This is a genomic window from Agromyces ramosus, assembly GCF_030817175.1.
In the GTDB taxonomy this organism is placed as follows: domain Bacteria; phylum Actinomycetota; class Actinomycetes; order Actinomycetales; family Microbacteriaceae; genus Agromyces; species Agromyces ramosus_A.
The window spans coordinates 2,485,649-2,542,092 of sequence record NZ_JAUSYY010000001.1; the positions used below are offsets into that span (position 1 = coordinate 2,485,649).

50 protein-coding genes (2 of these 50 running past the window's edge) are annotated in these 56,444 nt (G+C 70.2%); 30 read left to right on the forward strand and 20 right to left on the reverse strand.

What is annotated here, in order from left to right; translation table 11 throughout:
- From QFZ26_RS11665 to QFZ26_RS11685, 5 genes are all read right to left on the reverse strand, one after another.
- Positions 1 to 451 carry the start of an amidohydrolase gene (locus QFZ26_RS11665; RefSeq protein ID WP_307042258.1) on the reverse strand. The gene continues 1,205 nt to the left of window position 1, outside the view, so the window shows 451 of its 1,656 coding nt (coding positions 1-451); its start codon is at positions 449 to 451; the stop codon falls past the left edge of the window.
- 10 nt (positions 452 to 461) lie between these two features.
- Positions 462 to 1,301, reverse strand: coding sequence for an ABC transporter permease (locus QFZ26_RS11670; protein WP_307042260.1), 840 nt, complete (start codon positions 1,299 to 1,301; stop codon positions 462 to 464).
- Positions 1,298 to 2,251 carry an ABC transporter permease gene (locus QFZ26_RS11675; protein WP_373460760.1) on the reverse strand — a complete coding sequence of 318 codons (954 nt, stop codon included), beginning with the start codon at positions 2,249 to 2,251 and terminating at the stop codon, positions 1,298 to 1,300. The genes QFZ26_RS11670 and QFZ26_RS11675 overlap by 4 nt, the downstream gene beginning before the upstream one ends.
- 7 nt (positions 2,252 to 2,258) lie before the next feature.
- Complete coding sequence (locus tag QFZ26_RS11680; RefSeq protein WP_307042264.1) at positions 2,259 to 3,209, reverse strand: polyamine ABC transporter substrate-binding protein; 951 nt, start codon at positions 3,207 to 3,209, stop codon at positions 2,259 to 2,261.
- A 283-nt stretch (positions 3,210 to 3,492) separates the two neighbouring features.
- The gene (locus tag QFZ26_RS11685; RefSeq protein ID WP_373460761.1) at positions 3,493 to 4,677 is read right to left on the reverse strand and encodes an ABC transporter ATP-binding protein; all 1,185 of its coding nucleotides are present in this window, start codon (positions 4,675 to 4,677) and stop codon (positions 3,493 to 3,495) included.
- A gap of 335 nt (positions 4,678 to 5,012) precedes the next feature.
- On the opposite strand from QFZ26_RS11685, the gene aceA reads away from it, so the two are divergent.
- Entirely contained in the window at positions 5,013 to 6,344 is a 1,332-nt protein-coding gene (aceA, locus tag QFZ26_RS11690; protein WP_307042268.1) for an isocitrate lyase, read from the forward strand.
- A gap of 29 nt (positions 6,345 to 6,373) precedes the next feature.
- On the forward strand, positions 6,374 to 8,065 hold the full coding sequence (gene aceB, locus QFZ26_RS11695) for a malate synthase A (RefSeq protein ID WP_307042269.1): 1,692 nt from the start codon (positions 6,374 to 6,376) through the stop codon (positions 8,063 to 8,065).
- Between the two features lie 127 nt (positions 8,066 to 8,192).
- Here aceB and QFZ26_RS11700 read toward each other — a convergent pair whose 3' ends face one another.
- On the reverse strand, positions 8,193 to 9,599 hold the full coding sequence (locus tag QFZ26_RS11700) for an ATP-binding protein (protein ID WP_307042271.1): 1,407 nt from the start codon (positions 9,597 to 9,599) through the stop codon (positions 8,193 to 8,195).
- A gap of 47 nt (positions 9,600 to 9,646) precedes the next feature.
- On the opposite strand from QFZ26_RS11700, the gene QFZ26_RS11705 reads away from it, so the two are divergent.
- Positions 9,647 to 10,183, forward strand: a complete 537-nt coding sequence (locus QFZ26_RS11705; RefSeq protein WP_307042272.1) for a GNAT family N-acetyltransferase — start codon at positions 9,647 to 9,649, stop codon at positions 10,181 to 10,183.
- 50 nt (positions 10,184 to 10,233) lie between these two features.
- Here QFZ26_RS11705 and QFZ26_RS11710 read toward each other — a convergent pair whose 3' ends face one another.
- The gene (locus QFZ26_RS11710; protein WP_307042274.1) at positions 10,234 to 11,613 is read right to left on the reverse strand and encodes an MFS transporter; all 1,380 of its coding nucleotides are present in this window, start codon (positions 11,611 to 11,613) and stop codon (positions 10,234 to 10,236) included.
- 55 nt (positions 11,614 to 11,668) lie between these two features.
- Here QFZ26_RS11710 and QFZ26_RS11715 point away from each other — a divergent pair, with 55 nt between their 5' ends.
- Positions 11,669 to 12,628, forward strand: a complete 960-nt coding sequence (locus tag QFZ26_RS11715) for an ArsR/SmtB family transcription factor (protein ID WP_307042276.1) — start codon at positions 11,669 to 11,671, stop codon at positions 12,626 to 12,628.
- A 32-nt stretch (positions 12,629 to 12,660) separates the two neighbouring features.
- Here the strand turns inward: QFZ26_RS11715 and QFZ26_RS11720 are convergent, their stop codons facing one another.
- The 4 genes from QFZ26_RS11720 to QFZ26_RS11735 form a co-directional block, all read right to left on the reverse strand.
- Positions 12,661 to 13,638: an NADP-dependent oxidoreductase gene (locus QFZ26_RS11720; protein WP_307042278.1), complete on the reverse strand. Its 978-nt coding sequence runs from the start codon at positions 13,636 to 13,638 to the stop codon at positions 12,661 to 12,663.
- A 104-nt stretch (positions 13,639 to 13,742) separates the two neighbouring features.
- Positions 13,743 to 14,534, reverse strand: a complete 792-nt coding sequence (locus QFZ26_RS11725) for an alpha/beta fold hydrolase (RefSeq protein WP_307042279.1) — start codon at positions 14,532 to 14,534, stop codon at positions 13,743 to 13,745.
- A gap of 10 nt (positions 14,535 to 14,544) precedes the next feature.
- Entirely contained in the window at positions 14,545 to 15,153 is a 609-nt protein-coding gene (locus QFZ26_RS11730; RefSeq protein ID WP_307045059.1) for a YqaJ viral recombinase family protein, read from the reverse strand.
- 108 nt (positions 15,154 to 15,261) lie between these two features.
- Positions 15,262 to 15,981 carry an amidase domain-containing protein gene (locus QFZ26_RS11735; RefSeq protein ID WP_307042281.1) on the reverse strand — a complete coding sequence of 240 codons (720 nt, stop codon included), beginning with the start codon at positions 15,979 to 15,981 and terminating at the stop codon, positions 15,262 to 15,264.
- A gap of 248 nt (positions 15,982 to 16,229) precedes the next feature.
- Between QFZ26_RS11735 and QFZ26_RS11740 the strand changes: the two genes are divergently transcribed.
- The 4 genes from QFZ26_RS11740 (at position 16,230) to QFZ26_RS11755 (ending at position 20,779) form a co-directional block, all read left to right on the forward strand.
- Positions 16,230 to 16,448, forward strand: a complete 219-nt coding sequence (locus QFZ26_RS11740; RefSeq protein ID WP_307042283.1) for a hypothetical protein — start codon at positions 16,230 to 16,232, stop codon at positions 16,446 to 16,448.
- A gap of 73 nt (positions 16,449 to 16,521) precedes the next feature.
- Entirely contained in the window at positions 16,522 to 17,265 is a 744-nt protein-coding gene (locus QFZ26_RS11745; protein WP_307042284.1) for a response regulator transcription factor, read from the forward strand.
- A complete protein-coding gene (locus QFZ26_RS11750; protein WP_307042286.1) occupies positions 17,262 to 18,803 on the forward strand; it encodes a sensor histidine kinase in 1,542 nt (513 codons plus the stop codon). Before QFZ26_RS11745 ends, QFZ26_RS11750 begins: the two co-directional genes overlap by 4 nt.
- 125 nt (positions 18,804 to 18,928) lie before the next feature.
- A complete protein-coding gene (locus tag QFZ26_RS11755) occupies positions 18,929 to 20,779 on the forward strand; it encodes a Xaa-Pro dipeptidyl-peptidase (protein ID WP_307042288.1) in 1,851 nt (616 codons plus the stop codon).
- Positions 20,780 to 20,866: 87 nt separating this feature from the next.
- On the opposite strand, the gene QFZ26_RS11760 is transcribed toward QFZ26_RS11755, so the two are convergent.
- The 3 genes from QFZ26_RS11760 to QFZ26_RS11770 all read right to left on the reverse strand — a co-directional run bounded on the left by QFZ26_RS11760 (position 20,867) and on the right by QFZ26_RS11770 (position 23,657).
- Entirely contained in the window at positions 20,867 to 21,361 is a 495-nt protein-coding gene (locus tag QFZ26_RS11760; protein ID WP_307042290.1) for a MarR family winged helix-turn-helix transcriptional regulator, read from the reverse strand.
- Positions 21,362 to 21,370: 9 nt separating this feature from the next.
- A complete protein-coding gene (locus QFZ26_RS11765; RefSeq protein WP_307042292.1) occupies positions 21,371 to 23,194 on the reverse strand; it encodes an MDR family MFS transporter in 1,824 nt (607 codons plus the stop codon).
- A gap of 73 nt (positions 23,195 to 23,267) precedes the next feature.
- Positions 23,268 to 23,657, reverse strand: coding sequence for a RidA family protein (locus QFZ26_RS11770; protein WP_307042294.1), 390 nt, complete (start codon positions 23,655 to 23,657; stop codon positions 23,268 to 23,270).
- 352 nt (positions 23,658 to 24,009) lie between these two features.
- Here QFZ26_RS11770 and rplJ point away from each other — a divergent pair, with 352 nt between their 5' ends.
- Entirely contained in the window at positions 24,010 to 24,525 is a 516-nt protein-coding gene (rplJ, locus tag QFZ26_RS11775) for a 50S ribosomal protein L10 (protein WP_108594454.1), read from the forward strand.
- A 50-nt stretch (positions 24,526 to 24,575) separates the two neighbouring features.
- Positions 24,576 to 24,962, forward strand: a complete 387-nt coding sequence (gene rplL, locus QFZ26_RS11780) for a 50S ribosomal protein L7/L12 (RefSeq protein WP_307042297.1) — start codon at positions 24,576 to 24,578, stop codon at positions 24,960 to 24,962.
- A 108-nt stretch (positions 24,963 to 25,070) separates the two neighbouring features.
- Here rplL and QFZ26_RS11785 read toward each other — a convergent pair whose 3' ends face one another.
- Positions 25,071 to 26,204: a DUF4185 domain-containing protein gene (locus tag QFZ26_RS11785; protein ID WP_307042299.1), complete on the reverse strand. Its 1,134-nt coding sequence runs from the start codon at positions 26,202 to 26,204 to the stop codon at positions 25,071 to 25,073.
- Positions 26,205 to 26,411: 207 nt separating this feature from the next.
- Here QFZ26_RS11785 and QFZ26_RS11790 point away from each other — a divergent pair, with 207 nt between their 5' ends.
- The 8 genes from QFZ26_RS11790 to QFZ26_RS11825 all read left to right on the forward strand — a co-directional run bounded on the left by QFZ26_RS11790 (position 26,412) and on the right by QFZ26_RS11825 (position 36,756).
- Positions 26,412 to 27,446, forward strand: coding sequence for a LacI family DNA-binding transcriptional regulator (locus QFZ26_RS11790; RefSeq protein WP_307042302.1), 1,035 nt, complete (start codon positions 26,412 to 26,414; stop codon positions 27,444 to 27,446).
- 110 nt (positions 27,447 to 27,556) lie between these two features.
- Positions 27,557 to 28,513, forward strand: coding sequence for an ROK family protein (locus QFZ26_RS11795; RefSeq protein WP_307042304.1), 957 nt, complete (start codon positions 27,557 to 27,559; stop codon positions 28,511 to 28,513).
- Positions 28,503 to 30,329, forward strand: a complete 1,827-nt coding sequence (locus QFZ26_RS11800) for a class I mannose-6-phosphate isomerase (protein ID WP_307042306.1) — start codon at positions 28,503 to 28,505, stop codon at positions 30,327 to 30,329. The genes QFZ26_RS11795 and QFZ26_RS11800 overlap by 11 nt, the downstream gene beginning before the upstream one ends.
- 147 nt (positions 30,330 to 30,476) lie before the next feature.
- On the forward strand, positions 30,477 to 31,751 hold the full coding sequence (locus QFZ26_RS11805) for an ABC transporter substrate-binding protein (RefSeq protein WP_307042308.1): 1,275 nt from the start codon (positions 30,477 to 30,479) through the stop codon (positions 31,749 to 31,751).
- 7 nt (positions 31,752 to 31,758) lie between these two features.
- Positions 31,759 to 32,634, forward strand: coding sequence for a carbohydrate ABC transporter permease (locus QFZ26_RS11810; RefSeq protein ID WP_307042310.1), 876 nt, complete (start codon positions 31,759 to 31,761; stop codon positions 32,632 to 32,634).
- Between the two features lie 2 nt (positions 32,635 to 32,636).
- A complete protein-coding gene (locus tag QFZ26_RS11815) occupies positions 32,637 to 33,449 on the forward strand; it encodes a carbohydrate ABC transporter permease (RefSeq protein ID WP_307042312.1) in 813 nt (270 codons plus the stop codon).
- An 8-nt stretch (positions 33,450 to 33,457) separates the two neighbouring features.
- The gene (locus QFZ26_RS11820; protein ID WP_307042313.1) at positions 33,458 to 35,584 is read left to right on the forward strand and encodes a hypothetical protein; all 2,127 of its coding nucleotides are present in this window, start codon (positions 33,458 to 33,460) and stop codon (positions 35,582 to 35,584) included.
- Positions 35,581 to 36,756, forward strand: coding sequence for an SGNH/GDSL hydrolase family protein (locus tag QFZ26_RS11825; RefSeq protein ID WP_307042315.1), 1,176 nt, complete (start codon positions 35,581 to 35,583; stop codon positions 36,754 to 36,756). Before QFZ26_RS11820 ends, QFZ26_RS11825 begins: the two co-directional genes overlap by 4 nt.
- Positions 36,757 to 36,765: 9 nt before the next feature.
- On the opposite strand, the gene QFZ26_RS11830 is transcribed toward QFZ26_RS11825, so the two are convergent.
- Both QFZ26_RS11830 and QFZ26_RS11835 read right to left on the reverse strand, forming a co-directional pair.
- On the reverse strand, positions 36,766 to 37,902 hold the full coding sequence (locus QFZ26_RS11830; RefSeq protein WP_307042317.1) for a Gfo/Idh/MocA family protein: 1,137 nt from the start codon (positions 37,900 to 37,902) through the stop codon (positions 36,766 to 36,768).
- A 6-nt stretch (positions 37,903 to 37,908) separates the two neighbouring features.
- A complete protein-coding gene (locus QFZ26_RS11835; RefSeq protein WP_307042319.1) occupies positions 37,909 to 38,934 on the reverse strand; it encodes a LacI family DNA-binding transcriptional regulator in 1,026 nt (341 codons plus the stop codon).
- 265 nt (positions 38,935 to 39,199) lie between these two features.
- Here QFZ26_RS11835 and QFZ26_RS11840 point away from each other — a divergent pair, with 265 nt between their 5' ends.
- The 4 genes from QFZ26_RS11840 to QFZ26_RS11855 all read left to right on the forward strand — a co-directional run bounded on the left by QFZ26_RS11840 (position 39,200) and on the right by QFZ26_RS11855 (position 44,773).
- Complete coding sequence (locus QFZ26_RS11840; protein ID WP_307042321.1) at positions 39,200 to 40,552, forward strand: ABC transporter substrate-binding protein; 1,353 nt, start codon at positions 39,200 to 39,202, stop codon at positions 40,550 to 40,552.
- A 116-nt stretch (positions 40,553 to 40,668) separates the two neighbouring features.
- The gene (locus QFZ26_RS11845; protein ID WP_307042323.1) at positions 40,669 to 41,634 is read left to right on the forward strand and encodes a carbohydrate ABC transporter permease; all 966 of its coding nucleotides are present in this window, start codon (positions 40,669 to 40,671) and stop codon (positions 41,632 to 41,634) included.
- Entirely contained in the window at positions 41,631 to 42,620 is a 990-nt protein-coding gene (locus tag QFZ26_RS11850; protein WP_307042325.1) for a carbohydrate ABC transporter permease, read from the forward strand. Before QFZ26_RS11845 ends, QFZ26_RS11850 begins: the two co-directional genes overlap by 4 nt.
- Before the next feature lie 212 nt (positions 42,621 to 42,832).
- Positions 42,833 to 44,773: an ABC transporter ATP-binding protein gene (locus tag QFZ26_RS11855; protein WP_307045062.1), complete on the forward strand. Its 1,941-nt coding sequence runs from the start codon at positions 42,833 to 42,835 to the stop codon at positions 44,771 to 44,773.
- An 18-nt stretch (positions 44,774 to 44,791) separates the two neighbouring features.
- On the opposite strand, the gene QFZ26_RS11860 is transcribed toward QFZ26_RS11855, so the two are convergent.
- Positions 44,792 to 45,556, reverse strand: a complete 765-nt coding sequence (locus QFZ26_RS11860) for a DUF305 domain-containing protein (protein ID WP_307042327.1) — start codon at positions 45,554 to 45,556, stop codon at positions 44,792 to 44,794.
- Entirely contained in the window at positions 45,553 to 46,236 is a 684-nt protein-coding gene (locus QFZ26_RS11865; RefSeq protein ID WP_307042329.1) for a DUF3105 domain-containing protein, read from the reverse strand. The genes QFZ26_RS11860 and QFZ26_RS11865 overlap by 4 nt, the downstream gene beginning before the upstream one ends.
- A 253-nt stretch (positions 46,237 to 46,489) precedes the next feature.
- Between QFZ26_RS11865 and QFZ26_RS11870 the strand changes: the two genes are divergently transcribed.
- The 7 genes from QFZ26_RS11870 to QFZ26_RS11900 all read left to right on the forward strand — a co-directional run bounded on the left by QFZ26_RS11870 (position 46,490) and on the right by QFZ26_RS11900 (position 54,881).
- A complete protein-coding gene (locus QFZ26_RS11870; RefSeq protein WP_307042331.1) occupies positions 46,490 to 47,857 on the forward strand; it encodes a cystathionine beta-synthase in 1,368 nt (455 codons plus the stop codon).
- 34 nt (positions 47,858 to 47,891) lie between these two features.
- Complete coding sequence (locus QFZ26_RS11875; protein WP_307042333.1) at positions 47,892 to 49,058, forward strand: cystathionine gamma-synthase; 1,167 nt, start codon at positions 47,892 to 47,894, stop codon at positions 49,056 to 49,058.
- A gap of 60 nt (positions 49,059 to 49,118) precedes the next feature.
- On the forward strand, positions 49,119 to 49,946 hold the full coding sequence (locus QFZ26_RS11880; protein WP_307042335.1) for a slipin family protein: 828 nt from the start codon (positions 49,119 to 49,121) through the stop codon (positions 49,944 to 49,946).
- A gap of 131 nt (positions 49,947 to 50,077) precedes the next feature.
- A complete protein-coding gene (locus QFZ26_RS11885) occupies positions 50,078 to 51,562 on the forward strand; it encodes an APC family permease (RefSeq protein WP_307042337.1) in 1,485 nt (494 codons plus the stop codon).
- Entirely contained in the window at positions 51,559 to 52,497 is a 939-nt protein-coding gene (locus QFZ26_RS11890) for a cyclase family protein (protein WP_307042339.1), read from the forward strand. The genes QFZ26_RS11885 and QFZ26_RS11890 overlap by 4 nt, the downstream gene beginning before the upstream one ends.
- Before the next feature lie 87 nt (positions 52,498 to 52,584).
- A complete protein-coding gene (locus QFZ26_RS11895; RefSeq protein WP_307042341.1) occupies positions 52,585 to 53,412 on the forward strand; it encodes an aldo/keto reductase in 828 nt (275 codons plus the stop codon).
- A gap of 56 nt (positions 53,413 to 53,468) precedes the next feature.
- Positions 53,469 to 54,881, forward strand: a complete 1,413-nt coding sequence (locus QFZ26_RS11900; protein ID WP_307042344.1) for an MFS transporter — start codon at positions 53,469 to 53,471, stop codon at positions 54,879 to 54,881.
- A 1-nt stretch (position 54,882) separates the two neighbouring features.
- Here the strand turns inward: QFZ26_RS11900 and QFZ26_RS11905 are convergent, their stop codons facing one another.
- Complete coding sequence (locus QFZ26_RS11905) at positions 54,883 to 55,485, reverse strand: hypothetical protein (protein ID WP_307042346.1); 603 nt, start codon at positions 55,483 to 55,485, stop codon at positions 54,883 to 54,885.
- Positions 55,486 to 55,710: 225 nt separating this feature from the next.
- On the opposite strand from QFZ26_RS11905, the gene QFZ26_RS11910 reads away from it, so the two are divergent.
- Positions 55,711 to 56,444, forward strand: the 5' portion of a protein-coding gene (locus QFZ26_RS11910; protein WP_307042348.1) for a LacI family DNA-binding transcriptional regulator. 286 nt of this gene lie beyond the right edge of the window; 734 of the gene's 1,020 nt are visible here — the first part of the coding sequence; the start codon lies at positions 55,711 to 55,713; its stop codon lies off the right edge, out of view.

The following is a 56,444-nucleotide window of genomic DNA, read 5'->3' on the forward strand; positions in this document are numbered from 1 at the left end:
TCACCCACGCCCCGTGCCCGTCGCGGTTCGGCAGGAAGGCCGGCCGGTCGGGCACGACGGTGTCGAGTGCCGCCGCCGTCGGCGTGCCGCCCGGGAACGCCGACATCGACCAGCCGCCGCCGAGCAGCCACTCCTCATCGGGGTGCGCGGCGGCGTACGCGGCGATGCGGTCGAGGTACTCGTGCTCGGTGGCGAACTCCGACAGGTCGCAGCGCATAAGGTCGAGGCCGCCCCACACCGGATGCACGTGCGCGTCCTGGAAGCCCGGCAGGAGCAGGCGACCGGCCAGGTCGACGACCTCGGTGGCGGGGCCGATGAGATTGCGCACGTCGTCGGCGGCACCGACCGCGACGATGCGTCCGCCACGGACCGCGACGGCGCTGGCCCGGGAACGCACGGTGTTCGCGGTGAAGACGGGTCCGCCCGTGAAGACGAGGTCGGCGTCGGTCATCTGGGTCCTCTCAATTGCCGGTCATCGTGCGGGCGATCTGCGTCGCCGAGTCGCCGGCGCGCCGCAGCACCAACGCGACGAGCCCGAGTGAGAGCAGCGTGAGCACGAGCATGATCGTCGACACCGACGCGATCTCGGGACGCAGTCCGCTGCGCAGCGCACTCAGCACGTAGACAGGCCACGGTGTCGTGCCCGAGACCTGCACGAAGGCGGCGATGACGGTGTTGTCGAGGCTCAGCGTGAAGGACAGCAGGAAGCCGGCGAGCACCGCCGGCATCGCCAGGGGCAGGGTCACGCGGCGGAACGTGGTGAGCGGCTTCGCGTAGAGGTCGGCCGACGCTTCCTCGAGCTGTGCGTCGAGCCCGACGAGCCGTGCGCGCACGATGTAGGACACGACGGCGATGGCGAACAGCGAGTGCCCGACGACGAGGCGCACGACTCCGTCGTTGAAGAGGCCGAGGCCCAGGTCCTGACCGAGGAACACGAGCCACGGCAGTAGCGCGACCGCGTCGACGATCTCGGGCGTGACCGAGACCAGGAGCAGCAGCCCGATGAACCAGAACACCCACTTGCCGGGATGCCTCGCCATCGCGATGCCCGCGAGCGTGCCGAGCAGCGTGGCGACCACTGCGGCGATCGCGCCCGTCTGGACGGACACCCAGACGGCATCGCGGATCGCGGGCTTCTCGAGCAGCGTGAGGAATCCGTCGAATCCGAACCCGTCCCACGCGACGAGGAGGCGCCCCGTGTTGAACGACGAGACGATGATGACGATGATCGGGGCGAACAGGAAGATGAAGACGAGCACGCCCCAGACGCCGAGTGCGACATCCGACCACGAACGCTTCATGAGGCGACCTCCTCTGGCACGCGATCGGCGGCGGGCGGCGGCGCGGGCGCGGCATCCGTGCGGGCGGTCGTCATCGCACCATCGCCGATCACGAGGCGGTTGCGAGTACGGAACGGCAGCGTCACGAGCCAGACGAGGAGCGCACCCAGCGCGACCGTGACCATGATCACGAGGATGAGCATCACCGCCATCGCCGAACCGAGCGCCCAGTTCTGCGCCGTCTGGAACTGGCTCGCGACGAGCTGGCCGACCATGTTGCCCTTCGCGCCACCGAGCACCGTCGCCGTGATGTAGTCGCCCATGAGGGGGATGAAGACGAGGAGGAGGCCGGCGATGAGGCCGGGCCGGGCGAGTGGCAGGGTGATCCTCGTGAACGTACGCCACTTGTCTGCCCCGAGGTCTTTCGACGCTTCGCGGAGCGGCATGCCGACCCGGTCGAACGCGACGTAGAGCGGCAGGATCATGAGTGGCAGGTAGTTGTACACCACACCGATGAGCACGGCCGTGCGCGTGTAGAGGATGTCGATCGGGCTCGCGATGAGTCCGGCGTCCTGCAAGAGCGTGGAGAGCCAGCCCTCGGGAGCGAGGATGACCTGCCAGCCGATCGTGCGGACGAGGAAGTTCGTCCAGAACGGCACCATGACGAGCGCGATGAGCAGGCCGCGGCGCGACGGCGGCGCCTTCACCGCCATCCAATACGCGACCGGGAGCCCGATCACGAGGCAGAGTGCGGTGCCCGCGAGGCCGATCCACAGCGTATTCAGGAACGTCGTGAAGAACGTCGGCGACAGGGCCTCGACGTATCGGTCGAACGAGAGGATGTCGTTCGCATGCGTACCGAAGATTCCGGGCTTGTAGCCGAAGCTGAACCACACGACCATCGCGACCGGCGCGACGAAGAACACGAGGAGCCACGCCCACGCGGGCAGCGCGAGCGCGAAGCGCGGCATCCGGAAGTTACGCACCAGCGGCCGCCTTCGTCTTGTTCCAGATGTCGACGCGACGCTGCTGTGCATCATTCACCTCGCCCTCGCGCATGGTGTCGATCTGCTCGGGCGTGAAGAACACCAGGTCGAGCATGGGCAGCCCGGCGTCGGCCGCGGCCTGCTCGATGCCCGTCGCGCCCGTGTGGTAGCCGATGTAGTCGAGCTCGGCGAGCGAGTTCTCGGGCTCGAGCACGTAGTTGATGAACGCGTGCGCGGCCTCGGGATTCGGTGCGCCGGCCGCGATCGCCCAGTTGTCCATCCAGATCTCGCTCTCGGGGCCGGGGAACACCCACTGCCAGCGGTCGGGGTCGGGGCTCTCGAGGATGCCGAGGCGTGCGTCGCCGTTCCACGACTGCATGAGCACGTGCGTGCCCTGCGGGATGGCCGAGCCGCCCGGATAGGAGTCGAACGCCGCGATGTTCGGGGCCAGCGTGTTCACGAGGAAGTCCTCGGCCGCGGCCAACTCGGCCTCGTCGGTGGTGTTCCAGTCGATGCCGTTGGCCCAGAAGTACGCACCCGTGAGGTCGCCCGGATCGTCGAGCACCGACGTCCGGCTGCTCGCCTCGTTCTGCGCCGCATCGAGGAAGTCGGCCCAGGTCGTGAGGTCGCGGGTGATGACGGTCTTGTCGTAGACGTAGCCCGTCGTGCCCCACGCCTTGCAGATCGAGTACGCGTTCTCGGGATCCCAGGCGCGGGCGAGGAAGGCGGGGTCCATGTACTCGAGGTTCGGGATGAGATCGAGGTTGAGCTCGCTCAGCAGGCCGTTCTCGATCATCTGGGGGATGAAGACGCCGGTCGGCACCACGATGTCGTAGCCCGACGTGCCCTTCGCGGCGACGAGCTTCGAGATGAGCTCCTCATTGGAGCCGAACGAGTCGAGCGTGATCGTCGGGCCGAGCTGATCGGTGAACGCGGCGAGCACGTCGGGGGCGTCGTAGTCGCCCCAGGTGTAGATCGACAGCTCGTTCTCGAGCTCGCCACCCGTGGCTCGGGGCGCGTTCGCGGTGCCGCCACCGGGGGTGCACGCGGCGAGCAGCCCGGTGGCGCCGGCTGCGGCGGCGAAGGACAGGAAACCGGCGTCGGTTCAGCTCGGCGCTGATCGCCTTCGCCGCGCTCGAGTGCGCCAGGATACGGACGGGGGTGCGGTGCTCGCTCATCTCGATCTCCATCGGGTTCGGTGCTGCAGGGTGCCGGATGCTTCGTGGTCAGTCGGTCGGCGGGGCGACGTAGCCGCCCGCGCTCGCCGCGTCGTCGGCCGGGAACAGCAGCACGCGCTCGGCGCTCCAGCTCGCGACCACCGGGTCGCCGACCGCGAGCTGCGGAGCGTCGGGCGTGGGTCTGCGGACGATGAGGCTCTGCTCCTCGCCGAGCCGCACGAGGTATTGCATGGTCTCGCCGAGATGGGCGACGCCGATGAGCGTGCCCCGAGCCGTGTTCACCGGGCCGGCGGCGTCGGCGCGGGCCTCCGAGGCGTCGGGCGCGATGCTCACGAACTCGGGACGCACCGCTGCCTGGCCCTGGAGTCCGTCAGCGAGCTCGGCACGGATGCCGCGCACGAGCGCGTGCGGCGAATCGACCGCTGTGCCGCCTTCGACCACGGGGCCGCGGAAGAAGTTCTGCTGCCCCACGAACGCCGCGACGTACGCGGAGACGGGGCGCGCGTAGATCGTGTCGGCGTCGGCGAGCTGCTCGATGCGGCCGTCGCGCATGATCGCGACGCGGTCGCTCATCGACAGCGCCTCGCCCTGGTCGTGGGTGACGAACACGAACGTGATGCCGAGCCGCGACTGGAGCAGCTTCAGCTCGAGCTGCATCTCTTCACGCAGCTGCCGGTCGAGGGCGCCGAGCGGCTCATCGAGCAGGAGCACCGCGGGCCGGTTTACGAGTGCACGCGCGAGGGCGACGCGCTGCTGCTGCCCGCCCGACAGCTGCGTCGGCTTGCGGTCGGCGAAGCGGCGCATCTGCACGAGATCGAGCGCCTCGACGACCTGTTCGCGGATCGCGGCCTTGGATGCCCGATGCTGCTGCAGTCCGTACGCGACGTTCTCGGCGACCGACATGTGCGGGAAGAGCGCATACGCCTGAAACACGGTGTTGACGTCGCGCCGATACGGCGGCACGCCGAGGACGGATCGTCCGGACACCCGGATGTCACCGGCATCGGGGTGCTCGAAGCCGGCGATCATGCGCAGCGTCGTGGTCTTGCCGCAGCCCGACGGGCCGAGCAGCGAGATGAACTCGCCGGGTTGGACGGTCAGCGACATCCGGTCGACCGCAGTCGCCTGGCCGTAGCGCTTCGTCACGCCGTCGAGCAGCACCGTACCCGCCGCCTCGGGGATCGCGGCCCGGGCGCCCGCCGTGGCCTCGGTCGTCGCTGCCGATGTCACCAGTGGCACCTCCAGTTCGCGTCGGCGCGGCATTGCGCTTCACGTCATTCAATCCAGCCCCGCTCATCTGCGCAATGAAGCAGGCGACCTTGCGACAAACCATCGCACGATCGCGTGCTGTCCGACAGATCGTCCGGCGCGGTGTCACCGAGACGAAACATGCGCCGTCGTCCCAGTTGTTCTGCAGCGCGGAAGATCCGCGAAAGTTCACCCCCCGATCCGCGGGGGTGCCCGGCGCGGGCGGGCTCAGGGTGGAAGCACAGCCCCGCGACGGCGTCGAAGCCGACGCCGGACGGCCGCACCGAAGCATCCGCACCGCACACCGAAGGAGCACCACGATGAGCACGAACCGACCCGGCGACCAGACCCAGACCGCTGCCGAGCTGCAGCTCGAGTGGGACGCGAACCCCCGCTGGGACGGTGTCGGCCGCGACTACACCGCCGAGGATGTCATCGCCCTTCGCGGCCCGGTGCGCGAGGAGCGCACGCTCGCCCGGCGCGGCGCCGAGAAGCTCTGGCAGGAGCTCCGGCAGAACACCGGCACGGCGTTCGCGCCGCAGGAGGACCCGCAGTGGGCCGCCGCCCTCGGCGCCCTCACCGGCAACCAGGCCGTGCAGCAGGTGCGCGCCGGACTGAAGGCGATCTACCTGAGCGGCTGGCAGGTCGCAGCCGACGCGAACCTCTCGGGCCAGACCTACCCCGACCAGTCGCTCTACCCGGCCAACTCGGTGCCCGCGGTCGTGCGCCGCATCAACAACGCGCTGCTGCGCGCCGGCCAGATCGAGGCATCCGACGGCAACGACGACCGAGACTGGATGGCCCCCATCGTCGCCGACGCCGAGGCGGGCTTCGGCGGTCCGCTCAACGCCTACGAGCTCATGCACCAGATGATCGAGGCCGGCGCGGCCGGCGTGCACTGGGAGGACCAGCTCGCGAGCGAGAAGAAGTGCGGCCACATGGGCGGGAAGGTGCTGATTCCCACGTCGCAGCACATCCGCACGATCAACGCGGCGCGGCTGGCGGCGGATGTCGCCGGCGTGCCGTCGATCATCATCGCGCGCACCGACGCGCTCGCCGCGACCCTGCTCACGAGTGACCACGACGAGCGCGACCGCCCCTTCGTGACCGGGGAGCGCACCGCCGAGGGCTTCTACGAGGTGCGGAACGGCATCGAGCCGGTGATCGCCCGCGGCCTCGCCTACGCCGAGTACGCCGACCTGCTCTGGGTCGAGTCCGCCGAGCCCGATCTCGACCTCGCACGGCGTTTCGCCGAGGCGGTGCACGCGAAGTTCCCCGGCAAGCGACTCAGCTACAACTGCTCGCCGTCGTTCAACTGGAAGCGCCACCTCGACGACGCCCAGATCGCCACCTTCCAGCGCGAGCTCGCGGCGATGGGCTACGCGTTCCAGTTCATCACCCTCGCGGGCTTCCACGCCCTCAACCACTCCATGTACACGCTCGCGAAGGACTACCACGAGCGGCACATGAGCGCCTACGTCGAGCTCCAGGAGGCGGAATTCGCCTCGGAGGCTTCGGGATACACGGCCACGCGCCACCAGCGCGAGGTCGGCACCGGCTACTTCGACCGCATCGCCACGGCGCTGAACCCCACCAGCGCAACGCTCGCCCTCGTCGGATCGACCGAGGAAGAACAGTTCACGTCGCACTGAGACGCACGCCTCACGAAGGAGACACGACCATGAACACGACGCCCAACATGACCATCGAGCGCACGGATGCCGCGGCATCCGCCACCCGCTTCGAATCCCGCCCCGCCACCGGCAGCTTCCAGACCGTGGAACCTCGCATCGAGGTGACCGCACCGCTCGGAGAGCGGTACGACGAGTTCCTCACGCCCGAGGCGCTCGCCTTCCTCGCGCAGCTGCACGATCGCTTCGCCGGCACCCGGCACGAGCTGCTCGCGGCACGGCTGCAGACCCGCGTCGACGCGGCGAACGGGCGCGACCCGCGGTTCCTGCCCGAGACCGAGTCGGTCCGCCGCGACCCGTCATGGCGGGTCGCGGGCGCCGGCCCCGGCCTCGAGGACCGCCGAGTCGAGATCACCGGGCCGACCGACCGCAAGATGGCGATCAACGCGCTGAACTCGGGCGCGAAGGTGTGGCTCGCCGACCAGGAGGACGCGACGAGCCCCACGTGGCGCAACGTCGTCGAAGGGCAGCTGTCGCTGCTCGACGCGCTGCGCGGGCGGCTCGAGTACACGACCCCCGAGGGCAAGCAGTACCGCGTCACGGCGGAGGAGACGCCGACGATCGTGATGCGGCCGCGCGGCTGGCACCTCACCGAGAAGCACCTGCGCTTCCACGACCGGGCGGGGCGCGCCATGCACGCCTCGGGCTCGCTCGTCGACTTCGGGCTGTACTTCTTCCACAACGCGCACGCGCTCATCGCCGCCGGACGCGGGCCGTACTTCTACCTGCCGAAGCTCGAGTCGCACCGCGAGGCGAAGCTCTGGAACGACATCTTCGTCTTCGGGCAGGACGCGCTCGGCATCCCGCAGGGCACCGTGCGCGCAACCGTGCTCATCGAGACCATCCAGGCCGCGTTCGAGATGGAGGAGATCCTCTTCGAGCTGCGCGAGCACTGCGCCGGGCTCAACGCGGGCCGCTGGGATTACATCTTCTCGATCGTGAAGACGTTCCGTTCGCGCGGCCGCCGCTGGGTCACGCCCGACCGCAAGTCGATCACGATGACCGTGCCGTTCATGCGGGCATACACCGAGCTGCTCGTCGCGACCTGCCACAAGCGGGGCGCGCACGCCATCGGCGGCATGAGCGCGTTCATCCCGAACCGCCGCGACCCCGAGGTCACCGAGCGCGCGCTCGCCGCCGTGACGGCCGACAAGCGCCGCGAGGCATCCGACGGCTTCGACGGCACCTGGGTCGCGCACCCCGATCTCATCCCGACGGCGCGTGCGGAGTTCGACGCGGTGCTCGGCGACCGGCCGAACCAGGTCGACCGCCTGCGCGACGACGTCGAGGTGACGGCGGCGCAACTGCTCGACATCCCCTCCATCGGCGGGCAGGTCACCGAGGCGGGGGTGCGCGACAACGTGTCGATCGGCATCCGCTACATCGAGTCGTGGCTCCGGGGGACCGGTGCCGCGGCGATCGACAACCTCATGGAGGATGCCGCGACCGCCGAGATCTCGCGCTCGCAGCTCTGGCAGTGGCTGCACGACAACACCGTCACGGCCGAGGGCACCCGCATCGACCACCCGTGGATCGAGGGCGTCGTGACCTCCGTCATCGCCGGCCTGCCGCGCTTCGACGGCGACCGCTTCGACGACGCGATCGAGGTGTTCCGGCACGTCGCGCTCGAGCCCGAGTTCCCGACGTTCCTCACGGTGGGGGCGTACGCGCGCTTCCTCTGACGGATGCCACGTCGACGCCGCCGCCCGGACGTCACCGGGCGGCGGCGCCTTCCGCCCAGAGACTCCGCCACTGATGCGATTTCAGCATCAGTGGCGGAGTCGTGAGAGGAGAACGTACCAGTGGGGCTCAGCGCAGGGGCACGACCACGTCGCTGCCGCCCTCGGGCGTGAGGCGCGCGTTCACCTTCACGAGCGACGGAGTCGGCACGAAGCCGCCTGCGAACAGTGCCTCGCCCTGGCGGAACCACGGCGATCGGGCGATGAGCTCGTGGGGCGCGTAGCCGAAGTACGTCGCGAGGCCATCGAGATCGACGGGTGAGCTCATCTTCATGAGCGCAAGGTTGTCGCACTGGGAGATGATGCCCGGATGCACCTTCGAGGGCCGCTGCGTCGAGAGCAGCAGCCACAGCCCGAACTTGCGACCCTCGGCGGCGATCTGGATGAGGCGCTCGCGCACTGCGACGGCGACCGCCGATTCGAGGTTCGGCGAGGCCAGGTTGTGCGCCTCGTCGATGACGAGGAGCACCGGCCGCCGCTCCTCGCGACGCGCCCAGAGGTCGTCGAGCACCGAGAGGGCGACGACGAGGTGCTGCTCGGGCGTCGAGAAGCCCCCGAGGTCGAGCACCGTGACATCCGGTCGCTCGGCGATGACCTCGGTCGCGGCGGTCAGGTCGCCCGCCCACACCTCCCAGTCGAGCACGCCGAGGTTCTCGAGCCGGAGCAGGAGTCGCGCGTGCGCGGGATCATCCGACGCGTGCAGGGTCGGGAGGACCTTGTCGAGCTCGTGCACCTCGAGGACCTCGCGCAGGTGCAGGAGCGTGTTGAACTCCTCGCGATCGGCCATGGGGTCGAGCCGCAGCACCGCGGCCTTCGAGGCGAGTGGCATGTTCAGGAAGCGGGCGCGCAGTGGTTCGGCCCCCTCGACGTTCGGTCGCAGCACCCGGATGTCGCGCTGCGCGAGCGCCTCGGCCGTGGGGCCGCTCGCATCGGGGTTCCGTTCGCCGAGGCGCACGAAGTCGGAGTTCGGGTCGAAGATCACGACCGGCAGCGCGGTGTGGGCGATGAGCTGCTCGAGCACGACGCCGAGCGCGTAGGTCTTGCCCGATCCGCTCTGGCCGCACCAGAACGTGTGCCGGTTGAACCGGTGGGGCAGCAGGCGCGCCGGGACGCCGGGTGACGTGAGGTTGACGCCGACCTCGAGGCGCGCACCGGTGGTGCGATGCAGCGCCTCGATGGTTGCGGCGTCAGCCGGGTCGACCTGGCCGTGCTCGAAGGCGTGGCTCGTGCGCGCGTCGACGGCGTCACCGTCGAGCTCGCCGATGAGGCGCCCGCGCAGCACGGTCGGCGTGGTCTCCGAACGCTCCTCGACGAGGGCGAGCTGGCGGCCGAGAACCGTCTTCACGATGACGAGTGAGCCCGCCACGAAGGTCGAACCCGCGGCATCTGCGACCACGAACGCCCGGCCATCGTCTGAGCGCGCCGAGATCGGCCGGGTCGGCGGCGTGGCCGACGTGGGGTCCGCGGTGGAGTGCATGCGTCATCATCCCATTCGGCGTGCCCGGTCTGGAAGAATCGGTGATCGTGTCTGAGATCACCATCCGGTCCGCCGGCGCAGCGGATGCCGCGGCGCTCGCCGAGCTGGCCGCCGAGACCTTCCCGCTCGCGTGCCCGCCGCATACGACGGCCGCGTCGATCGCCGCGTTCATCGCCGAGCACTTCACCGTCGCCCGCTTCGACGGGTATCTCACCGACCCGGGCCGCACGATCCACGTCGCCCTCGACGGCGACCGGCTCGTCGGCTACACGATGCTCATCGCGGGGGAGCCGGGCGATGCGGATGCCGCGGCCGCCGTCACGCGTCGGCCGACGGTCGAGCTGAGCAAGTTCTACACCCGAGCGGTCGCGCACGGCACCGGCGTGGCCGCGCCGTTGATGTCGGCGACGCTCGACGCCGCCGCGACGACGGGCGCGGCATCCATGTGGCTCGGGGTCAACGAGGAGAACGCGCGGGCCATCCGCTTCTACGAGAAGCACGGCTTCGCGAAGGTGGGGCGCAAGCACTTCACCGTCGGCGGACGCGTCGAAGACGACTGGGTGCTCGAACGTCCGTTCGGCTGACGGCACTCGCGGCAGTCATTCCTGCCGTCGCCCTCGAGCCCGGCCGGCCGCTAGCCGTGAGCGCCCGCAGTCTGCTCGCTCGCGGCCCGCCGCGCGATCAGCCACGTGCCGAGGCCGGAGAGCAGGAACACGCCGGCGAGGATCGCCCACCCGCCGAACCCGAGCGTGAGCGCGGTCGACGTGACGAAGAGCGGCGCGACCATCGCTCCGAGCGAGTAGCCCATCGAGAACACGCCCTGGTAGGTTCCGGCGCGCACCGGGTCGGCGAGCTCGAAGCTGAGCCCCCAGCCGCCGGCCTGCGAGAGCACCTCGGCGAAGGCGTGCGCGAGGGCGGCCAGCACGATCACCGCGATCGCGAAGCCGGCCGGCAGCCCCGCGGCTGCGGCGTAGACGAGGCACGCGGCGGCCATCAGCCACGCCGCGATCGCCGAGACCCGGCCGGCCCTGCGCAGGTCGTGGGTGCCGCGCGAGAGCGGCACCTGGAAGAGCACCACGATGACCGTGTTGAGGACGAGCACGGCGGCCACGAGCACCTCGGGCGCCTCGGTGTGGTTCGCGATCCACAGCGGAACGCCGATCTCACCGACCCCGAACTGCATGCCGAACACGGCACTCAGGGCGGTGAGTGCGAGGTAGCGGGGGTTCCGCCATGGCGAGTGGCGTCGCAGCGCACGGCGCTCGGCGGCAGCGGATGCCGCGACATCCGTCGATCCCGTCTCGGTCATGACCGGCAGGGCGGCGCGTGGCGCCGGCGCGTCGACCGAGGCGGGCAGGCGCACGAGCTGGGTCACGCCGAGGAGGTACATCACGCCCGCACCCACGATGATCCAGCGATAGGCGTCGCCGGTGCCGGCGAGCAGGGCGAGCGCGCCGATGCCCGACCCGGCGGCGATCGCGAGGTTGGTGACGGTGCGGAGCACCGCGCGGGCGTGCACCCGCCCCTCGCCGTCGAACGCGCGGGCGATGATCGCCATGCGCGTGGCGTTGGCGGCCTGCTCGATCGCCCCGACGAGCACCGCGACGACGAGCGCCGTCACGAAGTCCTGCGCGAAGACGTAGCAGATGAGCCCGATGCCGTCGAGTGCCGAGAGCACCACGAGCAGGCGCCTGGCGCTGACCCGGTCGGCGAGCCAGCCGCCGGCCAGTGACGAGAGCACGCCGGCGGCGCTCGCCGCGGCGAGCACGATCGCGACCTCGTGCGGGGCGAGTCCCACGATGAGCGTGAAGTAGAGCACCGTGACGGTGAGGAACACGCCGCGGCCGACGCGGCTGATGAGGGTGGCGATGACGAGGATGCGGAGCACCGGGTCGGCGACGGATGCCGCGAGCCGACGCGCGAGGCCCGGCCGGGTCGTGGATGCCGCGGCGGCCTGGAGTTCGGGTTCGATGACGGGGAGGGTGTCGGTGTCGGGGGAGGGGGCGGTGCTCACATCACAGTTCTTCCAGAGCCGTGGCCGGGACGAAACCGATGTAGCGTAGTGCTACATGTTGCGCTACCTGCTCACCGAGGACGACGTCGGCAGCGTGCGCTTCGGCATCTCCCCGCTCTGCGAGCTCGGGCTCTCACTCAGGGCCATCCGCGAGCCGGCTCGGTTCCCGCTGCAGCTCGGCTGGCTGCGGCGCACCGAGGAGGCCCGTGCCCGCCTCGACATGACGACGCTCGACGGCCTCATCGACGAGCGCATGTGGACGCCCGACTTCCTGAACCCTCGCCCCAGCTCGCCGCTGACCCGGCTCGACGACGAGTTCGCCGCGCTGCTCGCGACGCCGCCCGAGGTGTTCCGAGCCGACCTCATCGCCGTGCACGGACACGTGCCCGAGATCTTCGCCGGGTCGACGAGCGCCGCGCTTCGGCGCATCGTGCGGGCGCTCCGCCAGCTGGCGGAAACGTGCTTCGAGCCGTACTGGCCGCGCATGCGCGCAGTGCTCGAGGCCGACGTCGTCCACCGCGGACGCCAGATCGCACAGGCCGGCGTCGCGGCGATGCTGAACGGGCTCTCGTCCCGCATCGACTACGACCACGGCGTCGTCTCGGTGCGACTCGCGACCGCCGGCGACCGCGAGCAGGCGATCGACGGCAACGGGCTCACGCTCGTGCCCACGATGTTCACGCGCCGTGCGTCCGCCCCGATCGGCGACGGCCCGCCGATGATCCTCTACTCGGCACGCGGACAGGGCGCGCTCTGGGAGAACGAGCCGGTCGCGAACCCCGCCGCCCTCGCCGCCGTGCTCGGCGACACCCGCGCGGGCCTGTTGTCGGCCCTCGGCGCGCCCGCGTCGTCGACCGAGCTCGGCGTGCGGTTCGGGGTCACCGCGTCAGCGGTCAACCAGCACCTGCGAGCGCTCCGCGACGCCGGCCTGCTCGTCTCGACACGGTACGGCCACAGCGTGCTCTACCTCCGCAGCGAGCTCGGCACCGCCCTGCTCGAGGCGCGTACCGGGTGACGGATGCCGCGGCATCCGCTCCCCGCAGGCGGTCACGCCGGATCGGGCCCGACGCGCAGCACCACCTTGCCGCGGATGTGGCCGTCTTCGAGCAGCCGGTGCGCCTCGGCGCCCTCGGCGAGCGGCAGTTCGCGGTCGACGTGCACGCGCACCGCACCGTCGTCGATGAGCCGGGTGATCACCGAGAGCGTGCGTGCGTCGGGCGCGACGGAATAGCCGGTGGCGCGCATGCCCCGAGCCGCCGCCTCCTCGGCCATGGTCGGCCACGATCCCGTGGGCACGGTCACGATGAGCCCGCCGGGGCGGAGTGCCTCGAGGCTGCGCGTGCCGGTCTGGTCGTGCACGTTGCCGATGAGGTCGATGACGACGTCTTGACCGGTCGCGACCTCCTCGAACCGCTCAGCCGTGTAGTCGATGACGCGGTTCGCCCCGAGTCCGCGTACGAACTCGACGTTGCGCGCCGAGCAGGTCGCGGTGACGACGGCACCGAAGTAGCTCGCGAACTGCACGGCGAAGTGGCCGACCCCGCCGGCGCCGGCGTGGATGAGCACCCGCTGACCGTCGTGCACGCGTGCGGTGTCGACGATGGCGCCCCACGCCGTGAGCGCCGCGATCGGCACGCCGGCTGCGTGCGCGAAGTCGAGCGAGGCCGGCATGCGCGTGACGCTCAGTGATGAGACCGCGATGACCTCGGCGTAGCTGCCGGCGACGCGCGGGACCCGGCCCATGCCGTAGACGCGGTCGCCGGGCTGCAACGGATGCGCCGAGTAGGGCACCGTCTCGACGACACCGGCGAAGTCGCCGCCGAGCACGGCGGGGTACCGTTCGATCGCCCGCGAGACGCCGCGCCCGGCGCGGGTCTTCGCGTCGATCGGGTTCACGCCGGCGGCGACGACGCGCACGAGCAGCTCGTCACTGACCCTGGTGGGCACCGGTACCTCGGCGAGGTGCAGCTCGTCGGGACCGCCCGTGCGATCGATCACCAGTGCCCGCATCATCGTCTCGGCCATCTGCTCCCCGTCTCCCCTCGCTCCACGAGACCCGTCTCGCTCCCGCGTTCCATTCTTCCCCACCGTGGTACGGCCTCGGAATCGGCGCGGGATCGGTCGACCGGTCAGCTCTGCAGCCAGCGGGCCAGACATTCGCGCAGCCTCGCCGTCTGCACGGCCTGCCCGTCGTCGCGAGCGGGCAGCACCTCGAGGGGCGCGGCGAGCGCGCCGGCCCAGCGTTCGGCGAGGGCGAGGGGATGCACCGGGTCGCGCGGCGCTCCGATGACGAGTGAGCGGATGCCTCGGCTCGCGAGCCCGGCGAGCTCGGCCTCGGACGCGAACGCGCGGTTGCGCGGGATCTCGACGAGCCGCATCGCGCGCCGCGCGGCATCCGGAGCCGTGAACTGGGCGAGCAGGCCGCGTGCCCCCGCCGGCGAGACCGCGGCGACCTGCTTGAAGATGGCGCGCTCGCGGAACTCGCCGACGCCGCTCGCACCCGCGTCGGCCAGGATCTGCCCGATGACCGGGAACGCACGCAGGTGCGCCGGCAGCGGCTCGTCGGAGAACGAGGGACGCACGAACACCGCCCGGGCGATCGGCAGTTGCTCGTCGAGCGCGAGCCGCAGCGCGAGCGCCGCGCCCATCGAGATTCCGATCACGGTGAGCGGTGCGGCAGCGTCGGCGCGCTCGTCGCCCGCTTCGGCCTGCGCCAGCCGCACCGCATCGGCGACCTCTGCGGTGAGCCGGTCGATCTCGAAGTCGGTCGGTTCGCCGACCGTGAGGTACCCGCCGTGGGCTCGCACGTCGGGTGCGACGACGAGTTCGCCCGGCCCGCCGACGGCGTTCACGACCGGGGTGAAGAGCTCGAGCGGTTGCCGCCGGTCGGCGCCGAGCCCGTGCAGGAGGACGGTCGTCATCGTCCGCCCGTCACACCCGTGACCCGCTGAGCTCGGCGATGAGCTCGTCGGCGAGCCTGACGAGGATCGCGATCTGGTCGTCGTCGCGGTCGACCCACCGGCAGCGCGGCTCGGCGGCCACGGGCACGAAGTCGTCGTGCTGCTCCCAGACCACGAGCGTGCGCTCGGCGCCCAGCACGTACTGCTGCCACCAGACCTGCCGGAGATAGCCGCGGGGGATGCCACGCCACGATCGTGACGTGGTCTTGATCTCGCACAGTTCGAGCGCGCCGGTGTGGGTGACGACCAGGCCGTCGGGGGTCGCGAGGTGCCGGCGATCGCCCTCGGCATGGAAGAGCAGGCTCGACGGCTCGATGCCGTGGGTGCGGCGCACCCAGTCGGCGATGACGGGTTCGCGGGCCTTGCCGTGATCGGTGTACCGGCTGCCGCCGAAGGAGGTTCCGTGACGCTTCTCCCATGCCGCGGATCGCACCGACGCGCGTGAGGCGAGCTTCGCCGCATCGGTCGCGGTGATGCCGCGTGAGCGGGCCCTGAGCCATGCCACCCGGTCGCTCGCGTCGGCGACGATGCGCGACTCGTAGGGGTGCTTCGGGCGGGGCGGCGGCGCCGGGGCGGTCATCGTCGCACCCTCGAGGTCGAAGAGGGCGAACGGGGTATCCAGCACGAGTCGAGCGTACCCGCACGCACCGGCACCGAACCGGCGCACACGCGGTGCGAACGCCTGGGCTCAGTCGGTGATGCTCCAGTAGTACGCGATGCCGCCGGGGTGCAGCTCGGTGATGGCATAGTCGACCGAGCGGTCCCACGTGGGATCGGTGTGGCCGGCGTAGAGGATGCGGGTCGTGCCGTCGTCGTCCGTCTCGATCGAGGTGACGACGCCGGTGTGGTCGCGGTCGCCCGAGTCGTCCCAGTCGAACTGCACGACGTCGCCGACCTTCACCTGGTCGCGCTGGTCGTCGGTGAGCGCAGTCGCCCGCTCGGGGTGCTGCTCGAGGTACTCCATGAACGCGGTGGAGCTGATCCAGGCGGTCGCGTGCGACCACGGGTCGCCTGACTCGTCGAACCACCACTCGTCGTCTTCGACCCAGCCCCGCGCGAGCAGCGTCTGGCTCGCGAAGTTCACGCAGTCGTTCTCCGGGAGGTAGCCGTACTGCTCGCTCTCGGTGGCCTGCCAGTGCTCGCGGGCGTACGTGAGCTGGGCGGCGACGGTGGCGGGAAGGCTCGAGAAGTCGGCGACTGCCGCCGGGGCCGGAGTGGTCGTCGGCTCGGGGCGATCGGGGCCGGTCGTGGTGTCGGCGTTCGCGATGTCTGTGGCGGAGGTCTCGTCGCCGGCGGCTCGCGTGACCGCCCAGACGCCGACGCCCCCGGCGGCCAGAACGGCGACGAGCCCGAGTGCGACCAAGCGCCGCCGACGGAAGATGGACTGCTGACGGAGGGGGGAAGGCATCGCAACCACCGTAGGAAGCGAAGCTGGGCGAAGCCTCCGTGCGACCGGTCAGTTGGCGTTGCACTGCGAACCGCGTGGCCGACTGGTCGCCCGTGCCGGGCCTCCGTTCGACCAGTGTCGACATGCCGCCGGTCGGTCCGTGAATCGCGACGAGCTGGCCCGCGCCGATCGTGAGGCTCACGTCGCGCACTGCGGTGACGGCACGCTTCGAACCGGTATAGCCCTTCGACACGTTCTCGAGGGTGTTGATGACGGATGCCTCGGCGTCGGGCGACGGAACCGAGGCATCCGTCGTCCGGGGCGACTCCGCCACTGATGCTGAAATGGCATCAGTGGCGGAGTCGGGGGCGGGTGCGGTCGACTGGGCGACCGACCCAGGGCGAGGTGCTCGCTCGCCGAGCACCGCGAGCCAGATCGCGATGGCGGACACGCCCATCGTCACGGGGCGTTCAGCAGCACCTCGGTGACCCCGCCTGCAGCACGCGGCATCCGCTCATCGAAGCCATAGGAAACGCATAGGCCGACGCGGATACTGGAGGAATGAGCAATGCCCCCAGCCCGCATCGTGCCCCCGCCATCGCGAAGGGCGACGGATCGATGGTGCGCGTGCTCGTGGTCGATGACGAGCACTCGCTGACCGAGCTGCTGAAGATGGCACTGCGCTACGAGGGCTGGGATGTGCGCACCGCCGGCGACGGGCACACCGCGGTGAAGGTCGCCCGCGAGTTCCGTCCCGACGCGATCGTGCTCGACATCATGCTGCCCGACATCGACGGGCTGGAGGTGCTGCAGCGCGTGCGTGCCGAAGGTACCGAGACGCCCGTGCTGTTCCTCACCGCGAAGGACTCCCTCGACGACCGCATCAACGGGCTCACCGCCGGCGGCGACGACTACGTGACGAAGCCGTTCAGCCTCGAGGAGGTCGTGGCGCGCCTGCGCGGACTCATCCGCCGCTCGACGCTGACCCTCGCCCAGGCGAAGGACCCGGTGCTCACCGTCGGCGACCTCACCCTCGACGAGGACTCGTACGAGGTGGCACGGGCCGGAACGCCCATCGAGCTCACGGCGACCGAGTTCGAGCTGCTGCGCTTCCTGATGCGCAACCCGCGGCGGGTGCTCTCGAAGGCGCAGATCCTCGACCGTGTCTGGTCGTACGACTTCGGCGGCAAGGAGTCGGTCGTCGAGCTCTACATCTCCTACCTGCGCAAGAAAGTCGACGCGGGCCGCGAGCCGATGATCCACACGGTGCGGGGCGCCGGGTACATGCTCAAGGCCGTCGGATGACCCATCCCGGCGATCCCGGCTACGCCGCCGCAGCCCGGGCGAGCGTCACCACCTCGCGTCCTGCGATCGACCCGGTCGACCGGAGCGCGTCGACGGATGCCCCGTCGCGGCGTCATCCGTGGACCCTGCATCGGCGCCTCCTCGTCATCGTCGCCGCGCTTCTCGTCGCCGTGAGCGCCGCGATCGGCGTCGTGACCGTGCTCGTGTTCCACTCCTCCTCGGTCGAGCGACTCGACGCGAGCCTCCGCGCGACCGCGTCGCGGGCGACCGAGGTCGCGCCCCCGGGCTTCCCGACCGACCCGCGCGAGACCGTGCTCGAGTTCCTTCGCGTGCCGGGCCAGCCGGTGGGAACGCTCGGCGGGCTCGTCGCCGGGGACTCCGCGTTCGGCGCGTACATCTCGGAAACGGGCGAGCTGGTGGAGTCGAGCGCCGCAACGACCGAGGCACTCGCCTCGGTGTCACCCGACGGTGAGCCGCACACCATTGCCGCCGGCTCGCTCGGCGACTACCGAGCGCTCGCCGTCGAGACCCAGCCACAGGTGCGCACCGTGCTCGCGCTGCCGCTCGGCGACGTCAACGCGCAGACCGCGCAGCTCGCGCTCACCGCCGCGATCGTCGCCGCTGCAGGGCTCGTGCTCGCGCTCGCGATCGGCTCGGTCGTCGTGCGACGCGCGCTGAGTCCGCTCGCGGAGGTCACGGCAACGGCCCAGCGCGTCTCCGAGCTGCCGCTCGAACGTGGCGACGTGGCGCTCGCCGAGCGGGTCCCGGTCGACGACGAGCGCACCGAAGTGGGCCGCCTCGGCACGGCCTTCAACCGCATGCTCGGTCACGTGGCATCCGCGCTCTCGGCTCGTGAGCAGAGCGAGCAGAAGGTGCGCCGCTTCGTCGCCGACGCGAGCCACGAGCTGCGCACCCCGCTGGCGTCCATCCGCGGCTATGCCGAGCTCACGCGACTGCACGGCGGGGAGCTGCCGCCCGACGTGGTGCACGCGATCGGCCGCATCGAGTCGGAGTCCGTGCGCATGACCGAGCTCGTCGAAGACTTGCTGCTGCTCGCGCGGCTCGACGAGGGACGCGAGCTTGCGACCCTCCCCGTCGACCTCGGGCGCATCGTCGTCGAGGCCGTCGGCGACGCGCAGGCCGCCGGGCCCGGGCACGAGTGGGAGGTGCGGTTGCCGGATGCCCCGGTCACGGTCACGGGTGACGAGCCGCGCCTGCGCCAGGTCGTGACGAACCTCCTCGCGAACGCGCGGATCCACACGCCCGAGGGCACGTCGGTCGTGGCGTCGCTCGAGCACGACGGCGACGAGGTCGTGTTGGCGGTCGAGGACGACGGTCCCGGCATCTCGCCCGACCTCGTGGGCTCGCTCTTCGAGCGATTCGCTCGCGGTGACTCGTCGCGGTCGCGGCGGGCCGGCAGCACGGGACTCGGGCTCGCGATCGTGCGCGCCGTCGTCGAGGCGCACTCCGGATCGGTCGACGTGATGAGCCGGCCGGGCGCGACGCGGTTCAGCGTGCGACTGCCGGCAGCGGACTGACCCCGTCTGCGCGCGGCCCGAACGCCCGCGCCGACCCTGTGCATAGACTGGCGCCCACCGGGCGGTCGCCCTCGCCGGCGACCCCGGCGGGCGAGTGCCCTCGACGAGTACGAAGGAGCACTCAGATGAGATCAGCGATCCCAGATGCCCGAGGCCGACGCTGGAGTCGTGCCACGGCCATCGCACTGGCCACCATGCTCGCGGGAGGCGTCGTCGCGACGGCGAGCCCGGCGCACGCTGCGCCGGAGCCCGCAGAACCGACCTTCGTCGACGGCCTGTCGCAGGCCGTCTTCACGCGGGTGGCGACCGAGTGGATCAACGAGGAGGCATGGGTCGAGAGCGAGGTGGACTCCGACCGCGACGGTCGGCCCGACCTCGTGCACATCGATGTGACCCGGGTCCCCGAGACCGCCGGCGGCCTGAAGGTGCCGGTGCTCATGGAGATGAGCCCCTACTACGCGGGCGGCACACAGGTCACCAACTGGCCGGTCGACCACGAGATCGGCGACCCGCCCACCGAGAAGCCGGGGTGGCCGGCGTACACCCCGACGAACCGCACCAGCCCGCGCATCTCGGGCTCGCTCGAGAACACCTGGGTTCCCCGCGGCTTCGCCGTCGTGCACGCGGAGGGCCTCGGCAGCGGATGGTCGGAAGGCTGCCCCACCTCCGGTGGTGAGAACGAGTCGCTCGCCGGCAAGGCCGTCGTCGACTGGCTGAACGGCCGCGCGACGGCGTACACCGCCCCAGATCGCGCCACCACGGTGTCCGCGGACTGGACGACGGGCAACGTCGGCATGATCGGCACGTCGTACAACGGCACGCTGCCCATCGGCGTGGCCAGCACCGGCGTCGAGGGCCTCGAGGCGATCGTGCCCGTCTCGGCCATCTCGAGCTGGTACAACTACTACCGCGCGAACGGCGCGGTGCGGGCGCCCGGCGGATACCAGGGCGAAGACCTCGACGTGCTCGCCGACTACGTCTACACCCGGTTCGACCAGGAGATCTGCCAGCCGGTCATCGACGAGCTCCGGGCGAACCAGGATCGCGTGACCGGCGACGCCAGCCCGTTCTGGGAGGAGCGCAACTACCTCGCGAATGCCGACAGCATCGAGGCCGCGACGCTCGTCGCACACGGCCTGAACGACTGGAACGTCATGACGAAGAACGCGTCCGACCTGTACGAGGCGCTCAAGGCGCGCGACGTGCCGCACCAGATCTACCTGCACCAGGGCGGCCACGGCGGCAACCCGAACGACACGCTGCTCAACCGTTGGTTCACGCGCTACCTCTACGAGGTGGAGAACGGGGTGGAGGAGCGGCCCAAGGCGTACGTCGTCCGCGAGGACCGCACGCTCACCGAGTACGCCGAGTGGCCCGACCCGGCCGTGGAGCAGGTCAAGCTCAAGTTCGCACCGGCGGCGACGCCCGACGGCGTGGGTGCCCTCGCGGTCTCCCGCGACGGCTCACGTGCGACCGAGAACCTCATCGACGACGCGAGCCAGCGGGCATCCGTGCTCGCCGCGGCGGAGTCCTCGCCGAACCGCCTCGCGTACCGCACGGCCGTGCTCGGCGCGCCGCTGCGGCTCTCGGGCACGCCCTCGGTGTCGCTCGAGGTCTCGGTCGACCGCGCGAAGGCCAACCTGACGGCGCTCCTCGTCGAGTACCCCGCGACGGGGTCGCCGAAGATCATCACCCGCGGCTGGACGGACGTCGAGAACCGTGGTTCGGCATTCGTCACCGAGCCCGTCGTGCCAGGCGAGTCGTACGCCTTCGACTTCGAGTTCGAGCCGAAGGACTACGTGTTCGCCGCCGGCTCGCGCATCGGCGTGGTCGTCATGTCGTCCGACTTCGAGTACACCGTGCGTCCGGCTCCCGGCACCGAGCTGACGCTCCGCCCGTCGGCGTCGACCGTGCACCTCCCGCTCGTGGGCGGCATGGAGGCACTGCAGCAGTCGCTCAAGGCAGCGAAGAAGTGAGCACTCCGCCCTCGAACACCGCCGAGTGAGCACAGCATGACGGCGGGGCCCGGTCGATCGGGTCCCGCCGTCATCGCGTTCGTCGGGTCAGCTCGTGGGATCGCCGGCCGTGCCCGGCGCCACGACCTCGGTGGTGAGGCGTTCGAGGAGCGCTGCGAGCTGTTCGACGTCGTCGCCGGGCCACTGGCGCAGCTGCGAATAGAGCTGCTGGTGCATCCGTGAGCCCTTCTCCTCGATGCTCTCGACCGCGACGGGCGTCGCGACGACGAATCGAGCGCGCCCGTCGTCGGGGTCGACGACGCTCTCGGCCAGACCGAGGGCCTCGAGGTGCTTCACGGTGCGGCTGACGACACTCTTGTCCAACTCGAGGAGCTCGGCGAGGGCGCCCGCGTGCATGCGGCCGCGCCGCACGACGGCCGAGAGGATCTTGTAGCCGACGGGCTGCAGCTCGGGATGCACGGCCGCCGCAGCCTCCTTCCACACCGCCCGCACCCGGACGAAGAGCATCCGGAGCTGCTCCTCGACCGAGGCGATCTCCTCGTCGGAGGCGGTGCGCGTGATGGTCGCTGCGGCGGCGGTCATGCGGGCATCCTATTCGGCGCGCGACCCGGCGCCGCGATTCGCGGACGAGCCATCGTCGCCGGAGCCGTCGGGGTGCACGAGACCGACCGGCGAGAGTCCCACGGATGCCGCCGCCGCATCGATCGCGGCGTCCTCGGCGTCTTCGACCTCGCGCTGGGTGCGCGCCGCATCGCCGGTCGCATCGCCGGCGCGTTCGCCCGCGACATCCGTTGCCGGGCCCTCTGCGCGAGCCCGCTGGATGGCGTTCTGGGTGCCGAGGCCGATGTTCGGCAGGAAGATCACCGCGATGAGCGTGACGATCGCGAGCGGAACCGCGGCGAGGAAGACGGTGCCGACGCCCGTGCCGTACGCCGACTCGACGATGACGCGGAGGAAGTCGGGCAGCTGGCCGATCTGCGGGATGGCGCCGCCACCAAGCGTCTTCGCCGCCTCGAGCTGCTGCTCGGGTGGGAGGCCGCTGACGCCGCTCTTGATGTCTTCGGCGACGACCGTGCCGAGGATCGAGCCCATCACCGCGACGCCGATCGTGCCGCCGAGACTGCGGAAGAACGTGACGGCGCTCGTGGCGACGCCCAGGTTCTTCACCTCGGTCGTGTTCTGCACGACGAGCACGAGGTTCTGCATGAGCATGCCGACCCCCGCGCCGAGCACGAACATCGAGACGCCGACGTACCAGAAATCGGTGTCGTAGTGGAGGCGTGACAGGAGGACGCTGCCGATGATCAGGAGCACGCCGCCGGTCACCATGAAGCCCTTCCACTTGCCGCGACGGCTCACGAGCGCGCCGATGACGGTGGAGGAGATGAGCACGCCGGCCATCATCGGGATGGTGAGCAGGCCCGACTCGGTGGGGGTCGCCCCGCGCGCCAGCTGCATGTACTGGCTGAGGAAGACCGCGGTGCCGAACATGGCCACGCCGACCGAGATCGAGGCGATCACCGAGAGGGTGAACGTGCGGTTCTTGAAGAGGCCGAGCGGGATGACCGGCTCCTGCACCCTGAGCTCGACGACGACGGCGATGATGAGGAGGAGTGCCGCGGAACTGACCATGATGAGGCTCGTTGCGGAGATCCACTCGAAGTCGTTGCCCGCGAAGGTGACCCACAGCAGGAGCAGCGAGACTCCGACCGAGATGAGCACGATGCCGAGGTAGTCGATCGAGACCTTCGTCTTCGGGCGCTTGGGCAGGTGCAGGGTGCGCTGGAGGAGCACGAGCGCGACGATCGCGATCGGCAGGCCGACGAAGAAGTTCCAGCGCCAGCCGAGGGTGTCGGTGATCACGCCGCCGAGGAGGGGGCCGCCGACGGTCGCGACGGCCATGACGGCGCCGAACAGGCCGGCGTACCTGCCGCGCTCGCGGGGGCTGATGATGTCGGCCATGACGATCTGGCTGAGGGCGGCGAGGCCGCCGGCGCCGAGGCCCTGGAACACGCGCATCGTGATGAGGGTGCCCGCGTCCTGCGAGAACCCGGCGATCGCGGAGGCGACCACGAAGATGACGAGCGCGACCTGCAGCAGCAGCTTGCGGTTGAAGAGGTCGGCGAGCTTGCCCCAGATCGGGGTCGACACGGTGGTCGCGAGCAGCGTCGCCGTGACGACCCAGGTGAAGGCCGACTGGTCGCCGCCGAGGTCGGAGATGATGACGGGCAGCGAGCTGCCGACGACGGTCGATGCGAGCATCGACACGAACATGCCGAGCAGCAGGCCGGAGAGCGCAGTGAGCACCGCGCGGTGGGTCATGCCGTTGTCGGAGAGCGCGGGGGATGCCCCGGCGGGTGGTGCCCCGGCGGGGGACTTCTTCTTCGGGGCGCGAGTGCGCTGGTCGACAGCCATGTGACTCCTGTTATTGATTGACGAGAGTCAACTATATGGCAGTAGTGGACATTCGTCAACTAAAGGCCCGGAGTCATTCGATGGCGGCGATCGCCTCGATCTCGACGAGGGCTTCCGGTCGCCCCAGGTCGGCGACCTTGAGCACCGTGATGGCGGTGGGGTGCGGCCCCCAGACCCGGCCGGATGCCGCGTACCCCTCGTCGACCGACTCGCCCTCGACCATGTAGATGGCGAGTCGCACCACGTTCGACTGGTCGGCCCCCGCCTCGGCGAGCACGGCGAGCACATTGGCGAGCGCCTGCTCGGTCTGGGCGCCGAAGCCGCCGGGGACGATCTCGCCCGAGGCATCCACCCCGTTCTGACCGCCGACGTACAACATGCTGCCCGGGCCGCGAACGAGGACGCCCTGGCTGAAGGCAGGGCTCGAGAACAGGCTGCTGGGATTGAGGTGTGTGATCTCCATGCCTTCGGTCTACCGTGCGCCACGCCTTCGGTCTACCGTGCGCCACCGACGTGCGCCACCGACGTGCGCCACCGACGTGCGCCACCGACGATTTGGCGGTCGCCGGAGCATCCGTTACTCTTGACGGAGCCGAAGACCGCTGGTTGTCGTGCGCGCACTGTGTTCACTCACTGGGCAAGCCGACCGAAGTCTTGCGAAAGCAAGGGCCCGCGCAGGTGTGACGAAGACTTCCGGAAGAATCCGGCCGAGCTCCGCGCAACTGCGCCGGAGCTTTTTCTTTCTCTCTGAGTTTCCAGCGGCTCCAGGCCGTGCATCGCTTCCGCGGTGCACGTTGAAGACACAAGGAGTGGCCATGGCGAACAAGGAAGCCTCGGTTGCCGAACTCACGAACCTGTTCGAGAGCTCGACCGCCGTTCTGCTGACCGAATACCGCGGCCTCACTGTTGCCCAGCTCAAGACGCTGCGCAAGTCCATCAGTGAGGACGCGAGCTACGCCGTGGTGAAGAACACGCTGACCAAGATCGCAGCGAACAAGGCCGGAATCTCGTCGTTCGACGACGAGCTCGCCGGTCCTTCCGCGATCGCATTCGTGCACGGCGACCCGGTCGCCGTCGCGAAGGCCCTGCGTGACTTCGCCAAGGCGAACCCCCTCCTCGTGGTCAAGGGCGGCTATTTCGATGGCAAGCCCCTGACCGCTGAAGAGGTAGGCAAGCTCGCCGACCTCGAGTCCCGCGAAGTGCTGCTGGCGAAGCTCGCCGGCGCATTCAAGGCCTCGCTGTTCGGAGCCGCATATCTGTTCAACGCACCGCTGTCGAAGGCCGTTCGCACGGTCGACGCGCTGCGTGAGAAGCAGGAGTCCGCTGCGTAGGCGAGAGCCTCTCAAGCGGTGAGTAACCACAGAATCTAAGGAGAATAATCATGGCGAAGCTGTCAACTGAAGAGCTGCTCGAGCAGTTCAAGGGCCTGACCCTCATCGAGCTCTCGGAGTTCGTCAAGGCGTTCGAGGAGACCTTCGAGGTCACCGCGGCCGCTCCGGTCGCCGTTGCCGGCCCGGCTGCTGCCGGCGGCGCTGCTGCTGAAGAGGTCGAAGAGCAGACGGCGTTCGACGTCGTGCTCGAGGCCGCTGGCGAGAAGAAGATCCAGGTCATCAAGGTCGTCCGCGAGCTCACCTCGCTCGGCCTCGGCGAGGCCAAGGCCGTCGTCGACGGTGCACCCAAGGCCGTGCTCGAGGGCGCGACCAAGGAAGCCGCTGACAAGGCGAAGGCTGCTCTCGAAGAAGCCGGCGCGACCGTCACCCTCAAGTAATCCGCTCCCTCGCGAGAGGGAACGCAGCTTGAGGTGACCTGCGTCACCTGAACACACGGATGCCCCGTGGCTCACGAGCCACGGGGCATCCGTCGTCTCATCGACCGGTCAGGAGCACCGGCCGTTCGCGACCTTCACGTCGACGTCGACGTACCGCGGCCGGTAGTTGTCGACCTCCACGTAGAGGTCGTTCGTGTCGAAGCTGTTCACGTTGTACGTCACGAGCAGCGTGTGCCCGTCGCCGAGTTCGGGGTGCGCCTTCGCGTTGTACGTGAACACGTTGCCCGATGTCTCGGGCGTGCGGTAGAGCTCGGTCTTACCGGTGAAGGGCCCCTCGAGGCTGTCGCTGCGGTACATGACGACCGCGGAACTCAGGATCTCGGTGGCATCGCCGGTGACGAGGGTGTACCTGCCTTGGAAGTGGCTCACGCTGAACTCGTTCGACACGCCCTCGAGGATGCGCTTCGAGGCCGTCGGGTCGGTCGACCATCCGCTCTCGCCGAGGTACTCCCAGGTGCCGCCGGCGAGGTCGCCGCCCGCCACGCGTGCGAGATGCGCGAACTTCTGCGACTGGAGGTCCTCGACGCCGTAGACGTAGGTGTAGCCGGCCTCCGCGTCTTCGTAGATGGCGGAACCCCAGTTGACGCCGTCGGTGGCGAGGTCGACGACCGATCGCAACTCGAGCGTGGCGGCGTCGAACGTGGCGACGCCGTTGCCGGCGAATGCGAAGTCCCACATGGTGTCGCCCGTCTTCACGAACTCCACGAGCATCACCTGCAGCTCATCGCCGTGCACGGTGGCGTCACCGAACCAGTACCAGTCGCGGGCCTCGTCGGCGCCGGCCACCTTGACGAGCGATTCGGGAGCCTCGGCGGTGCCGCCCGTGTGGGTCGTCAGCTCGCCGGCGTCGTCGACGATGATCGAGTTGTGCACGAAGGGCGAGTCGAGCGGCCGCCCATGGTTCGCGTCGACCTCGCCGAGGAACGTGTCGGAGTAGATCCACGCGATGCTGCCGTCGGGCAGCGGCACGCTGTAGGCCGAGTCGGCGCCGGTCCAGCGGCCGGCGGTGTCGCCGTACGTGCCGAAGCGATCGCGCAACTCCTCGTTGACGGATGCCGCCACTCGTGCGCAGCCCGCGGCCGCCGTCGCGGTGAGCGGCGCCGCGCTCGCGGCGAGGGCGATCGCGCCGGCCGCGGCGATGAGCCCCAACCTCCGCCGTCGGGGGATGGTTCGTCGAAGCATGTCTGGCTCCCTCCCGGCAAGTCGCCGGATCGGAGGGCTCGGCTGCGGTTGCGCCGAATCCCTGTTAACGTTACCAACAGCGGAGCGTAGCAGCGCGGAGTCCGCGACGACAAGCGTTCGATGCGCGCCGCGGTGCGGCACGTGGGCGGCGCGGTAGTAGCGTGAGAGCGGCCGGACGGGCGGCCGTGTGCAGGAGGGTCGAGCCAGATGTCCGAGGTGAGCCAGGGCGGCCGGCAGCCGACGATCAGGGAGGTCGCCGCGCATGCCGGGGTGAGCCCCATGACGGTCTCCCGCACGCTCGCGGGCGGCGTGAACGTCCGCCCCGACGTGCAGCAGCGGGTGCTCGCCGCGGTGCGCGAGCTCGGCTATCACCGCAACGAGAACGCGCGTAGCCTCCGCCCCGGCCAGGCGAGCGGCCTGATCGGCGTGGCCATCACGAACCTCGGCAACCCCTACTACGGCAACTTCGCCCTGGGGGTCGAGGAGGTCGCCGCCGAGTACGGGCGGCGAATCGTGCTCGGCAACACCGGCGAGGACCCGGCGCGGGAGCGCCAGCTCATCGCGGACTTCATCGGGCGCCAGGTCGAGGGCCTCGTGCTCGTGCCGTCGGGCGGGGCATCCGATCACCTCCAGCCCGAGCGCCTGGGCGACATCCCGATCGTGCTGGCGTCGCGGCGGGTCTACGGCCTCGACGTCGATGCGGTGCTGCTCGACGATGTGGGCGGCGCCTATCGGGGCACGCGGGCCCTCCTCGACGCGGGCCACACCCGCATCGGCTTCCTCGGAAACGTGCGCTCGGTCTTCACCGGCCAGCGGCGGTACGAGGGCTTCGCGCGAGCACTCGCCGAGCGCGGCATCGAGCCCGACCCCGACCTCGTGCAGCGTGAGCAGCAGGATGTCGAGTCCGCGCGAGACGCGATGCGGCGGCTGCTCGACCTCGACGACGCGCCCACCGCGGTCTTCAGCTCCAACAACCGCAACACGGTCGGCGCACTGAAGGAGATCGGGCGTCGCCTCAAGGCGGGGGCGGATGTCTCGGAGCTGCCGGCGATCGTCAGCTTCGACAACTTCGAGCTCGCCGAGCTGATGCCGGTGCCCGTCGCGGTCATCGACCACGACGCGCGCCAGCTCGGACGTGAGGCTGCGCGCCTGCTGCTCTCGCGGCTCGGCGGCGTCGATCGGCGCGGACCCGCGCGGCTCGTCGAGATGCCGGTGACGCTCGCCCCCTCGTCGACCGACTGACAGGTCAGACCGGCGCCAGGGCCGGTGATTCCGACGGATTTGCCCCGGCCGAGCCTGCTTCGCTATGGTAACGTTACCAATCATAGACGAGCCGCGAAGAGGAGGATCCCATGGTCGAACTCGCGATCGATCTGGGCGGCACTGCCGTCAAGATCGGCGTCTTCGCGTCCGACCGCGGCGTCGAGACGGCGGAGTTCCCCGTCGACGGCGGTTTCCACCTCGACCGGGTCGCCGAGGCAGCTGACGCGCTGCTCGCCGGGCGACGTCCGCAGGGGGTCGCGATCGCGGTGCCCGGCATCGTCGACCGCGCCGGCCGGGGCCTCCTCGCCGCGCACGGCAAGTACGCAGCGCTGCGCGACGTCGACCTGTCCGAGTGGTCGCACTCCACGTTCGGCGTCGGGGCGGCCGTCGAGAACGACGCCCGCGCCGCGCTGCTGGGCGAGCTCGCGTCGGGCAGCGCCACGGGTGAGCGCGACGCCGTGCTCATCACGCTCGGCACCGGCATCGGCACCGCCGCCGTCATCGACGGCCACGTGCTCCGAGGAGCGCACGGCCACGCCGGCGTGCTGTCGGGGCACGTCACGGTCGACCTCGACGGCTCGCGGTGCCCGTGCGGCAACCTCGGCTGCGCCGAGGCGCTCGCGAGCACCTGGGCACTCGATCGCGACCTGCGCGGCGACGGCAGCGACGGCCACCGCGTGGCCGTCGGCCCCGAGTTGCAGCGACGGGTCGCCACGGCGAGCCCACTCGGCATCCGCGACCTCATCGAGACCCGGCAGGAGCCGGAGTCGGCGGCGATGCTCGATCGCTACCTCCGCATCTGGGGCGCCGTGATCGTCACCCAGTGCCACGCGTTCGACCCGTCGGTGGTCGTCGTCACCGGTGGGGTCCTGCGTGCACGCGACGTCGTGCTGCCGGCGCTGGCCGAGTACGTGCACGAGCACCTCTGGTCCTCCTCCTTCCGGCCACGATTCGTGACGCCCGACGAGCCCGAGCTCTCAGTGCTCCGCGGCCTCGCGGCCATCGCCCTCGACCCCGAAACGACAAGGGATGCCAATGACGCATGACGACCACCCCGCCGACCTCAGCCTCGAGGAGTACATGGCGGGCGGCCGCAGCAGCTACGTGAAGCTGCCGACGATCGCGCTGCCCGACGGCGCCGAGGTCATCGTCGGCGACGCCGCGTGGCACCGTGCGCTCGAGCTGGCCGAGGCGCGATCCGGCGAACGCCCGCTGCTCGTCGCCGTCGACGTGTACCCGGGCGGCGACGTGGCGGCGATCGTCCGTCGCATCGGCGATGCGCTCCCGGGCGTCGACGTGATCGACCTCGAAGACGCCGCCGCGCTGCCGACGGCCCAGCTCGACGCGCTCATCGGGCGCAACCTCACCGACGACCGGGTCTTCGGCGTCATGAGCCACTTCACGGTCGACGAGTTCTACGACCCCGAGCTCGTCGCGGCCCTCCGCGGCCGGCTCGCCGTGCGCACGACCCCGACCATCGTCGTCGGCTGGGGCGCGGATGCCGCGGTCGAACGCGGCGCCGACGCGCTCGTGCTCGTCGACCTCGCGCGCTGGGAGATCCAGCAGCGCCAGCGCGCCGGCGCCACGAACTGGCGTGCCGACAATGGCGGCGAAGACGCGCTGCGCAAGTACAAGCGCGGGTTCTTCGTCGAGTGGCGTGCCGCCGACCGCCACAAGCGCACGCTCTTCGACCGGGTCGACCTGCTCGTCGACGGCAACGCTTCGCTCGGGAGCGCCGGGGCGGTCGAGGGCGACGCGTTCCGCGGTGCGCTCGCCGCGGCATCCGCTGCGCCCTTCCGGGTCGTGCCGTTCTTCGACCCCGGCGTCTGGGGCGGCCAGTGGATGAAGAGCACGCTCGACCTCGACCCCTCGGCGAGCAACTACGCGTGGTGCTTCGACTGCGTGCCCGAAGAGAACTCGCTGCTGCTCGAGGCCGGCGGGCGGGTCGTGGAGATCCCCGCGCTCGACCTCGTGCTCATGCACCCGCGGGCGCTGCTCGGCGAGAAGACGTTCGCACGCTTCGGCGCCGAGTTCCCCATCCGCTTCGACTTCCTCGACACGATGGGCGGCGGCAACCTCTCGCTGCAGGTGCATCCGCTCACCGACTACATCCACGACACCTTCGGCATGTCCTACACGCAGGACGAGAGCTACTACCTGCTGGATGCCGCCGATGACGCGGTCGTGTACCTCGGCGTGAAGACCGGGGTCGATCCCGACGAGATGGTCGGGGCGCTCCGTGCGGCGACCGACGGGGAGCACCCGTTCGACGCCGAGCGCTACGTCAACGTCTTCCCGGCGAAGAAGCACGACCACTTCGCGATCCCCGCGGGCACCGTGCACTGCTCGGGCGCCGACTCGATGGTCCTCGAGATCTCGGCGACGCCGTTCATCTTCACCTTCAAGCTCTGGGACTGGGGCCGGGTCGGCCTCGACGGCGTCCCGCGACCGGTGCACCTCGACCACGGCGAGCGCAACATCCAGTGGGAGCGCGACACCGAGTGGGTCGAGCGGAACCTCGTGGGCCAGGTCGAGGAGCTCCGGCGCGAGCCGGGCCTCGTCGAGGAGCGCACCGGGCTGCACGAGCTCGAGTTCATCGAGGTACGCCGGCACTGGTTCCACGACGAGGCCGCCCACGACACCGACGGCACGGTCAACGTGCTGAACCTCGTGGAAGGCGACGAGGTCGAGGTCGTCAGCCCGACCGGCGCCTTCGAGCCGTACCTCGTGCACTATGCCGAGACCTTCATCGTTCCGGCCGCGGTCGGGCCGTACGTGGTCCGGCGCACCGCGCGCTCACGCAGTGAACGCTTCGGCACCGTCAAGGCGTACGTGCGCGGGACCGGCACGACCGACAACTGAACACGCACCATCCAGCACCACAGCACCACAGCACCACAGCACCACAGCACCACAGCACGAACCGTTGCCTTGCGGCGACTGGGTATCGTTGATACCTTGGCGGACGCGGTTGGTAACGATACCAAAACCAAGGACAAGGGAGTTCCAGTGAATTCACGACGCACGAAGATCGGGGCCGGAGTCGCCGCGCTGGCCGCATCCGCGCTGCTGCTCACGGCTTGCACGGGCGGCGGCGCCGCCGACAACACGGGCGAGACGACCGGCACGCTCGACTTCTACACCGACAAGGCCGCGTGGGAGCCCGACTTCGACGAGCTCAACACCGCGAGCGAAGAGCAGGCCGAGATCACGCTCAACACGACGGGCTACTCCGACGCGAACCAGTACGACGCCTTCATCAAGCAGTCGTTCCGCACCGCGAAGAGCCCCGGGCTGTTCACCTGGCACACCGGCAGCTCGCTCACCGAACTCGTCGAAGAAGACCTGATCGCCGAGACGACCGACATCTGGACCAAGGCCGTCGACGAGGGCTGGGCCACCGAAGACCTCCGCGAGACCTACACCGTCGACGGCAAGCAGTACTGCGTGCCGATGAACATCGCCTACTGGGTCATGTACTACAACAAGAAGATCTTCGCCGAGCAGGGCATCGACGTGCCCACGACGTGGGAAGACCTCGACGCCGCGGCGACGAAGCTGAAGTCGGCCGGCATCACGCCGTACTACCAGACGAGCACGCTCTTCACCTTCCAGTGGTTCCAGCAGCTCGTCGCGGGCACCGACCCCGAGCTGTACGAAGGCCTCTCGACCGGTGAGGTGAAGTACACCGATCCCGAGATCGTCGACATCATGAACCTCTGGCTCGAGGAGCACGAGGCCGGCTGGTTCAGCGACGCCGGCAGCACGGTCGACCCGGCGGTCGGCCTGAAGCAGGGCGACTACGCCATGATCAATTTCGGCTCCTTCTTCAACGGCTCGCTCGACGGCGCAGGCATGGTCTCCGGTGAGGACTACGACATGTTCGTGATCCCCGCCACCAACCCCGACCTCGAGCAGACGCCCGTCGCGGTGGAGTCCGGCCCGCTCTGCGTCGCCGAGAGCTCCTCCCAGAAGGCGCTGGGCCTGGCGTACTCCGAGTGGTGGATGTCGGCGGATGCGCAGTCCGCGTGGAACGACGCGCGAGGCGACGTGGCCTTCAACCCGAAGGCGACCGTGTCCGACCCGATGCTCGCCGACCTCGGCACGACCGTGGCCGACGGTGAGCACCTGCTGTTCACGCGCTACTTCGAGGCGACGCCCACGCCGATCCTCACCGTCGCGCTCGAGCAGTTCGGTGCCTTCAACGCCAACCCGGGCGACCCGCTGCCGTTCCTCGAGGCCATCCAGGCCGAGGCCGACAAGTACTGGGCCGACCAGGAGTAACGACGATATGGCGACCCGCACGGCGCCGTACCAGTGGTCCGCCCGGGGCTTCATCGCCCCGGGCGTGATCCTGGTCGCCGTCCTCCTCTACCTCCCCCTGCTCTGGACGACGTTCCTCAGCCTCACCGAGTACAACGGCCTCGGCGACCCCGACCTGATCGGGTTCGAGAACTACGTCGAGATGTTCGAGGACCCCGAGTTCGTCGGGTCGCTGCTGAACACCCTGCTCTGGGTCGTCGGCACCCTGCTCATCCCGGTCGGCATCGGGCTCGCGCTCGCGCTGCTCACCTGGAACCTCCCGGGCGGAGTGTGGCTCCGACTGCCGTTCCTCATCCCGTACGCGCTCTCGGGCATCGGCGTCGGCCTGATCTGGTCGTTCATCCTCTCGAGCAACGGCGCGCTCGACCAGGCCCTCGCGGCGTTCGGCATCACCGACCCGCCGCGTTGGCTGGTGGATGCCCCGCTCAACACGGTCGTCATGATCATCGCCGCGGCGTGGCAGGGGGTCGGCGTCAACGCGCTGCTCTTCACGATCGGCCTGAACTCGATCCCGAAGGAACCGCTCGAGGCAGCGCGGGTCGACGGGGCGACGGGCGGGCGCCTCTTCACGAGCATCCTCTGGCCGATGCTGCGCCCGCTCACCGCGGTCGTCGTCGGCCTGTCGATCGTGGCGAGCCTGAAGACGTTCGACATCGTGCTGAGCATGACGAAGGGCGGGCCGGGTCGCGCGTCCGAGACCCTCGCCCTGACGATGTACAAGGAGACCTTCGTGAACAGCGACTACGGTCTCGGCTCGGCGATCGCCGTGTTCCTCACGATCGTCACCATGATCGCCGCCATCCTGTACCTGCGCGAGCAGCTCTCGAAGAAACACGAGTTCTAGCCATGTCGAGAATCCTCCGCACCTCCGTGCTCGTCGTCTTCGGCGTCATCTGGCTGCTGCCGGTGTACCTGCTGCTCATCAACGCCGCGAAGTCGCCCCTCACGTTCACGTCGACGACGTCGTGGGTGCCGACCGACTTCGCGCTGTTCTCGAACATCGCCGACGCGCTGCAGCTCTCGGGCCTCGGCGACAGCGTGTGGAGCACCCTGCTCTATGCCCTCGTCTCGCCGGCGATCGCCGTGCTCGTGGGCGCGGCGGCCGGATTCGCGATCGTCGCGCTGCGACTCAAGCACGGCTTCGCGTGGTTCGTCGTGATCTTCGGCGGCACGGTGTTCCCGTTGCAGATGGTGCTGCTGCCGCTCTTCGACGGTTACTCGCGGGTCGGCCTGTTCGACACGCAGCTCGGCATGATCATCATCTACACGGCGATCTCGATCCCGTTCTCGGCGTTCGTGATGCGCAACTTCTTCACGGGGGTCGCGCACAACGTGTTCGAGGCGGCGGTGCTCGACGGCGCGACGACGTGGCGCATCTTCACGCGGCTGTACCTGCCGATGGCGTCGAGCGCACTCGTGGCGATCTTCATCCTGCAGGCCACCTTCGTGTGGAACGACCTGCTGCTCGGCCTCACGCTCAGCCAGTCCGACGACGTGCGCCCGATCGTCACGACACTCGCCGGCATGCAGAGCACCTATGGCGGCGCGCAGCTGTCGACGGTGCTCGCGGCCGGCGTGCTGGTCTCGCTGCCGACGGTCGTGCTCTTCCTCTTCACCCAGAAGTTCTTCGCCCGCGGCCTCGCGCTCGGGCAGTACTAGGAGACCGGATGTCCCACATCCCCACCGTCGTCGACCTCGCGGCCGATGCCGTGACGCACCACTACGACGACATGATCGCCCCCTCCGGCCTGACGAACTTCCTCGGCACGGTGCGCGTCGACCACGACCTGACGGCGATCAGCGCGACGACGTTCCCGCCGGTGTCGCAGGGGCTCGCGAAGACCGCGGTGCTCTTCGTCGACGGGCGCATCTTCGAGTCGTACGGCTCGCCGATCACGCACGAGTGGCGTGCCGACCGGGTGGTGCGGCGGGCGAGCCTGCCGGGCCTCGAGCTCGAGACGACCACCGTCTGCGTGCCCGGCCGAACGGCGGTGGCGGTCGACGTGCGCGTCACGAACACGGGCGCAGAGCCCCGCACCGTGCCGTTGATGCTGTCGCTCGCCGCGCGGGTGACCCGTTCCACCGAGGCGTGGCTCGACGCCGAGATGCCGAGCGAGCGCAACACGGTCGAGACGGATGCCTCGCGGCTGGTGTTCGCCGACGCATCGGGTGACGCGTGGAGCGTGCAGGGCGTCGACGCCGAGGCATCCGTTCGCCTCAGCGGCGTCGCCGAGTCGCCCGACGAGTACGAGGTCGGCATCGGCGGCACCGGCCGCGGCGGCGACGTCACGGTCACGCTCGAACTCGCACCGGGGGAGACCGGCCGGTTCGGGTACGTGCACGCGATCGCCACGACCCGTGCTGCCGCGCTCGCCGAGTTCGACGGCGTGGCGGCCGACGTGCCCGCTGCAGTCGCGGCATCCGAGCGATTCTGGAACGCCCAGCTCGAGGCGGCGTTCACGCCAGGCAACAGCGAGTTCTCCGGACACCTGCCGGTGCTCGAGACCTCGTCCGACGCGCTGCGCAAGCTGTACTGGTGGGGCGTGCTCGGCGTCATCTGGTTCCGCCGCGACTTCGCGGGCAACGTGCTCGGCCGCAGTTACGACACCCTCATGCCGAACTACTGGGCGACGACGACGTTCATCTGGGACTACAGCCTGAGCTCGATCACGCACGCGCTGCTCGACCCCGCGCCGATGAAACGGCAGCTGAGCCACTGGATCACGAGCGACACCCACTCGCACTTCGGCACCTCGTCGCTCACGGGCGGGCCGGTCGGCCGCTGGTACTCCGTCAACGACTACGCGATGACCCGGCTCGTGAACGACTACGTGCGGTACACCGGCGATGCCGGTTACCTCGACGAGGCACCCGGCGCGGGGCGCCCGGTGGCCGACCACCTCAGATACTGGTCGCTCGCCTGGCATGAGCTGCGCGGCGACTCGCCGCTCGCCGACTACGGCGAGATCGACAACCTGCTCGAGTGCGTGAGCTCGTACACCCACGAGGTCGCGAGCTTCAACGCCGCGAACGTGTGGAACCTGCGCACGACCGCGGCGCTGCTCGAAGCGCGCGGCGATGGCACCGGGGCGGCCGAGCTGCTCGCCGAGGCCGAGGCGCTCGTGGCATCCGTCGTCGATCTCTACCTGCCGGGGCAGGGCTTCTTCGCGGCGCAGCAGCCCGACGGCTCGCGGCTGCCGGTGCGGCACTGCTACGACTTCAACATCGTCGGCACGACGATCGCGGGCGACCTCGACGAGACGACCCGTCGCGAGATGGTCTCGTTCTTCACGCGCGAGCTGCAGACGCCGGCGTGGTTGCGCTCGCTCTCGCCGTGGGATCCCGACGCGAGCTACAGCGTGCGGCCTGATCACCAGTGGAACGGCGCGTACCCGGCCTGGCCGGCGGATGCCGCGCGCGCCCTCGTCGCCCTGGGCGAACCGCGGCGCGCCCTCGACTGGCTCCCGGGGCTCGCCCGCACCGCGAACCAGGGCCCGCCCGGCCAGGGGCACTTCCAGGAAGAGGCGATGCCGCCGATCAACGGCGGCGCGCGCAAGGCTCCGCCGCAGCTGCCGTACATCATCGACTGGGCGTGCTCCTCGGCCGGGGCGTACGTCGGGCTCGTGATCGAGTCGCTGTTCGGCGTGGACCCATCGGTCGACGGGCTCGGCACGGTGAACGGATGCGTCGGGGCGCTCGACCCCGACGCGGTGCTCCGCGGGCTCCGGGTCGGCGACCGGCTCGTCGACGTGCATGCGAACGGCGAGGTGACCGAGGTGACCGAGGCGCGATGAGCACGGCCTCGCTGCAGGCCGTCGCGCTCGACGACGTCGACGTGCGCGGCGCCATCACCGTCGACCGCACCGAGCAGGGTCTCCTGCCGCGGCGACTCCCGGCGTGGGCGCGCGCGCAGATCCCCGACCGGTTCATGGTGCAGACGGCGGCGGAGAGCGCGGGCGTCCGCCTCGCGTTCCGTACCGCGGCATCCGTGCTCGAGCTCGACGTGCACGCGACCCGCATGGCCGCCGACGAGACCGTCGCGCTGCCGCCGAGTCACTACGACGTGACGGCCGGGGGCGTGCGCGTCGCGCAGGCAGCTGCGGTCGCGGGCTCGCGCTACGTGTTCTCGTTCGAGCGACCGCTCGGGTACGTCGTGCGCGGCCGGGCGTCGACCGTGCGCTTCGAGGCGATCCCAGGCGCCGGCGTCGAGCGCGATCTCGAGCTCTGGCTGCCGTACACCGACGAGGTGGAACTGCTCGGGCTGCGAGCAGATGCCCCGGTTTCCCGCTCACCAGACGCCGGCGCGATTCGCTGGCTGCACCACGGCAGCTCGATCAGTCACGGCTATCGCGCGGACTCCGTGACGGGAACCTGGCCGGTCGTTGCCGCTCTGCGCGCCGGCGCCGGCCTGACGAGCGTCGCGTTCTCAGGCAATGCGATGCTCGACCCGTTCACGGCGCGCACCATGCGGGACACCCCGGCCGACCTGATCAGCCTGAAGATCGGCATCAACCTCGTGAACGGCGACGTGATGCGCATGCGGGCATTCCGACCGGCGGTGCACGGGTTCCTCGACACGCTTCGCGACGGGCACCCCGAGACGCCGATCGTCGTGGTCTCGCCGATCTGGTGCGAGCCGGTCGAGCACGCAGCCGGCCCGACCGTACAGGACCCGGCGAAGCCCGTCGAGTGGTCGATCGCGGGCGGCACGCGCGAGGAGGTCGCGCAGGGCAAGCTCTCGCTCACCGCGATCCGAGCCGAGCTCCGCGACATCGTGGAACGCCGGAGCGCCGACGACCCGAACCTCCGGTACCTCGACGGGCTCGAGCTCTACGGTGAGGCCGACGCCGAGCGGATGCCCCTGCCCGACAATCTCCACCCCGGGCCCGACGCGCAGCAGCACATCGGCGAGCGCTTCGCCGAACTCGTGCTGGCTCCGTTCACCCAGCAGTTCGCGGCGAGCTGACCGGACTCGTCAGCCGCCGGTCGCCCAGTGGGCGCCGAGCTCGGCGAACGTGCGCCCCTCGGCGATGACGCGTTCGCTCCACGCCTGGAGGTCGTCGACGACGAGGTGCTCGCCCTCGGCGTCGTGGAGGCGCGTGACGAATCGGTCGTCGATTCGCGTCGGCGCGGGCCCAGTGCGCACGGCCTCGAGCACGCGCATGAAGGCGCCGGTCGCCGCCGCGGGAACCAGGAGCGGTGCCCCGTCGGCGACGTGGTCGACGAGGTTCGCCAGCAGCCCCTCGCGCGGATACGTCGTCGTCGTGGGGATCGAAGCGCCGGGAACCACGAGCTGCACGACGTCGAGCGTGTACCAGAGCACGAGGCGGCCGGCCGTGCCCTCGACGATCACGCATGGCTCGCTCGGGCGCACCGCCGTGAGGCTGAGCGCGCACGCGAGCTGCCCGCCGCGGGCCAGGTCGATCACGAGCGACGAGGTGTCGTCGGCCTCGATGTCGTTGGCCCGGTATAGGTCGAGGCGCACGTTCGCGACATCCGACTCCCCGGTCGCGCCGGCGACGGCGAGCGCGGTCGCGACCGCGTGCGCGAGCGGATTCGTCACGGCGCCGTCGACGACGGGCACGCCGTCGAGGGTTCGCCGCCCCGCCCATGGCGTTCGGCGCCAGTAGTCGACCGAGCGGATCCACGTGCCGAGGGCGCCGAACCGCACGGGGTCGCCGATCACCCCATCAGCGATGAGTTCGCGCATCGCGGGGACGGCGGCCGAGCCGAGGCTCTGGAACCCGAGCTGCACGGCCCGCCCCGCGGCATCCGCTGCCGCCAGGAGCCGGTGGAACTCGTCGAGCGTCGGCGTCGGCGGCTTCTCGAGCAGCACGTGGGCCCCCGCCTCGAGCGCCGCGAGCGCGAGCGGCAGGTGCGTGTGCATCGGCGTCGAGAGCACCACGATGTCGAGCTGGGCCTCGGCGATCATGTCGTAGGCGCCGGTGTAGGTGGCGACGCCGTCGTGCTCGGAGCGGGGCGAGCGCCGGTCGGCGAGGGCGGCGAGGCGCGCGCGTCCCTCTCGCTCGAGCTCGAGGGCGGCGTGCACGTGGCTCGCGCCGTGCCCGCGCACGCCGGCGATCCCGATGCGTGGGGGAGTGGCGGCAGACACGGGGCCTCAGCGAGCGGCGGTCGTGGTGCTCGAGCGCACGACGAGTCGCATCGGGAGCGGGGTCGACGAGTCGAGCGCACCTTCGGCGGCGCCGGTCTCGCCGAGCAGGCGCATCACGAGCTCGACCGCGACGCGACCCTGCTCGCCGGGATACTGCTCGACCGTCGTCAGTCCGAACATCTCGGCGTACTCGTGACCGTCGATGCCCACGATCGACAGGTCGCCGGGCACCGCGATGCCGAGCCGCTCAGCGGCGAGCATGGCACCGAGGGCCACCTCATCGGATGCCGCGAAGAGCGCCGACGGGCGATGGGCCGGGTGCCCGAGCAACTGCAGGGCCGCGGCATAGCCGCCGGGGAGCGTCATCTCGGTCTCCCGCACGGTCGCACCCGCGATCGGGTCGAGCCCGGCGTCCGCCATGGCGCTGCGGAACCCGCGAAGCCGTCGACCCTGGACGCTCTCGACGCTGCGATCGGCCTCGCGTCCGGCGAGGTGGGCGATGCGCGTATGCCCCAGGTGGAGGAGGTGCTCGGTGGCGAGCACCGCGGCGCCGGCGTCGTCGATGGCGAGCCGGGGCGAGCGCGGCGCGCTGCCGCCCAGCGAGACGACGGGCTTGCCGCGGCCCTCCAGGCCGGCGAGCTCGGTCTCGACGAGGTCGACACCCACGGCGATGACCGCATCGACCCGCTTGCGGGCGAGGAAGAAGTCGAACACCCGCTCGCGTTCGGGTCCGCGGTCGGCGAGGTTGTAGAGCGTGAGATCGTAGCCGGCCGTGAGGAGCGCGCGTTCGATGCCCTCGAGCACCTCGCCGAAGAACCACCGGTTCACGAACGGGATGATCACGCCGACGTTCTTCGTGCGCCCCGTCACGAGGCTCGCGGCGTCGGGGGAGGCGATGAAGCCGATGGAGGCGGCGGCGGCCTCGACGCGCCTTCGCGTCTCGACGGCGACCGACCCACGGCCGCTGAGGGCGCGCGATGCGGTGGCCTTGGACACTCCCGCGAGGCGGGCGACGTCGCCGATGGCGGCCATGCGCGCCTCCCTCCGTCGGGCTGCTCCGCCTGCGAGTGTAGTGCGAACCGGGTGCATTGTGGAACCGTTTCCCGCCGGGTGGAACTGTTCGGCGCCGAGACGTCCGGAATCAGATGTGAGCGCTCTCAGCCAGTGTTTGCGCGAAACGTCCAGCGGTAGCCGAACCGTGACCTTCGATCACTTGTGAGGAGCGGCCGGTTGTCCTACCGTTGAGGCTGGAACCGGTTCCCGGCTTCGCCTGCACCACACTCAACGAGGAGATGACATGAGACTCACACGGCATCGCCGTTGGATGGCCCCAGTGGTGGGCGCCGCGGCAGTGGCCCTCGCGCTCACGGCGTGTACCGGCGACATCGCTGAAGAAGACGCAGCCGACGTCGACTGCGGCCCCTACGAGGACTACGGCACGTTCGACGGCGCCGAGGTCACGGTCGGCGGCACCATCCTCGACCTCGAGGCCGACCGGCTGAACGAATCGTGGGCCGACTTCGAGACCTGCACCGGCATCAGCGTCGAATACCAGGGTTCGAGCGAGTTCGAGGCCCAGATCGCGGTGCTCGCCGAAGGCGGCAACGCGCCCGACGTCGGCATCGTGCCGCAGCCCGGACTGCTCGCGCGACTCGCCACGGGCGGCTGGCTCATCCCGGCATCCGAAGCGGTCGAGGCCAACGTCGACGAGTGGTGGTCCGAAGACTGGAAGCAGTACGGCACCCACGAGGGCACCTTCTACGCCGCCCCGCTCATGGCGAGCATCAAGGGCTACGTCTGGTACTCGCCCACGGAGTTCGAGGAGGCCGGCTATGAGATCCCCGAGACGCTCGACGACCTGACGGCGCTCTCCGAGGAGATCGCTGCCGATCACCAGCCCTGGTGCGTCGGCCTCGAGTCGGGTGACGCGACCGGATGGCCCGGCACCGACTGGGTCGAAGATTTCGTGCTCCGCCTGCACGGCCCCGAGGTCTACGACCAGTGGGTGACGCACGAGATCCCGTTCAATGACCCGCGCATCGCCGAGGCATTCGATGCCGTCGGTGCGTACCTCAAGAACCCCGAGATGGTCAACGGCGGCATCGGCGACGTGTCGACGCAGATCGCCCAGTCGTTCCAGGAGGCCGGCCTGCCGATCCTCGACGGAACGTGCTCGCTGCACCACCAGGCTTCGTTCTACGAGACGTTCTGGAACCCCGAGGGCGGTGACGAGGTGGAGGTCGCCTCCGACGGCGACATCTTCGCCTTCCTCCTTCCGCCCGTCGAGGCCGGTGGCGGTCTCAACGTCACGGGCGGCGGCGAGTTCCCGGTCGCGTTCCGCGACGCGGAAGAGGTCGAGGCGTTCCGTGCGTACCTGTCGAGCGACACGTGGGCGAACGAGCGAGTGGGCCTGGGCGGCGTGATCAGCGCGAACAAGGGGCTCGACCCCGAGATCGCGTCGAGCGAGCTGCTCGTGCAGTCGATCGAGATCCTCCAGAATCCCGAGACGACGTTCCGCTTCGACGGATCCGACCTGATGCCCGGCGCCGTCGGTGCCGACTCCTTCTGGAAGGGCATCGTGGCCTGGGTCGGCGGTGAGAGCACAGACCAGGTGCTCAATACCATCGAATCCAGCTGGCCGGCGGGGTAGTAGCGCGCACGGCGCCGAACGCGGGATGATCGAAGGGCGGGGCTGAACACCCCGCCCCTCGTTCACCCGACTTCAACGACGACTCCGATTTTCAATGAAGAACAGTGGGAGGCACGATGACCACGGCTGATCTGCTCGGCAAGCTGCTCCAGGTGGTGATGGGGCTCGCCGTCTTCGCCGCCGTGGTCGGACTCCTCGTCTTCTTCATCGACAAGGCGCCCAAGAAGGGGCGCGACTATTGGCAGCTCGCGGGCTTCCTCCTCCCGGCGATGCTCTTCATCGTCATCGGGCTCATCTACCCGGCGATCCGCACGAGCCTGCTCGCATTCCAGGATCCGAACGGCGCCTGGACCCTCGACAACTTCATCTGGACCTTCACCCAGCCGGCGGCCATCCGCTCACTGATCAACACCATCATCTGGGTGCTGCTCGTGCCGACGATCGCCACGGCGGTCGGGCTCGCCTACGCCGTGTTCATCGACAAGTCCCGCGGTGAGAAGTACTACAAGGTCGTGCTGTTCATGCCGATCGCCATCTCGTTCGTCGGGGCGGGCGTCATCTGGGGCTTCGTGTACGACTACAACGGCGTCGGCGATCAGATCGGCCTGCTGAACGCGATCGTGGTCGCGTTCGGCGGCGAACCCGTGCAGTGGCTGCAGACCGACCCGATCAACACCATCCTGCTCATCGTCGTCATGATCTGGATCCAGACCGGTTTCGCGATGGTGCTGCTCAGCGCCGCCATCAAGGGCGTGCCGACCGAGCAGATCGAGGCGGCCCAGCTCGACGGCACGAACGGGTGGCAGCGCTTCGTGAACGTGACGGTGCCCGGCATCCGTGGTGCGCTCGTGGTCGTGCTCACGACGATCTCGATAGCCACGCTGAAGGTCTTCGACATCGTGCGCACGATGACCGCCGGAAACTTCAACACGAGCGTCATCGCGAACGAGATGTACACGCAGGCATTCCGTGCCAGCGAGGTCGGACGCGGTTCGGCCCTCGCGCTGATCCTGTTCGTGCTCGTGCTCCCGATCGTCATCTACAACGTCAACGTGCTTCGCAAGCAGAGGGAGATCCGATGAGCAGCGTCGCCCCAGTCGACCTCCCGGTCGGCAAAGACCTCGGCTCGCTCGAGGCGACCGAGCGCGCCGAGTACGGCACGAAGAGCGCACGCGTCAAGAAGCGCCTCACGTCGCGCACCGCGACGATCGCGTCGCTCGTCATCGCCGTGCTCTGGACGATCCCGACGTTCGGGCTCCTGATCTCGTCCTTCCGGCCGGCAGAGCTCATCCGCACCACCGGCTGGTGGACCATCTTCGAGAACTGGGGGTTCACGCTCGACAACTACCGCGACGTGCTGCTCTCGACCTCGTCGTCGTCGCCGCAGCTCGGTGCGTACATCGTGAACTCGATCGCCATCGCCGTACTGGCCACGCTGATTCCGCTCACGTTCGCGTCGATGGCGGCCTATGCCTTCGCGTGGATCAGGTTCAAGTGGGTGAACTGGCTGTTCATCCTCGTGTTCGCACTGCAGATCATCCCCCTGCAGATGGCGCTCGTGCCGCTCCTGCAGATCTTCTCCACCTGGCTGCGACCCATGCAGGCCTGGCTGCACGACGTGATCCCGATCATCCCCGAGCAGAACTACCTGCCGCTGTGGCTCGCGCACTCGATGTTCGCGCTCCCGCTCGCGATCTTCCTGCTGCACAACTTCATCGCCGAGATTCCCGGCGATGTCATCGAGGCGGCACGGGTCGACGGCGCGACGCACGGTCAGATCTTCTTCCGCATCGTGCTGCCGCTCGCCACGCCGGCGCTCGCCTCGTTCGCGATCTTCCAGTTCATCTGGGTGTGGAACGACCTGCTCGTCGCCCTCATCTTCTCGGGCGGCACGCAAGACGTCGCGCCACTCACCCAGCGATTGGCCGAGATGGTCGGCACGCGAGGTCAGGACTGGCAGCGACTCACCGCCGCGGCGTTCATCTCGATCGTGATCCCACTCGCCGTGTTCTTCGGCCTGCAGCGCTACTTCGTGCGCGGACTCCTGGCAGGCGCGACGAAGGGGTAGGCCCGCTCCAGAACCGGCAAGGCCGACGGATGCCGCGCGCGGGGGCTCGCGGCATCCGCCATGCGCCGTCCTGAATTGCCAGCGGGGCGTGGGGACGGTGGCAGGGAGAGGTAGGCGGCCGCGCCCGCGCCACGCGCTGAGCGAACGAGCCCGCTGGAGGGGCCCATCTCGGCCGCAGCCGCCGCAGCCCGGCATAGGGTGAATCCATGAGCATGGGCGGCGTTCACGGCGGGGGCGGCGGCACGGGCGGTGCACGCCGCGGGGGCACCGCCGGCGCCGGAGCAACTGCGGCACCGCGCCGGGGCTTCTCGGTCGATGAGCAGGCGCAGCGTGCCGCGAACGCGGAGGCGCCGAAGATCCCGCACCTGCTGCGCCGCATCTCCGAGCTGTTCGCGCCGCACAAGCCGGCGCTCATCACGACCGTCGTGCTCGTGCTCATCGGCGCGGCGCTCAGCGTCATCCCGCCACTGCTCACCCAGCGGGCCTTCGACGACGGCCTGTTCCCCACCGACGGCAGCGGTCCGAACCTCACGGTGCTCTCGTGGATCGTGCTCGCGATGATCGCCGTCTTCATCGTCTCGGCGCTGCTCGGCGTGTGGCAGACGTGGCTCACCGCCACGATCGGCAACAAGGTCATGGGGGCACTGCGCGTGCGCCTCTTCACCCACCTGCAGTCGATGGAGCTCAGCTTCTTCACGCGCACCAAGACCGGCATCATCCAGTCGCGGCTCCAGAACGACGTCGGCGGTGTCGCCGGGGTGCTCACGAACACGGTGTCGAGCGTGCTCGGCAACACCGTCACGGTGATCTCGGCGTTCATCGCGATGCTGATCCTCAACTGGCAGCTGACGATCATCGCGCTCGTCCTGATGCCGTTCATGGTCATCGCCCAGCGCCGGGTGGGACAGGTGCGCGCGCGCATCGCGGGCAAGACGCAGGAGTCGCTCTCGGAGATGACGGCGATCACGCAGGAGACGCTGAGCGTCTCGGGCATCCTGCTCTCGAAGAGCTTCACGCGCCAACGCAGCGAGATCGAGCGCTACGCCGACGAGAACCAGAACCAGATCCGGCTGCAGGTCAGCCAGCAGATGACGGGCCAGTGGTTCTTCGCCATGGTGAACATCTTCATGTCGTCGATCCCGGCCATCGTCTACCTCGTCGCGGGCTGGCTGATCGCGGGCGGGGTGGCGGATGTCACGGCCGGCACGATCGTCGCGTTCACGACCGTGCAGGCGCGGTTGCTGTTCCCGCTGATGGGGCTCATGCGGGTCGCCCTCGACCTGCAGACCTCGAGCGCGCTCTTCGCCCGGATCTTCGAGTACCTCGACCTGAAGCCCGCGATCACGGATGCCCCCGACGCCCGCGACGTGCCGTCGGGCCCCGCGCTCGGCCGCGTCGAGTTCGCGGAGGTGAGTTTCCGCTATCCCGATGCCGACGACGATTCGCGGCCGACGCTCGACGGGGTGAGCTTCTCGATCGAGCCGGGGCAGTTCGCCGCGTTCGTGGGTCCGTCGGGTGCGGGCAAGACGACGGTGTCGTACCTCGTGCCGCGGCTGTACGAGGCATCCGATGGCGCTGTTCGCTTCGCCGGGGTCGACGTTCGCGAGCTCAGCCAGGAGTCGCTCATCTCGCACATCGGCATCGTGAGCCAGGAGACCTACCTCTTCCATGCCACGATCGCCGAGAACCTGCGCTACGCGAGGCCGGATGCCTCCGACGCCGAGCTCGAGGCGGCGGCCCGGGCCGCGAACATCCATGAGACCATCGCCTCGTTCCCCGAGGGCTACGACACGGTCGTCGGCGAGCGCGGCTACCGCCTCTCGGGCGGTGAGAAGCAGCGCATCGCCATCGCGCGGGTGCTGCTGAAGGACCCCGCGGTGCTCGTGCTCGACGAGGCCACCAGTGCGCTCGATACGATCTCGGAGCGGGTGGTGCAGCAGGCGCTCGACGATGCGGCCCGCGGCCGCACGACGATCGCGATCGCGCACCGCCTCTCGACGGTCGTGGCCGCCGACGTCATCTTCGTCGTGGTGGCCGGACGCATCGTCGAGCGCGGCACGCACGCCGAGCTGGTGAGCGCCGAGGGCGTGTACGCGTCGCTCTACCGCCAGCAGGAGGAACGGCCGGTGCTCGAGCTTCCAGCGGTCGAGTAGCGCGCGAGGCTCGAGTGTTCAGCTGCGCTCGGCGAGCAGCCGCTCCATCAGGGCGATCTCAGCGGCCTGGCTCTGGGAGACGGCGCGAGCGAAGCTCACGACGATGTGGTTCGAGGCCCGCTCGAGTGCGGCATCCGCCATCTCGACGGCGCCCCGGTGGTGCGCGATCATCAGCTCGAGGAACAGGCGATCGGCCTCGATCCCCCTGAGGGAGCGCAACTGCTCGATCTGGGCTCGCGTCGCGAGTCCGGGCATCGGCCCGCCGGGCTCATGGCCCGCGTGCGAGTCATGCACCGAGCCGTCGAGGGCGGGCCGCGTCATCCAGGTCATGGATGGCTCGCTGCCCGCTTGCGACAGGTCCCACGCGCTCAGCCAGCCGTAGAGCTGACCCGCCTGCTGCGACTGGGTCGTCGCGATGTCGTAGGCGAGCGTTCGCACCTCGGGGTCGTCGGACACCTCGCGCACGATCATCGCGAGCTCGGTGCCCTGCAGGTGGTGCACCTGCATGTCGCGGGCGAACCCGGCCTCGGCGCTCGTGTCGGCGGGCGTGGCGTCGGGTGTCGGCGCGGCGAGCGTCGAGATGCGGCCGAACGAGAACGCGGCGATCGCGACGACCAGGAGGGCGACGGATGCCGCAACGATCACGGCCGCGCGCCCGGCACCGCTTCCCGCGCGGCGGCCCGGGCTCAGCTCGTCGCGGACGTCGCCCGCGTCGCGCACGTCGCCCTCGTCGCGCACCTCGCGCACGTCGTGCGCGGAGGGGTCGGTGGCGTCGCCGCTCACGACACCTTGCCGGGGGCGTCGAGCCCGCCGGTGCACAGCGCGCCGGGCTCGGGCACGTGCTGGCTCTTCCAGTACTCCTCGAAGAACTCCGCGATGCGCGGGTCGTCGGCGTCCTCGATCTGGAGCTGGGTGTTCCAGCCGCTCAGCACGATGGGGGAAGGGAGTCCGTCGAACGGCGAGAGCACCACGTAGGTCGAGGGCAGCTTGGCGCGCAGTGCCTCGAGCTGACCGTCGCCGAGCGCGGGGTCGTACGTGACCCACAGGGCGCCGTGCTCCAGCGAGTGCGCGGCGTTCTCGTTCGGCACCGGCTGGTCGTAGACGCCGCAGTTCAGCCACACCTGGCTGTGCTCGCCGCCGGCGGGCGGGGTCTGCGGGTAGTCGACCGTGCCCTCGACGTGGAGCGACTCGTTGTCGAAGGTCTCGACGCCGTCGATCTCGACACCCTCGCCGCCGGCACTGTACGCCACGGGTTGCGGCGTCAGCACGATCGCGGTCACGAGCAGGGCGACCACCGCGACGCCGCCCGCCACGGACGACCAGATGGCGATGCGGCGATTGCGCTTGGCACGCGCCTCGCGCTTGCGGAACTCCTCGAGCTTGCGTTCGCGCTCGGCGGCCCGCTTCTCCTTCACGGACTGGGCCTTCTTCACGGCGGGGGGAACGGGCGGGGTCGCGCTCACGCGGGTGGCCTCTCTCGAACGGGACGTCAGGGCAATACGAACGCATGCAGCTGGGAGATTACCGGGTCGGGGCATCCGCTCGCCCGTCTCCATCTCATCGACCGGCTCGGCGAGCACGGAAACGGATAGAGTTGGCGACGTGATCCTCTCGCTGTGTTGTCGTTGACGCCGACGTCGACCGACCCCCACACCTGATCGTTCGCCGCTCGCCACCCGCCCACGAAGCGGCCGAGCAGACAAGCAAGGACACCGCATGAAGTACGCAGAGACGATCGTCGACCTCGTCGGCGACACCCCGCTCGTGAAGCTCCAGCGCGTCACCGAGGGGGTGACCGATGCCACGGTGCTCGTGAAGCTCGAATACTTCAACCCGGGCGGCTCCTCGAAAGACCGCATCGCCGAGCGCATCATCGACGCCGCCGAGCGCGAGGGCAAGCTCAAGCCGGGCGGCACCATCGTCGAGCCCACGTCGGGCAACACCGGGGTCGGGCTGGCGCTCATCGCGCAGCAGCGCGGCTACCGCTGCGTGTTCGTGTGCCCCGACAAGGTCGGCGAAGACAAGCGCAACGTGCTCACCGCCTACGGCGCCGAGGTCGTCGTGACCCCCACGGCGGTCGCGCCCGACAGCCCCGAGTCGTACTACGGCGTCTCCGACCGGCTCGCCCGCGAGATCCCGGGCGCGTTCAAGCCCGACCAGTACTCCAACCCCAACGGGCCCCGCTCGCACTACCAGACCACCGGCCCCGAGATCTGGCGCGACACCGACGGCAAGATCACGCACTTCGTCGCCGGCGTCGGCACGGGCGGCACGATCACCGGCACCGGGCGCTACCTGCGTGAGGTGTCCGACGACCGGGTGCGCATCATCGGCGCCGACCCCGAGGGATCCGTGTACTCCGGCGGCACCGGCCGCCCCTACCTCGTCGAGGGCGTCGGCGAAGACTTCTGGCCGACGGCGTACGACCCCGCGGTGCCGCACGAGATCATCGCCGTCAGCGACGCCGAGTCGTTCGACATGACGCGCCGCCTCGCACGCGAGGAGGGCATCCTCGTCGGCGGGTCGAGCGGCATGGCCGTGGTCGCGGCGCTCAAGGCCGCGGCATCCGCCGGCCCCGACGACGTGTTCGTCGTGCTCCTGCCCGACGGCGGCCGCGGCTACCTCGGCAAGATCTTCAACGACAAGTGGATGCGCGCCTACGGGTTCTCGAACGCGCCCGCCGGTCACACGATCGCCGAGCTCCTCGCCGCGAAGGCCGACCGCATCGAGCCTCTCGTGTACGTGCACCCGAACGACACGGTGCGCGAGGCGATCGACCGCATGACCGAGACGGGCGTCTCGCAGCTGCTCGTGCTCTCGGCCGAGCCGCCCGTCGTGCTCGGCGAGGTCACGGGCGCCCTGCACGAGGCCGAGCTCCTCGACCTCGTCTTCTCCGGGCAGGCGAAGCTCACCGACAAGGTGACGAGCGTCGTGGGCGAGCCGCTGCCGCTCATCGGGGTCAATGAGCCCGTGGCATCCGCCCGCTCCGCGTTCTCGACGGCGCCCGCGATGCTCGTGACCGACGGCGGCAAGGCGCTCGGGGTCATCACCCGCACCGACCTGCTCTCCTACCTCTCGGCCTGACCGGCCGAACGGACCACCCGGAAGGCACCGCACCATGCTGCACGACGACGCACGCTTCGACACCCGCGCCATCCACGCCGGCCAGGGGTTCGACCCCACCACCGGCGCGGTGATCCCGCCCGTGTACCTCACCTCCACGTACGTGCAAGACGGCATCGGCGGCCTTCGCGGCGGCTACGAGTACTCGCGCGGCGGCAACCCCACGCGAACGGCGCTCGAGACGCAGCTCGCGGCGCTCGAGGGCGGCATCCGCGGCCTCTCGTTCGCGTCGGGCCTCGCCGCTGAAGACGCGCTGCTGCGCACCGTGCTCGCGCCCGGCGACCACGTCGTCATCGGCAACGACGTGTACGGCGGCACGCACCGGCTCGTCCGCAAGATCTTCGGTGCCTGGGGCATCCGGCACACGACCGTCGACACGAGCGATCTCGATGCCGTGCGCGAAGCGATCGAGCTCGGCACCACGAAGGTGCTCTGGGTCGAGACGCCGTCGAACCCGCTCATGAAGATCTCGGATGTCGCGGCGCTCGCCGAGCTCGGCGATGAGGCCGGCGTGCTCGTCGTCGTCGACAACACCTTCGCGTCGCCCGCGCTGCAGCAGCCGATCGCGCTCGGCGGGCACGTGGTCGTGCACTCGACCACGAAGTACCTCGGCGGTCACTCCGACATCGTCGGCGGCGGGCTGGTGTTCGCCGCAGGGCAGGAAGAACTCGCCGAGCGCGTGACCTTCACGCAGTTCGCCGCCGGCGCGGTCTCGAGTCCGTTCGACGCCTTCCTCACCTCGCGCGGCATCAAGACCCTCGGAATCCGCATGCAGCGGCACAGCCAGAACGCCCTCGCCATCGCTCGGCGACTCGAGGAGCACGCCGGCATCGAGCACGTCTACTACCCCGGACTCGAGTCGCACCCGGGGCACGGACTCGCGGCCCGTCAGATGTCGGGCGGTTTCGGCGGCATGATCTCGATCTCGCTCGCCGGGGGACCCGGGGCGGCGCGGCGCTTCGCGGAGTCGACGTCGCTGTTCCAGCTCGCCGAGTCGCTCGGCGGCGTCGAATCGCTCGTGAACTACCCCTCCGAGATGACGCACGCATCGGTGAAGGGCACCGAGGCCGAGGTGCCCGAGTCCGTCGTGCGCCTCTCGGTCGGCATCGAGGACGTCGACGACCTGCTCGACGACATCGACGGGGCGCTCGCGCAGCTATAGGGGCATCCGATCGCTCCCGGTCGCTCCAGGGCCCCTGAGTGGGAGAATGGAGGCAGCGGCGTGCGGCACGTCACCGGCGCCGAGGAGATGATCTCCATGGTCTGGTTCTGGGTCACCCTCATCATCGTGGGCGTGCTCGTGATCGTGCTGTTCTTCATGTCGGTGCGCATCGTGAAGCAGTACGAACGCGGTGTCGTGCTGCGGTTCGGCCGCCTGCACAACGTGCGCGAGCCGGGCATCCGGTTCATCATCCCGATCGTCGACGTGATGACGAAGGTGTCGCTGCGCATCGTCACGCTGCCGATCCAGTCGCAGGGCATCATCACGCAGGACAACGTGAGCGTCGGCGTCTCGGCGGTCGCCTATTTCCGCATCGTCGACCCCGTGAAGTCGGTGATCGCGATCGAGAACGTGCACTCGGCGATCGACCAGATCGCGCAGACGACGCTCCGCAAGGTGGTCGGCCAGCACCACCTCGACGAGACGCTCGCGGAGACCGCGAAGCTCAACGCGAACATCCGCGAGATCCTCGACGTGCTGACCGTCGACTGGGGCGCCGAGGTCACGCTCGTCGAGCTCAAGGACATCCTGCTGCCCGACTCGATGAAGCGCGCCATGGCGAAGCAGGCGGAGGCGGAGCGCGAGAAGCGCGCGAAGATCATCGCGGCAGAGGGCGAGGCACTCGCGGCGGCGCAGCTCGGCGTCGCGTCGGACACGATGATGGGGCATCCGCTCGCCCTGCAACTGCGAACGCTGCAGACGCTCGTCGAGGTCGGCGTCGACAAGAACACGCTCGTGCTGTTCCCCGCTCCGCTCCTGGCGTCGATCGGGGAGATCACGAACTTCCTCGATCGTGAGGCGGCGACGGCGCAGGTGCGCCGGGCGTGACCGGCGGCGTGCGACCGGTGTGAACCGGGTGCGCTTCGGGCGTGACCGTCGACTTGACGGTGGCAGGATGTCGACGAACCCTGTCAATCCTGCCATCGCCGCATGTCGGCGGGATGCCCCAGAATGAGCGGGTGACTTCGAACAACACCGACGCGGCCGAGGGCCGGCAGCACCACGGGGGCAGCCTCGGCCTCGTGCAGGGCACGGCGCTCTACATCGCGAGCGTACTGGGCACCGGCATCCTCGTGCTGCCCGGTCTCGCGGCCGCTGCAGCGGGCCCTGCATCGATCGTCGCGGTGGCGGCCGTGCTCGTGCTCTCGATCCCGCTCGCCGGCACCTTCGCCGCGCTCGCTGCACGCTACCCCGACGCGGGCGGCGTGGCGAGCTTCGTGCGCCGGGCGCTCGGCGGCACCGCCGCCCGCATGACGGGCTACTGGTTCTTCTTCGGCGTGTGCGTGGGCGCGCCCGTGCTCGCGGTCCTCGGCGGCGAATACGTCGTCGCCGTGCTCGGGGTCGACCGGTCGGCCGTGCCGATCATCGGGTTCGCCGTCTTCGTGCCGCCGTTCATCGCCAACTGGTTCGGCGTGCGCGTGGCCGGGTGGGTGCAGTTCGTGCTCACGGGGCTGCTGCTCACGGTCGTGGTCGGCGTCGTCGCCATCACGTTCCCGGCGGTCGACGCCTCCAACTTCGAGCCGTTCCTGCCCAACGGCTGGGCGGGCGTCGGCGTCGCGATCAGCCTGTTCGTGTGGGCGTTCGCCGGCTGGGAGGTCGGCACCCACATCGCCGGCGAGTTCAGGAATCCGCGGCGCACCATCCCGATCGCGACCGCGATCGCCGTGGTCGTCGTGGGCGCAGGCTACCTCGCCCTCCAGTTCGTGACGGTCGCCGTGCTCGGCGACCGCGCCGGTGAGGGCCAGGTGCCGCTGCTCGACCTCGTCGAGACCACCGCGCCCGGCGTCGGGCCGGTCATCATCGCGGCCGTCGCGGCGATCGTCACCTTCGGCGTCATGAACGCCTACCTGCCGGCCTTCGGCAAGCTCGGGGCCGCCCTCGGCCGCGACGGCGACCTGCCCCGGTTCTTCGCGAAGGGCGCCGCCGACGGCGAGGTGCCGCGTCGTGCGCTCGCGCTCACCGGCGTGCTCATCGTCATCTACTTCGGCCTCATGCTGCTCAACGACCTCGACCTCTCGGGGTTCATCCTCATCCACACGAGCAACATGGTCGCCATCTACGCCGCGGGCATGCTCGCCGCGACGCTGCTGCTCGAGCGCTGGTCGTTCGGGTGGTGGCTCGCGGTGGTCGCGACCATCATGACGGCCGGGCTGCTCGTGCTCGCATGGGCGAACCTCGTCGTGCCGCTCGTGCTCGCGGTCGCCGCGGTGACCGTGACGATCGTGCGCCGGGTGCGGTCGCGTCGCCGCGGGGCCGACGCGGTGGTCGCTCCCGGTTCCCCTGCGGCTCCCGAGCCGGCGCCCGCGCTTGCTCCCGTTTCGGCGACGTCACTCGACGCCTCCGCCGACCTCGTCGGTGCGCACACGGCACCGGCGCGCGCTCCGCTCGCCGCCCGCCGCTCGACCCCGACGTCCGCCGCGACCAAGCCAGAGGACACCGAATGACCGAGTACCGCGCCCACTTCGACGCCCAGATCGACTTCGCCAACGGAGGCGGCCTGCGCGCCGAGGCCTTCCGGCTCGACCTGCCGTCGGCCGACCTCGGCGAGGCGCAGATCGGCGAGCTCCTCGTGCGCCACCTCGGGCTCACGCTCGTCGGCTCGGTCGCGCTCTCGAACCTCGAGATCGTCGAAGAGCCGCACCGCGGGTCGCGCGGCGTGGGCGATCCCGGCACCGGCGTGGCGGCGGCATCCGTCGGTCGGTCTGCGGAGCGCGGCGAGCTCATCGACCTCAGCCACACCATCAGCGCCGGGCTCGTGACCTACCCCGGCATCCCCGCGCCGACCATCACCCCGCACCTCACCCGAGAGGCCTCGCGCGAGCACTATGCGCCCGGCACCGAGTTCGAGATCGACGTCATCCACCTCGCGGGCAACACCGGCACATACCTCGACAGCCCGTTCCACCGCTACGCCGACGGCGGCGACCTCGCGAGCCTGCCGCTCGACACGCTCGTCGGCGTGCCGGCCGAGGTGTTCCGGTTGACGGATGCCTCGACGCGCGGCATTCCCGCCGAGGTGTTCTTCGACCGTGAGCTCGCCGGCTCCGCCGTGCTGCTGCACACCGGCTGGAGTCGCCACTTCGGTCGCCCCGAGTACGCGCACGGGTCGCCGTTCCTCACCGAGGCCGGCGCCCGGCACCTCGCCGACGCGGGGGTCGCCCTCGTCGGCATCGACGCGCTGAACATCGACGACACCGAGTCGGGCGGCGAACGCCCGGCGCACTCGATCCTGCTCGCCGCGGGCATCCACGTCGTCGAGCACCTCACGGCGCTCGAGCGCGTCCCCGTGCGCGGAGCGCGGTTCACGGCGGTGCCGCCGCGCGTCGACGGGTTCGGCACGTTCCCCGTGCGGGCGTTCGCCGAGGTGCCGGCCGGCTGAGTGGCCGCCGCCGTGCGTCGGCTGTGCGTCTGACCGCGAGCGGCCGTTGCGGTGGCATCCGTCGCGCTCGTGCGTGAGGATGGAGCAATGAGCGCACCCGCGTACTCCCTCCGCGACGGCAACTCCATCCCGGCGATCGGGCTCGGCACCTACGGCCTGAACGACCAGAAGGGCATCGAGGCCATCGTGTCGGGCATCGCCGACGGGTACCGGCTCATCGACACCGCCTACATCTACGGCAATGAAGACGTCGTCGGCGAGGCGGTTCGGCGCACCGACGTCGACCGCAGCGACCTCATCATCACCACGAAGCTGCCGGGCCGGCACCACGGGTTCGACGAGACGGTCGCGAGCTTCGAGGAGTCGCGGCGCCGCCTCGACCTCGACTGGGTCGACCTGTACCTCATCCACTGGCCGCTGCCGCGCATCGACAAGTACGTCGACAGCTGGCGGGCGATGATCTCACTTCGCGAGAAGGGCCTCGTGCGCTCGATCGGCGTCTCGAACTTCACGCCGGCGATGCTCACGCGACTCATCGACGAGACCGGCGTCGTGCCGGTCGTCAACCAGATCGAGCTGCACCCGTACTTTCCACAGCCCGAGCTACGTGCCTTCCACGACGAGCACGACATCCGCACCGAGAGCTACACCCCGCTCGGCAAGGGCACCGAACTGCTCAGCGAGCCGGCCATCACGGCGATCGCCGCCGAGCACGGCGTGACGCCGGCGCAGACGGTGCTCCGCTGGCATGTCGAGCTCGAGGCCGTGCCGATCCCGAAGTCGGCAGATTCCGCGCGTCGCCGTGAGAACCTCGACGTGTTCGGGTTCTCGCTCACGACCGAGGAGGTCGACGCGATCTCAGCGCTCGCCCGCGGACGCATCGGTGGCGACCCCGAGTCCAGGGAGGAGCTCTGAGCCGGGGCATCCATTCGTTTGACCTCAAGCCCGCTTGAGGTCATAGGCTCGATCGAGTGAGCGAATCGACGACGGAACCCGGCCAGACGACCACCGAGCCTGAACGGCCGGCGGTACCGCGCGGCGGACCGCTCGCGCTGCCCTACCGCTGGCTCTCGATCGGCATGTTCTCGCTGATCTTCCTCGCGGCGTTCGAGGCGATGGCCGTCACCACCGTGATGCCGCTCGTCGCCCGTGACCTCGACGGGGTCGCCCTCTTCGCGCTCGCCTTCGCGGTTCCGCTCGCCGCGGGCATCATCGGCATGGTGCTCGCCGGCAACTGGACCGACCGATCGGGCCCGCTGCCGTCGCTGATCACGTCAGCCGTGCTCTTCGTGGTGGGCCTGCTCATCGCGGGCACCGCGGTGAACATGGAGGTGTTCATCATCGGCCGGTTCGTGCACGGCCTCAGCGGCGCCGCCGTCATCGTGCCGCTCTACGTCATCGTCGCGCGCGTCTATCCCGAGGCCATTCGTGCGCGGGTGTTCGCCGGGTTCGCCGCCGCATGGGTGATCCCGTCGATCATCGGGCCCGCCCTCGCCGGCCTCGTCGCCGAGAGCCTGAGCTGGCACTGGGTGTTCCTCGGCGTCATCGCCCTCGTCGTGCCGGCCGCCGCGATGATGGTGCCCCCCATCCTGCGGGTGCGCGACCAGGTGCGGGGCGACCCGACCGTGCCGTGGAGCCTGGGCCGGGTCGGATGGTCGGTGCTCACCGCCGCGGCCGCCCTCGCGCTCTCGCTCTCGAAGGAGCTCGACGAGCCGTGGCGCTGGGTGATCGCGGTCGTCGCGGTGGCGCTCGTCGTGGTGGCGGTGCGCCCGCTCATGCCGGCCGGCACCCTGCGCGCCGCCCGAGGGCTGCCCGCCACGGTGCTGCTCCGGCTCATCGTCGCCGGCGCGTTCTTCGGCAGTGAGATCTACCTGCCGTTCCTGTTCATCGAGCGCTACGAGTTCTCGCCGAGCCTTGCCGGGGCGGTGCTCACCGGCGCCGGCGTCTCGTGGGCCGCGGCGTCGTGGCTGCAGGGCCGCCTCGGCGACCGGGTGTCGAACACCCAGTCGGTGCAGATCGGAGCGGCGTTGCTGGCCCTCTCGCTCGTCGTCGTGCTGCTCGTCGCCGGGTTCACGCTCTCACCGGTGATCGCGTTCGTCGCCTGGACCTTCGCCGGCGGTGCGATGGGCTTCATGTACCCGCGGTTCTCGGTGGCGGTGCTGAGCCTCTCGCCGGTGTCGTCCCAGGGGTTCAACAGCGCCGCCCTGTCGATCGGCGAGTCGCTCGGAGCATCCGTGGCCCTCGCCTTGACGGCACTCGTGGCGAGCGCGGTCGTGGGCGGCGCGTTCACCGCGGAGTTCGCGGTCAGCGTGGCCATCGCCGTCGTCGCGGTCGTGCTCGCGTCGCGCGTGCGGCCTCGCGACGAGGCATCCGCTCGCTCGTAGCTCAGGCGCCGGGGCCGAGGCTGGGGCCGGAGTCGTCTGCGGGTCCGGCGGCCGGCGGTGCCGGTGCGCGTTCGCTGCGGCCGAGGAGGAACTCGAGCAGCGGCACCGCGTCGTCTTCGAGCAGGGGTCCGCGGCCGAATGCCCACCCGGCGTCGCGGGCACGCAGCGTGTGCCCCGAGATGACGGCGCGGATCGGCGTCGGCGCCTTCGCCGCGAGGTAGAGGGCCACGGCGCCGCTGGATCGCGGGGGCAGGTCGGCGACGGCGTCGAGCTCGCGCGCGAGCTCGAGGTAGGCGGCGACGGCGCGGGCGAGGACGCGCACCGAGGTCGTGCGGCCGGTTCGCGTCTCCTGGGCGAGTGCACGCATGCTCTCGGGGGAGCCGTCGAGCTGATCCGGCGCGGCGCGGAAGCGCCGGGAGCGCATCGCGCGTGCGAAGTCGGTGGCGAGGAACTCACGCGTCGCCTCGCCGATGTCGGCCGTCTCGAGGAGCACGGCGGCGCGGCCGATGACATCGGCGGCGGCGTTGCGCCAGTCGGAGGTGACGTCCGATTCGTCGGGCTGATCGTGCCACGAGAGCGGGAGGTCTCGCATGAAGTCGGCCATCTGGCCCCTCCTCGACGTGTGGGTTCGTCCGCGAGTGCGGGTGTGCCAGCACGATACCGCGGTGAGCGTCGCCCCGCCGCGGGCGGGTGCCATTCGCGCTTCGGTGGGCTGCGGCATCCGATGTGACCGTCACATGAGTGACAGTCACATTCCGCTGGACGACATGCATAATAGATTCGCCGGTGTGTGTGACCGTGAACATGCCGAGAACGTGATCGAGGGTTCGTGTCAGAGGAGCCGCAGCGGGGCCGCGCCCCGAGCATCCGCGATGTGGCGCGCCTCGCGGGGGTCTCGCACCAGACCGTGTCGCGGGTGCTGAACCATCACCCCAGCATCCGGCCCGAGACGAAGCAGCGCGTGCTCGACATCATGGCCGAGCTCCAGTACAAGCCGAACCGCGCCGCCCGCGCGCTCGTCACGAGTCGCTCGCGCACCATCGGCATCCTCTCGGCATCGAGCACGCAGTACGGTCCCGCGTCGAGCATCGCCGCGATCGAGGCGGCCGCGCGCGCCTCCGGCTACTGGGTGAGCACCGCGAACATCGAATCGTCGGATGCCGCGACGATCGCCGACGCCCTCGCCCACCTGGCCGCGCAGGGCATCGAGGGACTCGTCGTCATCGCGCCGCAGGTGCGGGTCTTCGACACCCTCGCGTCGCTCTCGATCGACGTGCCGTACGTGACGATGCAGTCGACCGGGCGCGACCCCGACCACGCCCTCTCGGTCGACCAGATCGCGGGCGCCCGCATCGCGACGCGGCACCTCATCGACCTCGGCCACCGCGGCATCTACCACCTCGCCGGCCCGCAGGACTGGATCGAGGCCGAGGCGCGCATGCGCGGCTTCCTCGACGAGATGAGCGCTCAGGACGTGCCGACGACCGCGCCGATCCTCGGTGACTGGACCGCGGAGTTCGGCTACTACGCCGGCCGCGAGCTGCTCACCGTGCGCGACTTCAC

What these genes read in the sequence shown, in the direction of transcription:
- QFZ26_RS11765 (WP_307042292.1), bottom strand. Translation starts at nt 23,194, where the DNA reads ATGGCTGTCGACCAGCGCACTCGCGCCCCGAAGAAGAAGTCCCCCGCC.
- QFZ26_RS11745 (WP_307042284.1), top strand. Translation starts at nt 16,522, where the DNA reads ATGAGCAATGCCCCCAGCCCGCATCGTGCCCCCGCCATCGCGAAGGGC.
- QFZ26_RS11755 (WP_307042288.1), top strand. Translation starts at nt 18,929, where the DNA reads ATGAGATCAGCGATCCCAGATGCCCGAGGCCGACGCTGGAGTCGTGCC.
- QFZ26_RS11785 (WP_307042299.1), bottom strand. Translation starts at nt 26,204, where the DNA reads ATGCTTCGACGAACCATCCCCCGACGGCGGAGGTTGGGGCTCATCGCC.
- QFZ26_RS11845 (WP_307042323.1), top strand. Translation starts at nt 40,669, where the DNA reads ATGACCACGGCTGATCTGCTCGGCAAGCTGCTCCAGGTGGTGATGGGG.
- QFZ26_RS11890 (WP_307042339.1), top strand. Translation starts at nt 51,559, where the DNA reads ATGACCGAGTACCGCGCCCACTTCGACGCCCAGATCGACTTCGCCAAC.
- QFZ26_RS11855 (WP_307045062.1), top strand. Translation starts at nt 42,833, where the DNA reads ATGGGCGGCGTTCACGGCGGGGGCGGCGGCACGGGCGGTGCACGCCGC.
- QFZ26_RS11820 (WP_307042313.1), top strand. Translation starts at nt 33,458, where the DNA reads ATGTCCCACATCCCCACCGTCGTCGACCTCGCGGCCGATGCCGTGACG.
- QFZ26_RS11670 (WP_307042260.1), bottom strand. Translation starts at nt 1,301, where the DNA reads ATGAAGCGTTCGTGGTCGGATGTCGCACTCGGCGTCTGGGGCGTGCTC.
- QFZ26_RS11770 (WP_307042294.1), bottom strand. Translation starts at nt 23,657, where the DNA reads ATGGAGATCACACACCTCAATCCCAGCAGCCTGTTCTCGAGCCCTGCC.
- QFZ26_RS11800 (WP_307042306.1), top strand. Translation starts at nt 28,503, where the DNA reads ATGACGCATGACGACCACCCCGCCGACCTCAGCCTCGAGGAGTACATG.
- QFZ26_RS11725 (WP_307042279.1), bottom strand. Translation starts at nt 14,534, where the DNA reads ATGACGACCGTCCTCCTGCACGGGCTCGGCGCCGACCGGCGGCAACCG.
- aceB (WP_307042269.1), top strand. Translation starts at nt 6,374, where the DNA reads ATGAACACGACGCCCAACATGACCATCGAGCGCACGGATGCCGCGGCA.
- QFZ26_RS11760 (WP_307042290.1), bottom strand. Translation starts at nt 21,361, where the DNA reads ATGACCGCCGCCGCAGCGACCATCACGCGCACCGCCTCCGACGAGGAG.
- QFZ26_RS11825 (WP_307042315.1), top strand. Translation starts at nt 35,581, where the DNA reads ATGAGCACGGCCTCGCTGCAGGCCGTCGCGCTCGACGACGTCGACGTG.
- QFZ26_RS11720 (WP_307042278.1), bottom strand. Translation starts at nt 13,638, where the DNA reads ATGGCCGAGACGATGATGCGGGCACTGGTGATCGATCGCACGGGCGGT.
- QFZ26_RS11715 (WP_307042276.1), top strand. Translation starts at nt 11,669, where the DNA reads ATGTTGCGCTACCTGCTCACCGAGGACGACGTCGGCAGCGTGCGCTTC.
- QFZ26_RS11840 (WP_307042321.1), top strand. Translation starts at nt 39,200, where the DNA reads ATGAGACTCACACGGCATCGCCGTTGGATGGCCCCAGTGGTGGGCGCC.
- QFZ26_RS11750 (WP_307042286.1), top strand. Translation starts at nt 17,262, where the DNA reads ATGACCCATCCCGGCGATCCCGGCTACGCCGCCGCAGCCCGGGCGAGC.
- QFZ26_RS11835 (WP_307042319.1), bottom strand. Translation starts at nt 38,934, where the DNA reads ATGGCCGCCATCGGCGACGTCGCCCGCCTCGCGGGAGTGTCCAAGGCC.
- QFZ26_RS11870 (WP_307042331.1), top strand. Translation starts at nt 46,490, where the DNA reads ATGAAGTACGCAGAGACGATCGTCGACCTCGTCGGCGACACCCCGCTC.
- aceA (WP_307042268.1), top strand. Translation starts at nt 5,013, where the DNA reads ATGAGCACGAACCGACCCGGCGACCAGACCCAGACCGCTGCCGAGCTG.
- QFZ26_RS11730 (WP_307045059.1), bottom strand. Translation starts at nt 15,153, where the DNA reads ATGACCGCCCCGGCGCCGCCGCCCCGCCCGAAGCACCCCTACGAGTCG.
- QFZ26_RS11740 (WP_307042283.1), top strand. Translation starts at nt 16,230, where the DNA reads ATGACGGATGCCTCGGCGTCGGGCGACGGAACCGAGGCATCCGTCGTC.
- QFZ26_RS11875 (WP_307042333.1), top strand. Translation starts at nt 47,892, where the DNA reads ATGCTGCACGACGACGCACGCTTCGACACCCGCGCCATCCACGCCGGC.
- QFZ26_RS11700 (WP_307042271.1), bottom strand. Translation starts at nt 9,599, where the DNA reads ATGCACTCCACCGCGGACCCCACGTCGGCCACGCCGCCGACCCGGCCG.
- QFZ26_RS11735 (WP_307042281.1), bottom strand. Translation starts at nt 15,981, where the DNA reads ATGCCTTCCCCCCTCCGTCAGCAGTCCATCTTCCGTCGGCGGCGCTTG.
- QFZ26_RS11675 (WP_373460760.1), bottom strand. Translation starts at nt 2,251, where the DNA reads ATGCCGCGCTTCGCGCTCGCGCTGCCCGCGTGGGCGTGGCTCCTCGTG.
- QFZ26_RS11790 (WP_307042302.1), top strand. Translation starts at nt 26,412, where the DNA reads ATGTCCGAGGTGAGCCAGGGCGGCCGGCAGCCGACGATCAGGGAGGTC.
- rplJ (WP_108594454.1), top strand. Translation starts at nt 24,010, where the DNA reads ATGGCGAACAAGGAAGCCTCGGTTGCCGAACTCACGAACCTGTTCGAG.
- QFZ26_RS11895 (WP_307042341.1), top strand. Translation starts at nt 52,585, where the DNA reads ATGAGCGCACCCGCGTACTCCCTCCGCGACGGCAACTCCATCCCGGCG.
- QFZ26_RS11905 (WP_307042346.1), bottom strand. Translation starts at nt 55,485, where the DNA reads ATGGCCGACTTCATGCGAGACCTCCCGCTCTCGTGGCACGATCAGCCC.
- QFZ26_RS11850 (WP_307042325.1), top strand. Translation starts at nt 41,631, where the DNA reads ATGAGCAGCGTCGCCCCAGTCGACCTCCCGGTCGGCAAAGACCTCGGC.
- rplL (WP_307042297.1), top strand. Translation starts at nt 24,576, where the DNA reads ATGGCGAAGCTGTCAACTGAAGAGCTGCTCGAGCAGTTCAAGGGCCTG.
- QFZ26_RS11815 (WP_307042312.1), top strand. Translation starts at nt 32,637, where the DNA reads ATGTCGAGAATCCTCCGCACCTCCGTGCTCGTCGTCTTCGGCGTCATC.
- QFZ26_RS11795 (WP_307042304.1), top strand. Translation starts at nt 27,557, where the DNA reads ATGGTCGAACTCGCGATCGATCTGGGCGGCACTGCCGTCAAGATCGGC.
- QFZ26_RS11810 (WP_307042310.1), top strand. Translation starts at nt 31,759, where the DNA reads ATGGCGACCCGCACGGCGCCGTACCAGTGGTCCGCCCGGGGCTTCATC.